The sequence below is a fragment of the Domibacillus tundrae genome, assembly GCF_000970675.1.
In the GTDB taxonomy this organism is placed as follows: domain Bacteria; phylum Bacillota; class Bacilli; order Bacillales; family Domibacillaceae; genus Domibacillus; species Domibacillus tundrae.
The window spans coordinates 1-57,671 of sequence record NZ_LAJA01000007.1 but is presented as its reverse complement, the minus strand read 5'-3'; the positions used below and the strand labels follow the sequence as shown (position 1 = coordinate 57,671).

Below are 57,671 nucleotides of genomic sequence, written 5' to 3'. Positions count from 1 at the left end.
ATGACACCAGCTGAACCAATCGGCGATATTCATATGCCGAACAATTCTTTCGTGCCGTTTGTTATCTCATTAGGTCTTTTCATTGCCGCATTTGGTGCTATGTACCATGCGGATGAAGGGAAAGGCTGGGCAATTCCGGTTCTCATTATAGGGATGCTGGTGACGTTTGGGGCGATGCTTTATCGTTCTATTAAAGATGACCATGGCTACCACATCCATAAAGAAGATCTTTTGGATGATGCAGGAAAAGGAGGGACACATTAATGGCAGCTGAACAAAAATTCACGCCGCGAACGTGGCCCGAATCACCTGAGCAGGCAACGCTTGAAGGTAAAAACAAGTTTTTAGGATTCTGGTTTTTCCTGGGAGGCGAGACGGTTTTATTCGCTTCTTTGTTTGCAACATACCTAGCACTGAAAGATAGTGTGCCGAGTGATACACATGCAAAAGCAACGGATTTATTTGAACTGCCGCTCGTTTTCTTAATGACGATGCTTCTTTTAACAAGTTCATTAACGTCTGTTTTTGCGATGTATCATATGAAAAACTACAATTTCAAGAAAATGCAGCAGTGGCTTTTTATCACCGTGGCACTTGGCTTGGCGTTCCTTGGCTGTGAAATTTATGAGTTCAATCATTATTACCATGAGTATGAGCATAAGTTTACGAGCAGCGCATTTGGATCAGCTTTTTACACATTGGTCGGCTTCCATGGCGGTCACGTTGTATTTGGTCTTTCCTGGATCATTGCATTAATGGTCCGCAACGCAAAACGCGGACTTGATCTTTACAACGCACCGAAATTTTACTTAGCGAGCTTATACTGGCATTTCATTGACGTCGTATGGGTATTCATCTTTACGGTCGTATACTTAATGGGAATGGTGGGATAAAGAATGGCGAATTTACACCCAAATTCAGGTGATCCTAAAGTTACGTACGAATATCGCCGTAAGAAGCATGCAGAAGAGATGAGAATGCAAGTCGTGACATTTACGATGATGATTTTCTTTACGGTCATTGCGTTTGCAGCGGTGGGCGCTGGATTTTCTAAATGGTTTATCGTGCCATTTGTTCTGCTGCTTGCTGTTGTGCAGGTCATTTTCCAACTTTACTACTTCATGCATATGAGTCATAAAGGGCACGAAGCACCGCAGCTATTTATGTATTCAGGCATGCTTGTTGCATTCTTGACAATTCTTACGTTCGTGACAATTATCTGGTGGTAAGAAATAAAAGTGTTTCCCGCATAAGGGGAACACTTTTTTCTGTCATTAACTTGTCAATACATGGCGTTGTCACCCGGTTTTTACCGCGGTATAATAAAGGGAGCGCCAAAAAAATGAGGTGAATAGGATGCCGATCAGCATTTTCGGATTTCCAGCTCTTTGGAGTCCGTATTTTATTGTTGTGCTGCTGTTTATGACAGTATTGTACTTTTTCGTTACGGTCAAATGGCGGGGAGACTTTAAAGACAGTGAACCGCTCACAAAACGTCAGTCACTGCTTTTTTTAAGCGCCATGTTAATTTTGTATGCTGTAAAAGGCTCACCGCTCGATTTAATGGGGCATATTATGATGACGTACCATATGGTTCAAATGGCTGTTCTTTATCTTGTTATACCTCCGATTCTCATTAAAGCCATTCCATGGTGGGTATGGAAGCCGGTAACTCAGCTGCCTGTTGTAAAACATGTTTTTGCATTTGCAGCGCGTCCGCTTATTGCGCTTATTTTATTTAATGGAATGTTTTCGTTTTATCACATTCCGCTTATTTTTGATTTTATTAAAATGAGCGAGACGCTGCACAGCTTGTACACGGTCATTTTATTTTTCCTGGCGATCTGCATGTGGTGGCCGCTTGTCAATGAGCAGCCGGAAAGCAAAGGACTTGATGGCTTAAAGAAGATCGGCTATATTTTTGCGAATGGCATTTTATTAACACCTGCATGTGCCTTAATTATTTTTGCATCAAGTCCACTTTATGCAACGTACTCGGATGGAACTGCGTGGTTGAAGGCGATGGAGCTGTGTGTCCCATCATCTACACTGTCGGGCTTGAATTTAAGTGGGCCTGAATTATTTTCTAATATGGCCGTTGTTGAAGATCAGAAAACAGGCGGTATTGTCATGAAGATCATTCAGGAAATTGTATATGGCGTTGTTCTTGCACAAGTTTTCTTTGATTGGTTCCGCAAAGAGGAAGAAGACGCGGATAAAATAACAGAAGCGGCTTTGGCACGTCACAATAAATAAATCAATGTATTCACAAAAAAAGGAAACGGTTGTCCGTTTCCTTAGGTTTACATAACGGAAGTGAGGAATTTTCATGTCGTTACCTATTTTACCAACGATCAGCACCTTTTTCATCGCTTTAAGTGCGATATTTGTTGCGATCGGCTGGGCACAGATTAAGCAGCGTAAAGTTGAAAAACATAAAAAAACAATGTTGCTGGCAGGCGTTTTTGCTTTAACCTTTTTCACTATATATGTCAGCCGGACTTTATTTATTGGCAATACCGCTTTTGGCGGACCGGATGATATAAAGATTTATTATACTGTCTTTTTGATTTTTCATATTTGTTTAGCGACAACAGGTGCTGTGTTTGGAATTGTATCCATTACAAGCGGATTGAAAAATAATTTAAAACTTCACCGTAAAATCGGGCCATATACGAGCATCATCTGGTTTTTTACGGCGATTACCGGTGTGGCTGTTTATTTGCTCCTATATGTATTTTACTCAGGCGGTCCGACGACATCGGTTTTCAAGGCCATTCTTGGCGGAGAATAAAAAAAGCTTTCCTCTTTGACGGAGGAAAGCTTTTTTCTTATACGTAATGAACGGTTTCTGCTTTAATATCTGCAAGCAGCTTTTCACACGTTTTCACGAGTGATTCAGGAAAATATTCATCCGCCCCGTATTCGATGCCATGCGGATAATAATGTTTGCCAAGAAGCGGTGTCATTAATTCAATGAGGGCATCTTCAGCACCCACGTCTCCTTTGACAGCGAAACCGAAGACACGCAAATAATAAACGCCTTCTTTTAATTCAAATTTACGATCGTATGTAACACGTTCATAATCCCATTGGCCGGCAAGTACCATGCCGTGTTCTTCCATAATATGTGTAAGCTGGTTTAAATCAATCTGTGTGCCTTCAAGACCCGTATTTTCAAATTTCATAAACGTACTCCTTCCTGCCTGTTCGTCTTTTTTTGCTTCATCTTCCATAATAGTCGAAATTGCGCTTTCATGCAATGTGCTTGAAATGATTGAACGTGACAAATTTTTAACGGTGTAACGACAAGTTTTTTTCAATCGGTGATATGGAATGATATACTGATGAAAGATGGGGTATGTAAGGAGATGATCGTCTGCGAGCTGTTTTTAAAATCTTAGTCATTTTTTTAATTTTAATACTGGTCGGCATTTATACCGATAAAGCGATAGATGAAAAAAGCAATGAACCGCCTGCACCGCCCCCTGTCAACAGCGGGGAGGTTGACCCTGCGCTGCCGAAGAAGGTAGATCCGGTTCCGGATGAAGGAGCTGGGGCGTTAATAGGAAAGTCAGTAGATGTGCTTGTAAAGGAATATGGGGAACCTGTCCGAAAAGAACCATCAGCATACGGATACGAATGGTGGGTCTATAAATCCGCCGGCCGGTACATGCTCGCAGGTGTTGAAAATGGCCGAGTCGTGACGATTTTTGCAAAAGGCGATATAAATACGGTACCTTTTTCAATTGGACGCTCTGCTAATGAAATTTTTAGTTCCCGGTATCCGGAAATGGAAATTGTTGTGCACGCGAAAGATAGCTATTACCGTTTTGAACTGTCGGAAGAAGAGTTAAATATAAGACCACTTATTCCAATCGGTGATTTTTATGCGCAGCTTTATATTGACCAGCAGACCGGTACGTTGTCCGGCATCCGGTTTATGACCGCTGGCGTTCTGCTTAAAATAAAGCCATATGAGCTTGTTTATGAAGGGACATTGCCTGAAGTCCCATATCCGGGTATGTCTGCATGGGTGCATATTGAGCGTGGAAGTGAGGCGCAGCTCGCAGATATGAGTAATTTTGTTCGACAGCAAGCTGGCATGCCGGTGCTTCTATGGACACCAGAAATAAAAGCGTCAGCCAAATCACATAGCAAGGACATGTTTGAAGCCGGTTATTTTGGTCGTGAATCACCGAGATTTGGAAATGTAAAGCAGCGTTTAACGGAAGCGGGTCTTTCATTTAACACCTCGAATGAAATGATCAGCGCTAATTATATGGACGCACCCGCAGCGATGGAAGCATGGCTGAATTCACAGGAGGATCGGGCCATTCTTTTAGATGAATCCTTCACATCATTTGGAACAGGCGCTTATCGCACTCATTTCACACAAATTTTTACCGGAATGTAACGATATATGGTAGAATAAGCGGATGGAGGTGACTCAAATGATTGCAACAACGATAGAACTCATTAATGTCACGGATGCAGTAGATGAACTTGGAGATATGATTCTTCACTCAGAACAAGCAAAGCAATACCGGGACTGTTACGATAAGCTTTATACGGTTGAATCCGTTAAATATAAAATTTTTGCTTTTAGCCGACTGAAAGAACAATATGAAGATGTACAGCGTTTTGGTCGCTATCATCCGGATTATAAACGAATCATGATGGAGACGCGCACAGCGAAGCGTGAAATGGATATGGATGAACACGTCGCGGCATTTAGACGGGCAGAAACGGAACTGCAGCAGCTTTTAGATGATATTAGCCTGCTTATTGCCCATTCGGTATCAGTGCAAGTAAAAGTGCCGGGAGCGGGTTCTGTTTTTACAAGTGGCTGCGGCAGCTGTGGAAGCGGGGGTTCATGCGGTTGTTCCGCATAAAAATGAAAGAACCGGGGGATGGATTATGCTAACGGAACGACAAGCATTAATTGTGTGGCTTCATTCATTGAAGCCTGCCAAGTCATTGCGTAAATATGGAAACGTTCATTACGTATCCAAAAAAATGAAATATGCCGTGCTTTATTGTAATCACGTGGAAGCACCTGGCTTGGCAGAAAAACTGGCGGCTTTTTCTTTCGTCAAAAAAATCGATTTTTCCGAAAAGCCATTTTTAAAAGTTGATTATGAAAATTCCCGTCCGGATAAAGCAAAAGAATACGATTATAAAATTGGGGTATAAGAAAAAGGCCTGTCTGATGACAAGGCCTTTTTTAATGCTTTTTACGAAAGCGGCGGGAGGTAATGATTAATGCGCAAAATACCGATTAAATATTGGTAATAAAGCGTCTTTTCTGCAAATAAGACAGAAGGTTTTACATCCATTTCAATGACAGGTTTGCCAATAGATGCAGCAGTCTGTTCGAATAATCGGAACCGCTCATTTTCTTTTTTATGTGGATTAGGAATTCCTTCGCGGCACACATAAATCGGCTGAAAACTGCCTGTCGACGTCGGATGAAGTATGATGGCACACGAGGTGGCTTCATTTGAGTGCAGCGCAATAAAGTGCGCAATTCTCTCATTTGAACGTTCGGCAATATCAATGAGTTCATATAAGTCCGAATATCCTTCTCCCAGTTCAATAAATCGTTGAATCATATGTATATCCTCCATTTCTTTCATTCCTATTATACGCAATTGTTCAGGTAATTTTGACAAAATTTATCGTCAATTTTATTTTTTTTTGATATGATATATATATATAAGTAATATTTCCTAAGAAAGGCGGAGAATATGTGAAAAAGGTCCTTTCATTTTCTGTATTATTACTCATTATCTCCGGGATTTTATTAACTATTCAATGGATCGGCTATGAAAAATTATCTAGTGCTTCTGAAAATATTATGGCGGATCAAACGATCGAAATAGAGGTGCAGAGTGACGGATTCTTAATTAAACAGGCGCTTCAATCATTACCAGAAAATTCGAAACTGAATATGAAACTGCCTGCAGATGCAAAAGAGGTATCCTGTTCTAAAGGAGACAAATGTGTTACAGGCGGCCAATCCGGTACAGTTACCGCCAATGGCGGCATTATAACTATACAGTATCAGATTCCAGCTACGCTCTCTTCACAATCATTTTTATTGAATAACTGGCAGGCTTCATTTGAAAATATAGATGTTTCTCATACGGATCTTCTTTTGACGGATCATACGAAAAGAGGCGGACAATGGATTTCTTCCATTCAACAAACGGCCGCTAAACAACTGTCAATGATCGACTTTTACTCTTTTAAAGGAAAAGCAGACCGCCCGCCTTTATTTTGGCAAAAAAATGGGTTGAAGCAAAGCAATTTTGCGGACATTACCGTTTTCGCAAAAGAACCGGTCAATCTGTCTGAGGAATCGATGTCTGCTCCATTTTCTAAAGAAGAAATCATTGCTCAAACCGTCGTAATTTCGAAGGATTTAAAACCACAACAGCTTGATGGATTGACATTTATTAGGCAGGAAAGCGATTTGAGAACGATTCGTTCAAGGATGATTTATGACTATGTAAAAAAACACTTTATTTTTCCGGAAGAAGAGCAATGGATGACATCGTTTCTGGCTGTATCTCTCTACAGCACACAGCCTATGAACATGAAAGCGGCAGATATGAATGAGCAAATTGCGGCGGTGTTAGCTGAAGCAGAACAAAAAGAATGGGAAACGGCGCTCATGCAATTTAAAGGAAAAGAAGTGAACGCTGAAAAACTCGACAGGGCACTGTCGGCTGTAAAAAGTGAGCAAACGGATTTCTTTGAAAAAAATAAAAGCAGCAAGTTGCCAACTGTGCCTCTCATCTTTTTTGACGGTCGGTCCGTTATGGTCGAAGAGGCGCGTGTGCCTTTTCATATGAAGAAAAAAGACAGCCTGCTTTATGTCCCGCTGAAAGAAGCTGCGGCAGCGCTCGGGTTTTCTGTTCAGGAAGTGTCTTCTCAAGAGTGGCTGATGAAAAAAGAATTTGAAACGTACCATTTTTATTTAAATGAAAACCGCGTGCTTTTAAATGAACATCAATATGCTTTATACGAAACTGCTCTTCAGAAAATGGATGGCATCATATATATTGATAAGATTTGGTTTCAAAAAATCTTCCTCGTTGAAGTACAGGAAACGGATGAAGCCATTCACTTAAAGTCATACGGATTGTAGGAACCTCTTTTTGGAAGCGAGGTTTCTTTTTTTATGCTATAGATTTCATTTGTACGTTTGTGATACCATAAACGAAGAAAACGAATGGCAGGTTGAAAACATGAGAATTATTTCAGGTGAAAAAAAAGGGCTGCCCTTAAAAGCTGTGTCGGGTAAAGACACGCGCCCGACAACTGATAAAGTAAAAGAATCTATTTTTAATATGATCGGTCCTTATTTTGAAGGCGGCATCGGACTGGATTTATTCGCAGGGTCTGGTGGACTGGGCATTGAAGCGCTTAGCCGGGGATTTGATCGAATGATTTTTGTCGACCGCGATATGAAAGCGATTCAAACAGTGAAAGAAAATATACGCAGTGCGCAATTTACAGAGCAGTCAGAAGTGTATCGAAATGAAGCGGACCGGGCATTAAATGCGATTGTCAAAAGAGAGCTGGCGTTTGCTGGTATTTTTCTTGATCCTCCATACAAAAAGCAGAAGCTTGAATCCATGCTTTTATATATAGCTAAACACAACCTGCTTGCGCCGGAAGGATTTATTATGTGTGAACATGGGTCTGATGTTCGTCTTCCGGAACAGATTGGACCGTTTCGCTGTATACGTGCTGAAACATACGGAATGATTTCCGTTTCGATTTACAAAGAGGCAGACGATGGGGAGGAAAGGTAATGGCAAGTATTGCAGTATGTCCGGGCAGTTTCGATCCGATTACAAATGGGCATCTTGATATTATTCAGCGTGGGGCTAAAGTGTTTGACAAGGTATATGTCGTTATTTTAAGCAATTCGTCTAAAAAACCGCTATTTTCTGTGGAAGAGAGGGCGGAATTAATACGGAAAGTTACTGCGCATATTCCAAATGTAGAAGTGGACCATTATCAAGGCCTGCTTGTTGACTATGCGAAAGCGGTAGGCGCAAAAGCGATTTTGCGGGGGCTTCGTGCTGTCTCTGACTTTGAATATGAAATGCAAATTACGTCTATGAACCGTGTGCTGAATGATGAGCTCGAAACATTTTTTATGATGACAAACAGCCAGTACTCTTTTCTCAGCTCAAGCATCGTAAAGGAAGTAGCAAAATACGGAGCGGATATTTCGGAACTTGTGCCAAAAGAAGTCGAAGCCGCGTTAACAGAAAAGCGGCTTGCTGATTTGTCTACATAAATAAAAAGCCGGGAAAAACTATACTCGTTTTTCCCGGCTTTTTGAACAGCGAAAAGCAAGCAGGATGGAAGCAGTCCCAAGAAATAAAACAGTGATCAGCATTCCGCGCTCCGGTATAAAAGAAAGACCGACAGCTGGAAAAGAAAAAGGGTGGGACATGAGCCATAGCATAATAATAACTGCATAAAAGCTGTGCAATACGCGAGCGGCTAAAAACGGTCCATAACGAATATCTGTGCTGCTAATAATGGCCGCTACCTGGGCATGGACACTTAAGCCGCTAAACCCAAGAATAGCACTTATTAAGAGGAGGCTTACGTTAGGAGAAATAGAAGTGGAAGACGACAGCTGAACACCGGACGTCAGTTCAAAAAAGCCGGCAAATAAAGCGCGGACGATCGGCATGCTCGTTTCTTGTGAAGCAAAAAGAGAAAAGAAAAAGGCCACTGCACCATATTCATTTAACAAAGCAGTTAATACCGAAAAAAAGAGAATAAAACCACCGATCAGCATAAGTGTTTGCACAGAGGACAAGACTGCATCCGCAAACATCGTGCCAAACACTCGTCCATCCTTTTTTCGCGCCTCCTTGAAAGCAGTCAACGGTCCTTCAGCCACCGTTTTCGCTTGTCCTTCTTTATTTCCTCCATAAAAGCGCATTGTGAGCCCAACGAGAAATGCCCCGCTATAATGAGCCGCTGCGAGCAGAAACCCTGCTTCCGGGTTTTTCAAAAAGCCGCTGGCTACAGCACTTAAAATAAATAAAGGATTAGAGGAATGTGCCATTGCAACGAGTCGTTCTGCTTCAATTCGTGTAATCGAATGTTCAGCGCGAAGACGTGCAGCCATCCTTGCCCCTGATGGAAACCCGGAAGCAAGTGACAGCATCCACGTAACACCGGCAGGACCGGGAATGCGAAAGAAAAACTGCATAAATCCACTTAACAAAGAACCAAAAAATGCAATGACACCAAGACCAGCCATTAATTCTGTTAAGATAAAAAAAGGAAGAAGTGATGGGAAAACTGTTTTCCACCAAATATCCATCCCGTATATAGCTGCCCGCAAGCCAGTTTGGGGTGAAAGAAGAAGGGCAGCGGCAAAAAGCGTAACTGCGCAAGCAGCAGCATAGGTTTTCCACATAAAAAGCCTCCCAAGTGTAATATAAAGCGTACTTGCTCAAAATTTTGTACAATAAAAGAGCCTGTACAAAAGGATATGTTCCGCTTGAAAAAATAGACTAACGAAACAGATGACACCGGAGGAAGCCTGAATGGGCATCTGCATGGAAGGAAGAACAAATGTGAATAATAAACAAACTGTGTTCCTGTACGCTGTGCTGCTCACAATAATCGCAGCCGCGTTCATTCCGCTTCCGTATTACGTAACAAAACCGGGAGGGGCACACGAGCTTGACCCGATTGTCCACGTGGATGGGGGAGATGTGAATGACACAAGTACCTTAATGCTGACGACTATTCGAATGGGGCCGGCCAATGTCTACTCATACGCATGGGCTTCTGTGCGTGATTACGAAGAAATATTGCCGAAAGAAGATGTCCGTTATCCGCACGAATCAGACGACGAATACAACGTAAGACAGTTTCATTTGATGGATACGTCGCAGCAAAATGCGGTCACTGTTGCGTTTGATGAAGCAGAGAAGCCGTATGATTGGACATACAACGGCATTTACGTACTTGGTGTATTCCCTGGTATGCCCGCTGAGAAAGTGCTGGAGGCGGGTGATCGGATTACATCCATCGATGGCCGGGATATAAAATCATCAAAAGAAATGACTGACTATGTGCAGTCAAAAAATCCGGGCGAAGCAGTGACCATCGCGTTTACACGCAACAAAAAAAAATATGAAAAAACGATTCAGCTCAGGGCCTTCGCGGAACTTGATGGCAAGTCCGGTCTCGGCATCAGTCTGGCGGATGACAGGACGCTAAAAAGCGAACCAAAGGTAAAACTTGAAGCGGATGAAATCGGCGGACCTTCCGCCGGTCTTATGTTCAGTCTTGAAATTTATGATCAGCTGGTAGAAGAAGATATTGCGGCGGGTTTAAAGGTTGCCGGGACTGGTACCATCGCGTCAGATGGAACGGTCGGCCGGATCGGCGGCATCGCGCAAAAAGTTGTTGCAGCCGATCGGGCAGGAGCACAGTTCTTTTTTGCGCCGGACGACGAGCTGCCAGCGGACCGTTCGAATCTAAAGACCAATTATGAAGAAGCAAAAAAAGCAGCAGAAAACATCGGAACAGACATGATCATTGTGCCTGTTAAAGTATTTTCAGATGCGGTCGATTATTTAAATAACATTACCGCATCAAAGTAAGAGCGGGGGTGTTGAATATTCTTGTTCAAGGAGGGAATCGGCATAGTCTTTCGGCAAATTGGGAGCAGAAGCAAAAACGCGTGCTGCCTTTATATCAAGTGCCAGAAGATCGCTGGCCGATGCCGTTCGTGAAACCAGCGGCACGAGCATTTCTTTTTTTATCGATCGAATATAAGCCCGCCCGTTTTCTGTCATACCGAGTAAGCGAATAAATGAAACGCGTTCAGCCTGTCGCATGCTTTCTTTATCAGTATCCGTTAAAATATGTGTCATCATTCGCTGCAGGCGGGTCCAAGTATATCGTTTCGTTTTTACACGCTGCATGAACGCAGCGAACGAATCACATTTCAGCGCTGCTTGTATTAACCTTGGCCCAATCCCTTCTTCCACTTCATAAATAGAAGCAAGCTGTTCAGGCTGAAGGGATAAAAGCCGATAGCGAAGCAGCGGCCAATACGATTCCCACGAATGCAAGGACCGCTTTTTTAGCCCGGCAGCACTTAAAGGCGGCATCACATCATCAATTGAGATGCTTGTTTCAAGCAAACGCTGCCGAATCGCTGTTGCACTTGCAATCGATCCAGACGCTTCTGCATCATGAAAGCCTGCTCCTTTTCTCAGCACAGTGAGTGGATTTAACGGGGAGCCGAGTATATCATTTGCTTGCATGTAATGAAAACCCAAAATATTATTTGGCTTTGACAAATCAAGCGGCAGCGGGTCTTTTTGAAAAATGGAATTTCTTGCTTTCGTTTGAGCGGACGGGTAGCTTATTCCTTCTTTCATAAATAGGCGGACAAGTGCGGCCAGCTGTTCCTTTTTTTTACTCAGCTGGTCCACGCTTTGGAAAAAAGGTTCAATTTGTCCATTTTCGCTCCCAAAGCAAAATGATTGGCACTTTAAGTGATGCAGAATTTCAATTGCGCCTATAGCAAATATTTCTGCTTTTTGAGTCGAAAATGCATATGGAAGTTCGACGACGACATCAACGCCATGCTGCAGTGCCATTTTCGTCCGGGTCCATTTATCGGTTACAGCAGGTTCGCCGCGCTGTAAAAATGAGCCGCTCATGACAGCGACGATTGCGTCCGCATTTGACAAACGTTTTGTTTCATTTATATGGTAGAGATGTCCGTTATGAAACGGATTATATTCAACAATAATACCCGCTGCGTTCATTGGAATATTCCTTTCTTGATCAGAATGTATCTTCATTTTCAAAGATGATGAATAAAAAGTCAAACAAGCATTTCACTGTAAAGAAAATATATTGACAATATATCAGGAGAGGGCTATAATTACTTTTGTTGCCTTGAGGTGATTAAATGAAATGGTCAATAATTCAACTGCAAAAACACCGCGACCGCGGTCTTGAAATCGACGAAAAAGTTGATTTAACCGAACTAACAACGCTCGACAATGATATTCGCCGTATTTCTCCTGTACACGTAACAGGACGTGCCGATATCCGTCATGATCAAATTGTTTTTCAAGTGAAAGCAATGGGCGAAATGATTGTCCCTTGTTCACGAACGCTTGTTGATGTGCCTTACCCGTTTGAGATCCCGCTTACTGAACGGTTTTTATTAAAACCGGAAGAGGGCGAATTTTACGAAACAGAAGATGTTCATCTGCCGGAAGGAAATGTTATTGATCTCCGTCCGATTTTAGAAGAAGCCATCATCTTAGAGGTGCCGATGCAAATTTTTAGTGAAGAAGCTGACAAGTATGTTGTTCAGTCAGGAAACAATTGGGCGTTTTATGAAGATGAAGAAGAGCTTCCCAAAAAAGAGAAGCCGGCTGTCGATCCACGATTGGCAGAACTTCAAAACTTCTTTTCGTCTGATGATGAGTAATTGAGAAGTACAGCTATTCTGGCTTCATATAGTTTTTATTCCTTTAAGGAGGTGTATATCACATGGCAGTACCTGCTAGAAGAACATCCACTACACGCAAAAACAAACGCCGTACGCATTTCAAATTACAAGTGCCCGGTATGGTTTCTTGCCCGAACTGTGGTGAAATGAAACTTGCGCACCGCGTGTGCAAAGAGTGCGGAACATATAAAGGCAAAGAAGTCGTTAGCGTTAGCAAATAAGACTTTTTAAATCTTTCAAAAAAGCGGAGAGACCATGGCTCTCCGCTTTTTTTGTGCTTGTTTTTCGGAAATTGAAAGCGCTACAATGGGGTGGGAGGGGATAAAATGGATTATACGATTGAATTGGACAAAGAAAGTGGGATTTTGCTGTTTACAATCACACGAGAAAAGCGAAGAAATGCGATTAATTATAACGTGATGGATGGGCTGCGTGAGGCACTGGATCGGGCTTTAAAAGAGGACGTACGGGTCTTGGCCATTACAGGAAAAGGAGATAAAGCATTTTGTTCAGGTGGTGATCTATCCGCTTTTCAGTCTTTGCAAACGGAGCAGGAAGCGTATGCGATGTTGTCAAAAATGGGTGAGCTTTTATATGAGCTGGCAGTGTTTCCAAAACCGACTGCTGCGCTTATCAATGGAACGGCAGTTGGCGGCGGCTGCGAACTGGCGACGGCTTGTGATTATCGGGTTGCCAGGACCGGTGCGAAAATAGGATTTATTCAAGGCGGTCTTGCCATTACAACCGGCTGGGGCGGGGGAACGATGCTGTTTGAACGAATCGAGAGCAGGCTCGCTTTTAAAATGCTGTCAGAAGCGGCCGTTTTCCGGGCGGAGCAGCTAGATGATTTTGGCTTTATCGACCGGCTTCACGACAAAGTCGACATTGAAGAAGCACGGGCGTTTTTCGCTAATGAGCAATCGATAGACAGTGAAGTTCTTCGTGCGTATAAACAAATGATAATTGGGAAATGGCAGGCGGGCGATCTGAAAAGCCGGATAGAAAAAGAAATTCGTGCGTGTTCGGTGCTATGGGGGAAAGAAGCGCACCATCAAGCGGTCGCTGCTTTTTTATCGAAAAATACATAAGAAAATAAGCTGGTCCCTAAGCGGAGATCAGCTTATTTTCTGGGAATCTTCCTTCTCTTTTATTATATAATAAAGCAAATAAAAAGCAGCGATCATTGTTATTGCTCACAAAACAGGGGGAGAAATGAATATTCATATTATAGGAGGCGGGGCAATTGGCTTGTTTTTTGCATCGCAATGGAGCAGTTATCATCAAGTGACCGTTCAAGCAAGGACAAAGGAACAGGCAAAACGGCTTGAAACGGACGGCATCCGTGTCATTGAAAACAATCAGGAGTCGGTTCATATCGTCAAGACGGCTAAATCTGCTCCGGTCGAAACGAACTTAGTCGTTGTAGCTGTGAAACAATATCATTTAAACGACGTGCTGAAAGAACTGCCCGACGTCCGGTCACTGTTATTTATTCAAAATGGCTTGAGTCACCTTAAGAAGATTCAGCCTCTATCCCATCGGAATATTTACGCCGCATCAGTAACACACGGAATTGCCAAAATAGACGAGCGGACAATTGGAGTAAATGGGCGTGATACAACAAAAATGGCCAGTGTAAAAGGGGGACATAAAGAGATTAGTTGCGTGTTGGGGACACCTGGTTTTTCCTTTCAATGGGAACCGGATGTCTATGAAATGCTAGTCGAAAAAATGGCAGCCAACACTGTTATCAACCCGCTGACTGCACTTCTGAATGTGAAAAATGGAGAGCTGGTGGAAAACAGTGAGTATCGTGCGGCCGTAGAAACACTTTGTGAAGAGTTTTCGGCTGTTTTTCCTTATAAAACAAAAGAAGCTGTCACACAATCGGTTTTTGATATTTGCCGCAAGACAGCGCCCAATGAATCTTCGATGTTGAGTGATGTGAAAGCGGGGCGAATGACCGAACTAAACGCTATTGTGGGCGCCCTGTTAGATGAAGCGGCACGAAACAATGTGCAAGTCCCGGCTTTTTCGATTTTATACAATCTTTTAAAAGGAAAAACGCCGGACTTTAACACAAAATAAGGTCCGGCGTTCCTGTTTTCAAAATATGTCCATTTTCCATTAAAATAACCCGATCGGCGATCGCGCGTGCATCGGCTTGGTCGTGTGTGACAAAAATGGATGTGATGCCTGCTTTTTTTAAAATCGTGCGCAGTTCATCACGAATTTTGATTTGCAGATCAGCATCTAAATTGCTGAATGGTTCGTCAAATAAAATAATCGATGGGTTGGGCGCCATTGCCCGAGCCAATGCGACACGCTGCTGCTGTCCGCCGCTTAGCTCGTGCGGATAGCGTTTTTCAAAGCCTTTAAGCCCGACCAGTTCGATAACAGATGCGAGACGTTCATCATGTTCAGCCCGTTTCATCTTTTTTAAGCCGAATTTAATGTTGCCGGCCACGGTCATATGTGGAAACAGCGCATAGTCTTGAAACACCATGCCAACTCCGCGGTTTTCCGGCTGGACAAACGTTTTCTGGTCAAACATGGTGCTGCCATTGATCGTTATCATGCCTGCCTCAGGTACTTCAAGGCCGGCAATAAGACGAAGAACAGTGCTTTTTCCACTGCCGCTTTGACCGAGGATGGTCAAAATCTCGCCTTTTTCCATTTCCATCGACAGATGTTGAATTGTTTTTTCTTTTGTATTTCGATATGAAAATGTTACATCATGCAACTGCATAATCATTTATTTTTTCTCCTTTTCCAAAACAGCATGAAATACAAAGATAGACAAGCCGCTGATCAAAATAATAAGCATAGAGGCGAGTGCGGCTTCATGAACAGCTTCATCATTTGCGTATTGAAAAGCCTTTGTTGATAATGTATAAAAATTGAACGGCTGCAGCAATAGAGTAAGTGGCAGCTCTTTCATCACCTCAATAAAAACTAATGTAAATCCGCCAAATACAGCGCCGCGAATCATTGGCAAATCCACTTTAAAAAAAGTTCGCATAAGGGAAGTGCCAAGCAGGCGGGAAGCTTCTGTAAAGCTGCGGCCGATTTTATCAAATCCAGCATCAACTGGATTAAACCCGATCGCAAGAAACCGGCTTACGTAAGCAAAAATAAGCATTCCAAGACCCAAGCTTAAAATAATCGGTGCGTCAATGCCGAGTGCAGTGTATACCGTGTTTAAGTGCCGGTCAAGCCAGAGGAAAAAAGTTAAAACACCAATGGCAATGACTGCACCAGGAATCGAGTAGCCTAGTACCGTTACACGAGAGACAGCTTTGCTCCAAGGGCTGTCCGACAGCCGGATGAAATTACCGATCACAAGGGCGATGATCATAATGATAAAAGCAGAGATAAGCGAGACGTACACGGAATTAAAAATAAGCTGCAAAAAGTCCGGACTAACGACTTTTTCATAAGTCATCATCATCCATTGAAAAAGCTGAACAAATGGAATAAGGAATCCGGCGGTAAAAATAAACATGACATAACCAAAAAGCAATATTGTTTTCTCACGAGATAATGAAATCGGTTCAAGCGGCCGGACTTTTGCATTTGAATAACTATATTGTTTTCGGCCCCGCAGTACTTTTTCCAAAAACAAAATAAGAAAAACAATGGCCATTAACATACCTGCGAGCTTAATAGCGGACGCCACGTCACTCATGCCAAACCATGCCTGAAAGATAGCGGTCGTAATTACTTGAATGCCAAAATAAGACACAACGCCGTAATCGTTTAACACCTCTAAAATAACAAGACTTGCCCCGCCGATGATAGCTGTCCGTGAAATGGGCATAATGACGCGGAAAAATAATTCCAGTGGACCGCTGCCGAGAAGTCGTGCATTTTCGATTAACGAAGCGGATTGCTGTTCTAAGTAAGCACGCGTAATAATGTACACGTACGGATACAAAAAAATCGTGAAAATAAAAATCGCGCCGGGAATGTTCATTATATCGAAATAAGCCGGATTCGCGGTTATATTAAATTCATTTCGGAGTGTGGACTGCAGAACGCCTGTGTAGTTCACAATGCCATGATATGTATACGCACCGATATAAGGGGGAATAGCCAGCGGCAAAATGAGCCCCCATTTAAAAAAGCGACGTAGTGGAAACCGGTAAGCTGTCACGAACCAGGCAAGGCTCACACCGATTAAAATAGAAAAGAGCCCGGTGAAAAAAACAATCATTAACGTATTTTGAATATAATTTTTCAGCAGGAATTCTTGAATATGCGCCCAGTTTTCATTTGGTTTTTCAAAAATTTGAAAGAAAATGGACAAAGCGGGAGATAAAATGAGTAATGTGAAAATGATACTCATTATAGACCAGCTGTTTACGTGAAGACGGATAAAGCGAATAACGTTCATATAGATACCTCACTTGAACAGGATGTTCTGGCTTATTCGTTGTGCACAGGACGTGCACGGTTTTAGAAGAAGTTCCTTCTATCAACTGCACTCTTCTTATAGTATGAAAACCGTTTGAAAAATACAAGAGCATGTCGTTTTTTGACACAGAAAAGGCAGGCTTTTAAGCAGCCTGCCTCCCAACATTATTTCCAGCCAGCCTCGTTCATCAGTTTTAATGCATCCGCATTGTACTTGCCAAGCTCTGACAAGTTCAAATCCTGCGCTTTAAATTCACCCCAGGAAGCGAGCAGCTCAGCCGGTTCTACATTCGGATTGACCGGGTATTCAAAGTTTGCTTCAGAAAATTGCCCCTGCGCATCTTCGCTAGACAAAAATTCTAAAAACTTGATGGCATTTTCTTTGTTTTTTGCATGTTTTGTCACACCAGCACCGCTGACGTTCACATGTGTACCTGTTGTTTCCTGGTTCGGGAAGAACACACCAAGCTGTTCTGCGACTTTTACTTCTTCTGCATCTTCAGAGTTCAATAGCTGGCCAAAGTAGTATGTGTTCATAACGGCTGCATCGCCAATTCCGGCAACAACCGCTTTAGCCTGATCACGATCTCCGCCTTCCGGATCGCGTGCCATGTTGTTTACAATGCCTTGTGCCCATTCTTTCGCAGCATCTGCTCCGTTTAATGAAATGAATGATGCAACAAGTGACTGATTATAAACATTGTCTGAAGAGCGGATTAATACTTTTTTATTCCATTGCTCTTCTGTTAACGCTTCATAAGTGGACAAATCTTCCGGCTGTACACGATCTTTTGCATAAACGATGATGCGGGCACGTTTTGTGAGTCCGAACCATTGGTTGTCAACATCGCGGTAATTTTCTGGCACATTTGCATTCAATGTGTCGCTTTCTACGCTTTGAAGCAGGCCTTTTTCTTTTGCCCAGTGCAGGCGGCCTGCATCTGCTGTGTAAAACAAGTCGGCTTCTGTCGCTTCACCTTCACGAGTAAGCCGCTCCATTAATTCGTCTTCTTCGCCCTTAACAACATTCACTTCAATGCCTGTTTCTTCTGTGAACTGGTCGAAAAGCGCATCATCTGTTTCATAATGACGGCTCGTATACAAATTGACAACGCCAGCATCCTTCGTCTCTTCATCAGACGCCGTACCCGTGCCGGCAGATTCGTTATTGTTTCCACATGCAGCCAGAAGCAGCGACATGCTGAGTAATCCTGATAAAAACCCAAACTTTTTGTTGGCCATTGAAAAAAAACGCTCCTTTTATGTTCGTTTGTTCAGCAATGCTGTCAACTAAATTATAATGATAATCATTATCAGGTCAATAATTTTCTGAAATAATAGTTGTATAGCAGGCACATTATTTTCCCTTTCAATCCGTCAGGTGGTATACTCTAACAAGAAAATTTGTCCGAAAGAAAGGAAGTAAATGTATGGAACAAGAACGCATTTCTGTTCCCGCTTTAAACCCGTTCGTAAAAGAGTACATAAGCGGATCATCCCATGCCAGCGGCTTTTTTGATTATAAGCCATTTTCACAGCAGTCTTTTCAGCAACGTGCGGAAGAAGTGCGGACAAGGGGTTTTAAACGAGATGAAGTAGCTGGCATTATCCGGAACTACATGACACCGCATCATCTCACCAACGAAGTGGAGCAATCACTGCAAAAGTTAATGAACCCTTCATCTGTTGCGGTCGTCGGCGGCCAGCAGGCGGGACTTTTAACAGGGCCTTTATATTCTATACATAAAATCATTTCTATTTTGCATTTAGCGAAGGAGCAGGAAGGAAAACTCGGCATTCCAGTCGTGCCAATTTTTTGGATTGCCGGGGAAGACCATGATTTAATGGAAGTTAATCATGTATTTATTGAAAAAAATGAACGCATGCAGAAAATAGGCTATCCGGAACGGTTTGTGAAAAAACAGGCAGCGTCAAATACTGTTTTTGATAAAAAAATGATGTCTGAATGGGTGACATCCGTTTTTGCCTGTCTAAAAGAAACACATTATACAAATCAATTACTCAGGGACGTAAAAAGAGCGGTGGAGGAAAGCGGCACGTTTACAGAATTTTTTACGTTTTTAACTGGATCTTTTTTTGCAAAGTACGGCTTGCTGTTGATTGATGCGGCAGATCCTGTGCTGCGAAAGCTCGAAACGCCATTTTTCAAGCAGCTGATTTTAGAAAATGACCAGCTGGCGGAAGCGGTAAAAAAAACGCAGCAGCAAATAAAGGATGTGGGTTTTGCTCCTGCTATTGAGACAGGCGAACAGCCAGCCAATTTATTTTTAATTGAAAAAGGCGAACGCCATTTACTCCAAAAAGAAAACGGGCTGTTCGTCAGTAAAAGCGGGTGCACGTATACCGAAGCAGGCTTATTGGAGCTTCTTGAAGTTTCGCCTGAGTCATTTAGCAATAATGTTGTCACGCGGCCGCTTATGCAGGAGTGGCTGTTTCCGACGCTCGCATTTATCGCTGGACCGGGGGAAATTGCGTATTGGGCGGAATTAAAAGGCGCGTTCGAGCATTTTAAAATGAACATGCCGTTGGTTGTCCCTCGTTTAAATATAACCATTGTCGATCGAAACGTTGCGGGTATCCTTTCAGAGATGGAGATGCCAATTGAAAGGGCTGTACAGCGGGGTGTTCAACAAGAGAAAGCTGCGTATATCGAATCGGTTCGTGATCATCACTTACATGAACTTGTCGCACAGATGAAGCAGGAACTGCTGGCGAACTATGAAAAAATTGAAGCGCGTGCAGCGGCGCTTCACAATGGGCTTATGCCGATCGTTCAAAAAAACAAATCGTACCACGAGCGGCAAATTAACATTCTTCTTCAGAAGAGTGACGCTGTTCTAGAGCAGACACATGAAGCGGCGCTCCGCCGTTTCAATCGTGTGGAAACTTTCCTGCGGCCAGACGGGCTGCAGGAAAGAGTGTGGAATTTATATCCTTTCTTAAATGAATACGGTCCTTCATTTATCGACGAATTAATGGATCAGTCATATCAGCATGATGGAAGTCATTACATCTTATACATGTAAATGAAAAGTCTGCCTTTTGGGCAGGCTTTTTTTACGCGCAAAAAAGGAATAGAGCTCATTATGAAATGGGTGGTGCAAAGTGGGGGGATGTGGTAAAGTTAGTGTAGAAAGTGGGGACGCACCATGTTCATGGGAGAATACCGTCATTCAATCGATGAAAAAGGCAGGTTGATTATTCCAGCGAAATTTCGTGGTGATGCCGGCAAAAAATTTATTGTGACGCGTGGCCTGGACGAGTGTTTATTTGTTTACCCGCTTGATGAATGGGAAGTGCTGGAGGAAAAGCTTTCCACTTTGCCCCTGACAAAAAAAGATGCGCGTGCGTTTACCCGCTTTTTTTTCTCGGGCGCAAATGACTGTAAACTTGACCGGCAGGGGAGAATAAATATTCCTGATCCGCTTTTGCACTACGCATTGCTTCAGAAAGAATGTGTCATTGTTGGTGTTTCAAATCGGATGGAAATTTGGAACGCATCAAAGTGGGACGAGTACTTGGAAGCGTCAGCGGACTCATTCGCAGACATTGCTGAAAATTTAACTGATTTTGATTTATAACGTTGATTGGACTGATAAGAAAATGGAATTTAATCATACGACCGTATTGCTTCGTGAAACGGTCGACGGGCTGAATATTCGCCCTGATGGAATTTATGTAGATTGTACGCTTGGCGGAGCAGGCCATAGTGAGTATTTGCTTTCGCAACTCGGACCTGACGGGAAATTGTTCGCATTTGATCAGGATGAAACCGCGATCAAACATGCAAAAAAACGGCTTGAGCCGTTTGCTGATCGTGTTGAATTTATAAAAAGCAACTTTGAGCATGTGAAAGAAGAGCTTCATGAACGAGGCGTTACGGAAGTTGATGGCATTTTGTATGACTTGGGTGTTTCATCGCCGCAGCTCGATACACCAGAACGAGGATTCAGCTATCACCATGACGCGCCGCTTGATATGCGAATGGATAAAAGTGCTCCATTGTCGGCGTACCACGTTGTGAATGAATGGTCATTTGAACAGCTTGTCCGCATTTTTTTTAAGTACGGGGAAGAAAAATTTTCTAAGCAGATTGTCCGCAAAATTGAAGCCGCACGAGAGATTAGGCCAATTGAAACGACGGGTCAGCTGACGGAACTAATAAAAGATGCTATTCCGGCGCCGGCAAGAAGAAAAGGCGGACATCCGTCTAAGCGAGTGTTTCAAGCCATTCGGATTGCCGTAAACGACGAGCTTGGCGTATTTGAACGCTCGCTTCATGATGCGATTGACTTATTAAGTATTAACGGCCGGATCAGTGTTATTACATTTCACTCGCTTGAGGACCGCATTTGCAAAACGGTTTTTAGAGAAGCATCTACAGGTCCGGAACTGCCGCCCGGGTTGCCGATTATTCCTGAAGAATATGAACCCGTTTTAAAATTAGTCACCAGAAAACCAATTGTGCCGACAGAAGAAGAACTAGAAGAAAATAACCGTGCACGGTCTGCCAAGCTGCGCATTGCAGAAAAAAGAAAAGGAACCGTTTAGGGGGGGAATCTAAATGAACAATACAGCGAAACAGCCAGTTGTTAACCAGCCAAAAACGGCTCCCGTCAAGCAGCGGAAGGTAAGCAGGCAGTTTTTTACACCGGGAGAAAAAGTCTTGTTTCTTGTTGTTGTGTTAACCGTTTGCTTTATGTGTGCCAAGCTCATTTCGACGCAGGCGGCCATTTATGAAACGAACAAACAAATTCAAGACATGGATGTAAAGATCCAGGAACAGGAAAAAGTTAACCATGACCTTGAAGTTCAAATTAGTGAAGAAAGCACATACGAAAAAATTTGGGAACGTGCGAAAGCAATGGGACTGGATTTAAGTGATCAAAATATTAAGGTTGTTGAACCGAAATGATGGAAAATAGAAACAATCGAAAAATAGGAGCTGCGATCCTGTACATTGGGTTCGCCCTCCTCTTTTTTATCTTATTTTCACGAGTCCTCTATATTCAGGCAACGGGAAAAGCAGATGGACATGAACTAAAAAACGAAGCGCTCGAAAAATATATGCGCACCGATGTCCTTGAAGCGAGCAGAGGGACGATTTATGACACAAATGGTGAAATCATTGCAGAGGATGCAACTTCCTTTACAATTGCCGCAATTTTGGATGATTCCGTTACGACAAATCCGGAGTCTCCAAATCACGTAACAGATCCGGAAAAAACGGCCAAAGTATTAGCGAAATACATTGATATGGATGAAGCGGATATATTGGCGCGGCTAAAAAAAGATGGAGATCCGTTTCAGGTGGAGTTTGGAAAGGCCGGACGTGGTTTGTCGAATAGTGTTAAGCTGCAAATTGAAGAAGAGAACCTGCCTGGCATTACATTTATTCGTCAGGCGAAACGGTTTTATCCGAATGGGACATTTGCGTCGCACTTAATTGGCTTTACACAGCAAATTGAAAAAGAAGACAAAAATGCGAATGTCACATTTGAAACGGAAGGTCAAATGGGCATCGAAAAATCATATGAGAAGTATTTGCAGGGAACAGATGGGAAAATTCGCTATACAAGTGATTTATGGGGCTATTTACTTCCAGAAAAGCAGGAAATGGTCGCTGAGCCGGAAGATGGCGATCATATGTATTTGACCATTGATTCTAAAATTCAGACGTTTATGGAGGATGCTTTGAATGAAGTAGAAGCCCAATACAATCCTGCAGAAGCTTTTGCCGTTGTAGCAGAAGCAAAAACGGGCAAAATTTTGGCGATGAGCCAGCGGCCGACGTTCCATCCAGGCACACGTGAAGGGCTTGACGTAAACTGGATGAATGATCTTGTCGAGTATTCGTATGAGCCGGGTTCAACGATGAAAATTTTTACGTTGGCGGCGGCAATTGAAGAAGGCGTGTTTAATCCGGAGGCCACTTATAAATCTGGAACATACAGCATTGGACCAAATCGTATTCGGGATCATAATGGAGGTGCCGGCTGGGGTGAAATTACGTATGAAGAAGGGATTCAGCGGTCTTCAAACGTCGCCATCGCCAATATGCTCGAAGAAATGACCCCTAGTGTATTCAGGCAATATCTTGAGGATTTCCATTTCGGCCAAAAAACAGACATTGAACTGCCAAGTGAAGCGTCGGGAAGCATTTTGTTCAATTATCCGCTTGAACAAGTAACGACTGCATTTGGTCAAGGATCGACCGTCAATGCGATGCAAATGCTCCAAGCGGCAACAGCCATCGCAAACGGCGGGAAAATGATGAAGCCGTATATTATTGACAAAATTATTGATAATACGACCGGTAAAACAATTGTGAACACAGAACCAGAGGTTGTCGGTGAGCCGATTTCTAAAGAAACAGCTGCTGAAACACTAGACATCCTTGAAACGGTCATCACAGCTGAACATGGCACCGGGAAACCGTATCATATTGAAGGGTACGATATAGCCGGGAAAACAGGAACTGCACAGTTAGTAGGGGAAGACGGGCGGTATTTAACAGGAACAAACAATTATTTATTCTCGTTTATTGGCATGGCGCCGAAAGATGATCCAGAACTGATCGTGTATGCAGCTGTTGCGCAGCCGAAATTAGACAATGAATCCGGCTCAGCGCCTGTCTCAAAAATTTTTAATCCAGTGATGCGTAACAGCCTCCAGTATTTAAATATACAGCCGGATGAAACGATCACGTCTCAAACGGTTGAACTGAAAGATTTTACTGGCCAGAAAACATTTGAAGCGCGTGAAGCGTATGCGGCATCCGGTGTGGATCCGGTTATTATTGGCACTGGCAATGAAATTGTCAAGCAAGTGCCGGCGGCCGGTGAAAAGCTGCTTCAAGGTGAAAAAGCAGTGTTGCTGACATCTGATAAATGGACGATGCCGAATATGACCGGCTGGGCGATCCGCGATGTAATGAAAGTAGCTCAAAGTGTCGGGCTCAAAGTAAGCTATTCAGGTTCTGGTTATGTTATTTCACAAAACATTCAAGCAGACGACGCAATAAAAGAAGGTCAAAAGCTGATCATTAAGCTTGAAAAGCCAGGAAGTGCTGAAGAAGCAAACAAAAAAGCGAATGAAGAGTCAGATCAATCCGGGTAAAGAATAAAAAGGGTTGTCTCAAGAGTGCCAGGCACTTTGAATTTGAGACAGCCTTTTTTTTGTCAACTTTTTTTTCATGCTGCATATGATCATGAAGAAAAGGAGTGTGTATGATGCGGGTTCGAATGTTTTGGATACTCGTTTTGTCTTTTGTGGCCTTTTCGGCTTTAATTGTCCGCACGGGTTATATCCAATTGGTAAATGGAGGTGAATTGACGGACAAAGCAGAAGAACTTTGGGGAAGAAGCATTCCTGCAGAACCGGAGCGTGGCCTCATCCTGGATCGCAAGGGAGATATTCTTGTTGGCAATAAAAACGCACCAACGGTTTATGTCATTCCTGCTCAAATTGATGACCCAAAACAGGCTGCTGAGAAGCTTGCAGCTGTTCTTGGTGAGAAAGAGTCCGTTTTATATGAACGGATGACAAAACGTTCATCCATCGAACGTCTTTCCTCAAAAGGGAGGCATTTATCGGCTGAAACAGCACGAGCTGTAACAGATCTTCAGTTGAAAGGAGTTTGGGTTGGGGAGGACTCGATCCGAAATTACGTACTAAAAGACCGGCTCGCCCACATTATCGGATTTACGGGCGCGGATAATCAAGGGCTCGCCGGCATTGAAGCATATTATGATAAGAAACTATCTGGAACACTGGGTTCTATTCAAATGTATACCGATGCAAAAGGAAACCAGATGCCTGGACTTGCAAATGATTACGAAGCACCAGTTAATGGAATGGATTTGCAGTTGACCATTGATGCAGACATTCAAGCGGTGATGGAAAGAGAGCTTGATCAAGCGGAAAAAACGTACAAGCCTGATGCAGCGATGAGCATTGCGATGGATCCAAATACAGGTGCTATTCTCGCGATGTCATCCCGCCCGTCATATGACCCGGCCCGATTCAATGAATATGATCCGGACATATACAACCGGAATTTGCCAGTATGGAGCACATTTGAACCAGGATCTACCTTTAAGATCATTACACTGGCAGCTGCGCTGGAAGAAAAAGAGGTTGATCTTGATCAGGAGCATTTTTTTGATCCGGGTCATGTGGAAGTAAATGGGACGCGGCTGCGCTGCTGGAAACGGGAAGGACATGGCCATCAAACGTTTCTTGAAGTAGTCGAGAATTCGTGCAACCCGGGCTTTGTTGAACTCGGTTCCCGCTTAGGTGAAAAAAAACTCTTTACTTACATTCGCAAGTTCGGATTTGGAGAGAAAACAGGCATTGATTTATATGGTGAAGGGAGTGGTATTTTATTTACTGAACAATCAGCAGGACCGGTAGAAGCAGCGACTGCAGCTTTTGGACAAGGAGTTGCCGTCACACCCATTCAGCAAGTAGCAGCTGTCTCAGCAGCGGTAAATGGCGGCATTTTATATGAGCCATTTGTGGCGAAAAGCTGGACAAACCCTGTAACAGGGAAAACAGAAGCCGTTCATAAACCGAAAAAAGTGCGCCAAGTCATATCTGAAGAAACATCAAAGGAAGTGCGGCGTGCGCTTGAAAGTGTTGTGGCAAAAGGAACAGGACGAAATGCGTTTGTGGACGGATACCGCGTTGGCGGAAAAACGGGAACCGCACAAAAAGCAAAGGATGGGCGCTATTTGGAAAACAACCATATCGTTTCATTTATTGGTACTGCGCCTGCTAATGATCCCAAAGTCGTTATTTATACGGCGATTGATAATCCGAAAGGCACTGTTCAGTTTGGCGGCACCGTGGCGGCACCGATTGTTGGGAAGATGATGGAGGACATTTTGCCGCTGCTTCATGTGCCAAAACAAATGAATCAGATCGAAAAAGAAAAAACATGGAACGATCCGGATCTCGTCAGTGTGCCGAATTTGATCGGATTATCGAAAGAAAAATTAAAGGAGCAGCTGATCAATATCGATATTGTCATTGAAGGGACGGGCAATACCGTCGCTTCCCAGTCCCCAAAACAAGGCGTTAAAGTGGAAAGAGGGAGCAAAGTGCGTGTTTTCTTAAAATAAAATAACTCAATGCCGCCAAAAATGGTCGAAACAGGCTGAAAAGCATTCGCATCGGCGGCTTTTTTTCGTTACAATAGAAATCGCAGGAATTGTACATAGTGTTTTAAGAATAGAAAGGATTGAAAAACGTGGATTTATCAACTGTGCTCGCAGCGCTTCCATTTTATCAGCAAGATAAAGCTGGAAACCCGGCGATTACTTCGATTGAAAACGATCACCGTCTTATTCAAGAGGGATCGATATTTATCTGTATAAAAGGCTTTACGTTTGATGGTCATGAAGCGGCGGAAGAAGCTGTTCGAAAAGGAGCCGTTGCTATTGTAGCGGAACGCCCTATTACCGTGTCTGTGCCGGTCATTTATGTGTCCGAGACAAAGCGGGCAATGGCACATTTGGCGGCGCATTTCTATGATTACCCGACCGAATCGTTTCATTTGATCGGGATTACAGGAACGAACGGAAAAACAACAACGAGCCACTTAATTGAACAGATATTGCGTGCTAACGGGGAAACCACCGGTTTGATCGGAACGATGTACATGAAAATTGGTGATGAAACAATTGAGACAAAAAATACAACACCGGAAAGCTTAACGCTTCAAAAAACATTTTCAAAAATGAAGCGGGCCAATGTCACGTCGGCGGTAATGGAAGTGTCATCTCATGCATTGCAGGAGGGAAGAACAAACGGCACAGCTTTTAAAGTGGCGGTTTTCACCAATTTAACACAAGATCATCTTGATTTTCATAAAACGATGGAAGAGTATCGAACAGCAAAAGGACTTTTATTTGCGCGTCTCGGCAACGTCGTTCATTCCGACAGCCCGGCGTTTGCTGTTTTAAATGCAGACGATAGGGCATCGACTGTGTACAAGTCGATGACAGCGGCACATATTGTTACGTACGGTATTGATAATAAAGCGGATATTAAAGCGAAGAATATTCGACTTACATCTGAAGGGACTGCTTTTACAATTGACTATCCAGGCGGTACAGTTGAGGTACAATCAAAATTAGCAGGCCGTTTTAATGTTTACAATATGCTGGCTGCTTTTGCGGCCGGGTTTGTATCAAAGGTCCGGCCGGAAACAATTCAAAAAGCGCTTGAAAGCGTGACAGGCGTCGCCGGCCGGTTTGAGATTGTTCCAAATAACCAGGATATTTCTGTTATTGTTGACTATGCACACACACCTGACAGTCTCATAAACGTACTCCAAACAGTTCGTCCGTTGACGAAAGGACGTGTCATTGCAATTGCCGGCTGTGGCGGTGATCGGGATAAAACGAAACGTCCGCTCATGGCGCAAGCTGCATGTCGTTATGCGGATGAAGCAATTTTCACGTCGGATAATCCGCGCAGCGAAGATCCAAAAGTGATTTTAGCTGATATGGGAGCAGGAGTGCCAGACGAGCAGTATACGGTGATTGAAGATCGGAAAGAGGCGATTTTTAAGGCGATTGAAGCTGCTGAACCTGGTGATGCTGTGGTTATTGCAGGAAAAGGTCACGAAACATATCAAATCATTGGTAAAGATGTTTTTCATTTTGATGACCGGGAAACGGCAAAAGAAGCACTTCTTCAAAAGGAAGGTGGACAGATATGAATGAATGGCAAATCGCATTAGTTATTGCTGTTTCTTTTTTCATCACCCTCATCATCGCCCCGTTATTTATTCCATTTTTACGGCGGTTGAAATTTGGGCAAAGTATTCGAGAGGAAGGTCCACAGTCCCATCAGCAAAAATCAGGTACGCCGACGATGGGGGGGCTCGTCTTTTTGCTGTCCATTGTGGTCACAACACTGTTTTTTGTACAGTTACTCGGTTCGATTGGTACAGAAACGACACTGCTTTTGTTAGTAACGATCGGGTTTGGGCTCCTTGGTTTTTTAGATGATTTTATTAAAGTTGTGATGAAACGAAACCTCGGTCTGACATCTTTGCAAAAATTAATTGGGCAAATTATTATTTCGATTATTTTTTATGTTATTTATGCACAGCACGGCTTATCAACAGAGCTGTCATTCGGATTTTTTTCGCTTGATTTAGGCATCCTATATGCCTTATTTGTCCTGTTCTGGCTCGTCGGCTTTTCTAATGCCGTCAATTTAACGGACGGTCTCGATGGACTTGTATCCGGGACAGCCTCCGTTGCGTTTGGTGCTTACGCGGTGATTGCCTGGAGCCAGGGGCTCGATGAAACAGCTATCTTCGCATTTTCTGTTGTTGGGGCGATTATTGGCTTCCTCGTGTTTAACGCGTATCCGGCCCACGTGTTTATGGGAGATACAGGTTCGCTGGCGCTTGGAGGGGCAATTGCTGTTTTATCCATTTTAACGAAATTTGAATTTTTGCTGCTGCTGATCGGCATTGTGTTTGTGGCAGAAACGATGTCGGTTATTTTACAAGTTTGGTCGTTTAAAACGAGAGGAAAACGAATTTTTAGAATGAGCCCGCTGCATCACCATTTTGAACTGGGCGGCTGGTCTGAATGGCGCGTCGTTGTGACATTTTGGTCAGTCGGTGTTGTTGCTGCAGCGATTGGTGTATGGATTGGAGTATGGAATACATGAAACAGATTGATCAATTTAATGGAAAAAAAGTGCTTGTGCTAGGCCTTGCAAAAAGCGGTTTGGCAGCAGCATTATTATTGAAAAAGCTTGGCGCGGATGTGACCGTCAATGACGGTAAGCCTCTTGAAGAAAACAAAGCAGCTCGTTTGCTTTTATCGGAAGGAATGAAAGTCATCTGCGGAAGCCATCCAGTGACATTGCTTGATGAAGGCTTTGATCTTGTGGTGAAAAACCCAGGCATTCCTTATTCAAACCCGATTATATCAAAAGCGGTGTTAGATGGACTGCCGGTAATTACAGAAGTGGAATTGGCCGGTCTTATTTCTGAAGCGCCATTTATCGGTATTACCGGTACAAACGGCAAAACGACAACGACGACATTAATTGATGAAATGATGAAAAAAGGCGGCAAAGGGACCGTGCTTGCTGGCAACATCGGCGAAGTAGCTTCTGAGGTCGTTCAACATGCCACGCCGAAAGATCATGTTGTCATTGAGCTTTCTTCTTTTCAACTGATGGGCATTCAGGAATTTCGTCCGCATATTGCCATCATTACGAATATTTATGATGCGCATCTAGACTACCATGGCTCGCGTGAAGAGTATGCGGGTGCAAAAATGAACATTACGAAAAACCAGACAGATGAAGACTTTTTAATTATTAATGCCGATCAAGAGGCTTTGCTGTCCATGGCTGGTGCAAGCCAGGCAAATGTCATTCCTTTTTCTGTTCATCAAAAAGTGGAAAATGGTGCTTATGTTGAAGAGGGAATGGCCTATTTCCAAGGAGAAGCCATTTTGCCTGTAGCGGATATTGCTTTGCCGGGCAGTCATAACCTTGAAAATATTTTGGCGGCGATTGCAGCGGTGAAATTATCCGGCATTTCCAATGAAGCGATTGTGCATGTTCTTAAAACGTTTTCGGGTGTTAAACATCGCACGCAGTTTGTTCGTGAATGGAACGGCCGGAAATTTTACAATGATTCAAAAGCGACAAACACACTCGCGACAAAAAGTGCGCTGACGGCATTTGATTCTCCGGTGATTTTACTTGCGGGAGGACTGGACCGAGGCAATGGCTTTGATGATTTGCTTCCATATTTAGAGGCAGTAAAAGCGGTCGTCACCTTTGGTGAGACGGCGGAAAAATGGAAAGAAACCGCGGGAAAAGCCGGAATTCAATTGGTTGAAAAAGCGGATTACATGACCGATGCGGTTAAAAAAGCAGTGGCACTGTCTGAACAAGGGGACGTCGTTCTTTTATCGCCGGCTTGTGCAAGCTGGGATCAATATAAAACGTTTGAAGAGCGTGGAGACATATTTATTGACTGCGTGAATACGTTATAAGAAAGAGCCGGGGCCATTTTGGCTCCGGTTTTTTAATTGCGCTTGAAAGGAGTGGCATTGCCGTTATTACTCACGGGACAGACAAACTCTTTTTGCTGCTTGTCTTGTTGTTGACGGGAAGCGGTCTCTTTATGGTCGCAAGTGCCGGAGAAGTATGGGGCCAATTTAATTATGGGAATTCATTTTATTTTGTAGAAAGACAAGCCATATTCGCCGGAGCAGGGGTGGTGGTGATGATCATCTGCTCGCGCTTTGATTACAGGGTATGGAAACAGTATTCAAGACAGGCGCTCATTCTTGCTTTTGTCTTGCTAATTGCCGTACTTATTCCAGGAGTTGGAATGATTCGAAATGGTTCACAGAGCTGGATTGGTGTCGGTTCTTTATCGTTTCAACCATCTGAATGGATGAAAATGGCACTCGTTTTTTATTTAGCTGCTGCACTTTCTGAACGAAAAAAAACGATTCATTTGTTTTGGAAAGGACTATTTCTTCCGATTGTCGTTATTGGCGCTGCTTTTGGATTGATCATGCTGCAGCCAGATCTTGGTACAGCAGCTGTTATGGGTGGAACGGCGCTCATATTATTATTTAGTGCAGGGGCACCTATTCATTTTTTTGTCACAATCGGTGCTTCGGCTATAACCGGGTTGGTTTTGCTGATTTTATCGGCTCCATATCGAATGAAACGAATTACCGCTTATTTGGATCCTTGGTCAGATCCACTCGGAAGCGGATTCCAAATTATTCAATCCCTTTATGCAGTCGGCCCCGGCGGTCTTTTCGGTCATGGGTACGGGGAAAGCCGTCAAAAGTATTATTATCTGCCAGAGCCGCAAACGGATTTTATTTTCGCCATTTGGTCAGAAGAAACAGGTTTTATCGGTGCAGTGTGGATTATTCTTTTGTTTTTTTTGCTTATTTGGCGGGGGGTGTACATCGCCATGCGGCTGGACGATCCGTTTGGCATGCTGCTCGTGTTCGGCCTGACAGGCATGATCTGTTTACAATCTTTCATTAATTTAGGTGTGGTAACAGGCCTTCTTCCGGTAACCGGTGTTACACTGCCATTTTTAAGCTATGGCGGATCTTCGTTGACGATGACGCTTGCTCTTGCGGGTATCGTGTTAAGTGCAAGCCGGCATATGCGGTAATTTAGAAGGAATTTTGCTGCTTTTTCAAGATAATATTTGATTCTCGCGACGCATTGATTTAAGATGAAAATGCATTGGACTGCTGATTTAAGCAATATAAAGCTGCCAATAGACGTATTGAGGTGACAAAATTGAAAATAGTGGTCAGCGGCGGGGGAACGGGCGGACATATTTATCCGGCACTCGCACTTATTCGAATGATTAAAATGAAACATCCGGACACATCTTTCTTATATATCGGAACAGAGAAGGGGCTTGAATCAAAGCTTGTTGTACGTGAAGGCATCCCTTTTAAGTCAATTGATATTACTGGGTTTCGACGGGCGGTTTCATTTGAAAATGTGAAAACGATCATGCGCTTTTTAAAAGGCGTTAATGAATGCAAAAAAATGCTGAAAGAATTTCAGCCGGATGTCGTGATTGGAACAGGAGGCTATGTGTGCGGACCAGTCGTATACGCCGCTGCAAAAATGGGTATCCCGGCGATTGTTCACGAACAAAATAGTGTACCAGGGCTGACAAACAAATTTTTAAGCAGGTACGTTGACAAAATCGCAGTTTGTTTCGAGGAGGCAAAAGCTTATTTTCCTGCTGAAAAAACCATACTTACCGGCAATCCACGTGCATCTGAAGTGATGAAAGCGAACGGAACCGGAATACTGGAGAAGTATGGATTTCAATCCAATCGAAAAACCGTGTTAATTTTCGGTGGGAGCCGCGGTGCCCGTCCAATTAATGATGCGGTAACGGGTGCGCTGAAGGATTTAGCAAACCGTCAGTACCAGGTGCTGTATGTAACAGGTGATGTTCATTATGAGCATGTAGCCAATATGTTAAAAACGGCAGGAAAGCCTAATAATGTCGCGGTTGAACCGTTTATTCACAATATGCCGGACGTACTGGCGGCTTGTGACTTGGTCGTTGCAAGAGCAGGCGCAACAACACTTGCAGAATTAACGGCGCTTGGCATTCCATCGATCTTAATTCCAAGTCCTTACGTAACGAACAATCACCAAGAAAAAAATGCGCGGTCTTTGACGGATCGAGATGCTGCTGTATTGCTTCTGGAGAAAGATTTAACGAGCCAGCTGCTCGTCAAGGAACTAGACGCTATCCTTATGAATGAGCTGCAGCTGCTGAAAATGAAAGAAGAATCAAAACGTCTTGGAATCCGTGATGCTGCCGATCGTTTATATACTGTAATGACCGAATTAACAAAAAAAAGCGGCCGTTCGTCTTGAAAACATGGCAATCAGCCGCTGCTACGGTAATAAAATGGGCGGATGGTTTGTAACATGGGCAGAGGTGTGAACATGACAAAACAAAAAGTGATTTCGATTGAAGACCGCATTCCGAAGCTGAAACAAATAAGAAAAAAGAAAGCAAATCGCCGGCTGCTGCTTTTGCTGTCTGTGTTTTTCTCTCTCATCCTTCTTGTCGTTTACTTGCAGTCTCCTTTAAGTAAAGTAGCAGAGATTCATGTACAGGGAAGCAGCCTTATGACAAAACAGGAAATTATTGAACAAAGCGGTCTTGAAACAGGTGCCAGTATATGGACAGCCGGCAAAGGCAGAGCGGAAGAAGCACTTTTAAAGGATGATCGAATCAAGGAAGCCAGTGTGACAGCTGGATTTCCCAATGATCTAATGATTGCGGTCGTTGAACAAAATGAAATTGCATATGCAGCTCGTAAAGGTGGATTGTATCCGGTCCTTCAAAACGGAAAAATCTTAAGCGAGCCTGTCAGCGGTGCGCCATTACAGCTCCCCATTCTATATGATTTTAAAGAAGGGGAAGCATTAGATTTGTTTGCGGAAGCTGCCCAAACACTTCCCAATGAGGTGTTCAATACGATTTCTGAAGTGTATTACGATCCGAAAAAAAATGACTCTCTCCATATAAAAGCGTTTATGACAGATGGATTTGAAGTATCTGCCACCCTCTCAACCTTTGCAGAGAAAATGGTTTACTATCCTTCCATTTCCACGCAGCTTAACCCTGATGTGAAAGGTGTCATTGACATCGAAGTTGGTTCTTATTTTAAAGCATATGATCCAGCGCAGCAGCAAGAAACAGGAGAAGAAGCTTTAGAAGAAGCCGAGATGCCATAAAGTTTTCTTGAAACCGAATAACTTAGCCTTTTCCAGCTTCTTATCTTAGTGTAGACTTGTATAAGAGTGTTTAAGAAAAATATAAAACTTTAAAAGGAAATTATGTTGAATATGACGAATTACGTTCTTAACATATATTCAAGGAGTAAATGTGCGAACTGTTGTTCGGTTATTCACGCTTTTATGGTAAAGGAGGTGCCGCAGCATGAATAATAATGAAATTCTGGTAAGTCTCGACATCGGTACATCCGCAATTAAAGTAATTATTGGCGAAATGGTTAATGATTCTTTAAATATAATTGGTGTCGGTAGTGTAAAATCAAAAGGTATTCGAAAAGGAGCAGTCGTCGATATCGATGATACTGTTCATTCGATCAAAAAAGCAATTGAACAGGCAGAGCGCATGGTTGGTCTTGACATTCGTTCGGTTATCGTTGGCATTGCTGCCAATCACGCCATTCTTCATCCTTGTAATGGTGTTGTGGCCGTTTCAAGTGAAAATCGTGAAATTACGAGTGAAGACGTCATCCGCGTAAAAGATGCGGCACAAGTACTATCTATCCCGCCGGATAGAGAAATTGTAAACGTTATTGCTAAACAATTTATCGTAGACGGTTTTGATGAAATTAATGATCCTCGTGGCATGCTTGGTGTACGTCTTGAAATGGAAGGCATCATCGTGACCGGTTCTAGAACGTTTTTACATAACACACTGCGCTGTGTTGAACGTGCAGGCCTGGATATTAATGAAATTGTGCTTCAGCCGCTTGCAAGCGGAGAAATTGCTTTGTCGATGGATGAAAAAAATCTTGGAACTGTGCTCGTTGATATTGGCGGTGGTTCAACGACGATTTCGTATTTTAAAGACGGATATATCCAACGAACGTCTGTACTGCCTGTCGGCGGTGATCATATTACAAAAGATTTATCGATCGGTCTTCGCACTTCAACAGAAGAAGCAGAACAAATTAAAACAAAGCATGGACATGCTTTTTATGATTTAGCTTCGGAAGAAGAAGTGTTCAGTGTTCCTGTCATTGGCAGTGACCAGCATGATCAATTTACTCAGCTTGAAATTTCGGAAATTATTGAAGCGCGGCTGGAAGAATTGTTTATAATGGTTGTTGAAGATCTTCGTCAGTCGGGTATTCATGATATTCCGGGTGGTTTTGTTTTAACCGGCGGAGCGTCCGCAATGAACGGTATTCTTGATTTGGCACAGGATGTATTTCAAAATCGTGTCCGTGTCGCGATTCCGGATTATATTGGTGTACGTGAGCCGCAATATACGACAGCCGTGGGCCTTATCAAGTACGCTTATAAAAATGCCCGGTTAACAGGCCGGAAATTAAGCGAATCGAATCAAGCACCGTTACCAGGGAAAGAAGTAAGAAAAGAGCGGATGGAAGTGAAGCAGGAAGCAAAGCCTGTTAAAAAAGAGCAGCCGCATGACGGAGAAGAAAAAGGCGTTAAAGGAAAAATGAAAAAACTTTTCGGGTACTTTTTTGAAGAATAAGACACAAAAAAGACTCATGAAATAGGAGGATTTGCCATGCTGGAGTTTGATACAAGTGTAGATTCATTGGCAACGATTAAAGTCATCGGCGTTGGCGGCGGCGGAAACAACGCCGTTAACCGAATGATTGAACATGGAGTGCAAGGGGTAGACTTTATCGCGGTAAATACAGACGCACAAGCCCTTAATTTGTCAAAAGCAGAAGTGAAAATGCAAATTGGCAATAAGTTAACACGCGGATTAGGTGCAGGTGCCAATCCGGAAGTCGGAAAAAAAGCGGCTGAAGAAAGCAAAGAGCAAATTGAAGAAGCGCTTAAAGGCGCCGATATGGTTTTTGTTACAGCGGGTATGGGCGGTGGCACCGGAACTGGTGCGGCTCCGGTTATCGCACAAATCGCGAAAGACCTCGGTGCATTAACGGTAGGCGTTGTGACTCGTCCATTTACTTTTGAAGGGCGCAAACGGGCCACACAGGCAGCCGGCGGAATTGAAGCGATGAAAGCTGCTGTTGATACACTTATTGTTATTCCAAATGACCGTTTACTTGAAATCGTCGATAAAAGCACACCGATGCTTGAGGCGTTCCGTGAAGCGGATAATGTCCTTCGTCAAGGTGTGCAGGGCATCTCTGACTTGATCGCCGTTCCCGGGTTGATCAATCTTGATTTTGCTGACGTGAAAACAATCATGTCGAATAAAGGATCAGCACTTATGGGAATCGGTGTTGCATCAGGAGAGAACCGTGCTGTTGAAGCAGCGAAAAAAGCCATTTCCAGTCCGCTTCTTGAAACGGCGATTGACGGTGCACAAGGGGTTTTAATGAACATTACCGGTGGAACCAACTTAAGCCTTTATGAAGTGCAAGAAGCAGCTGATATCGTTTCTTCCGCTTCTGACCAAGAAGTGAATATGATCTTTGGTTCTGTTATTAATGAGAACTTGAAAGACGAGATCATTGTGACAGTGATTGCAACAGGCTTTAAAGAAGTGGCATCTCAGCCAGCTCAGCCAGGGCAGGCTCGTCCAGGGCTTGGGCAGGTGAAGCCACAATCGCCATCACAGCACCAGCAGTCGAAACCGCGTGACATGAAACGCGAAGATGCACCGGCGCCTGAACAACCGATTCGCCAGCCGCAGCAGCCGTCAGCTGATGATACACTCGATATTCCAACATTTTTACGCAATCGTAACAGAAGAAGATAAAAAGCAAATCCCGTCACTTAGGTGGCGGGATTTTTTTGATTTGTTCAGCTTCAGACGGCCAATTCCCTCGAGGCCCACACGATGTGGGTCACAAAAGCGTTGCTGCAGGAAGCTGCGTTCTTAGCTTTTGTTCCAAAAAGCTGTCACAGCCGTGTGGCAAAGAGCGCCACTTGCTGGTCCGTCTTACGCCTGCGGACCTAAACGACCGTCTTGCGCTTTTCTTAGACATGATTCGGAAAAACTACTGTAAAAATTCACTTACATTCCGACATACATTGGTTATTCATTCCGTTACACTAATGCTCATAGGACAGGCAGCCGGAAAAAGGGAGGGATGAATTGGCCGGTTACGCAGAAGGGATCATTTTCTTTAATTTTGCTGCAGATGCGCTGCTGCTTTTTGTAACGGGGAAGCTGAGCGCTCGTCCGCTCCAGATGCCCCGGCTGCTTGCTGCCTCATTAGTCGGAACTATACCGGTATGGCTTTATTTAGCAGCAGGTCCAGTTGGGCTTTTGCATAAAACATTAACGGTGATCATGCCTATATTCATGATCCGCATCGCTTTTAAAATAACCGGCGTCACAAGTCTCATTTCCATGGTCCTTACGTTTTATTTTATCGTTTTCCTGACGGGCGGCATTTTATTCGGATTTCAGTCCATGTATACGCAGTACGCTATAGGAGGAAAATGGTCTCTCGTATTCTTTTTTATTGTATCGGTGGGAATTTCATTTTATTTTATTCAGCGCCGGCTGTTCAGTTTGAATACGTCAAGGCGGACAATCAGCCAAACAGTCCCCGTTTCATTTACGCTTTGCGGAATGAATTGGTCGGGACGGGGCTTGATTGACACCGGTAATGCATTATGCGACCCCATTTCCAAGAAAGAAGTAGCAGTTTGTCAAATTAATCCGTATGAACAATGGCCGGAAGCGCTTTTTAAAGAGGATATTAGCGATCTGCTGAATCTTCCAGACAATTGGACTGAAAAAATCGTCTGGATTCCATCTAAGTCGATTCATGCTGAAAGCAAATTGCTGGCTTCATTTCGAACGGACAGCTTTACAGTATGGATCAATGGAAAAGAACGGAAAACCGATAGAGCGCTTGTCACATTTACAGACAAGGTATTATCGGATGATCAGTCGTTTATCTGCATTCTGCATCCGAATATGGTTCAGGAATGAATCGAAAGGTGAGTGAATAATTTGCGGCAAGTAAAAACAAAGTGGATGTACATCATGTATAACATGATCCAAAAAGCTGGTATTAAATCTAAAACGATTTATTACATCGGTGGCAGTGAAGCGCTTCCTCCACCACTTACGCGTGATGAGGAGGCGCATCTATTAACGAAGCTTCCATCAGGAGATAAGGCGGTTCGGGCGATGCTCATTGAGCGGAATTTACGCCTTGTCGTTTACATTGCCCGAAAATTTGAGAATACTGGCATCCACATTGAAGATCTTATTAGCATCGGCGCGATCGGGCTCATTAAAGCTGTTAACACATTTGATCCCGAAAAGAAAATTAAGCTTGCGACGTATGCATCCCGCTGTATTGAAAATGAAATTTTAATGTACTTGCGCCGCAATAATAAAATCCGTTCGGAAATTTCATTTGATGAACCGCTGAATATTGATTGGGATGGAAATGAGCTGTTGTTATCCGATGTACTTGGAACAGAAAGCGACATCATCACAAAAGGAATTGAAGAAGAAGTGGACAAACATTTAGTTTCAGAAGCGCTTGACGATTTAGAAGGACGTGAAAAACAAATTATTGAAATGCGATTCGGGCTAAATGGACAAGAAGAAAGAACACAAAAAGATGTAGCGGATTTACTAGGAATCTCACAGTCTTATATTTCACGGCTTGAGAAAAAAATCATTGGACGACTGAAAAAAGAACTGAATAAACTGCGCTGAATAATTTTTTTCGGGTCGGCAATACTGTTCTGAGAAACAGACATCATGAGGAGGAACAGTGATGGCCCGAAATAAAGTTGTCTTATGTGGTGTCGATACGTCGACGCTGCCTGTATTAACAAACCCTGAAATGAAAGTGTTGTTTGTGCAATACCAAAGTGGGGACAAACAGGCGCGTGAAAAGCTGGTCAACGGAAATTTGCGCCTCGTTTTAAGCGTCATTCAACGATTTAATCATCGTAATGAGCAAGCCGATGACTTATTTCAAGTTGGCTGCATCGGTTTGATGAAGTCAATTGATAATTTCGATTTAAGCCACAATGTCCGCTTTTCAACATACGCAGTGCCAATGATTATCGGCGAGATCCGCCGTTATCTCCGAGACAACAATCCGATTCGGGTATCGCGCTCTCTTCGTGATATTGCTTATAAGGCTTTACAGGCAAGAGAAAGACTGACAGCGGAGAGATCGGTTGAACCAGCAGCAGAAGAAATTGCCCGGGCGATTGATGTACCGAAAGAAGAAATGGTTTTTGCGCTCGATGCCATTCAAGATCCTGTTTCGTTATTTGAACCCGTTTTTCAAGATGGCGGCGATCCTATTTATATGATGGACCAAATAAGTGATGGAAAAGACAGAGAAAAAGAATGGGTGGATACCATGACTGTAACCGATGAACTAAATAAATTGTCTGAGCGGGAGCGGATGATTATTGAGAAACGATTTTTCACCGGTCGGACACAAATGGAAGTAGCTGACGAAATCGGTATTTCTCAAGCACAAGTATCCCGGCTTGAAAAAGGGGCCATTAAACAAATGAAAAAGAAAATAAATGGATAAGCGAAAAACAGAAGAGACAATCTTCTGTTTTTTTCTTTGTCTTGGAGCATACATTGGTACAAAGGAGGGGCTAGTATGCGAATTTCAGAATTTCAGCTGAAAGATATTGTCAATGTGACAAATGGAAAAAAATTAGGCCGTCTGGCTGATATTGAATTAAACAACGCGACAGGAGCTATTTCAGCGCTCATCATAGAACAAAACGGTAAAAAATTCGGTTTATTCGGCAAAGAGGAAGAAATAGTGATCCCATGGATGCATATCGTGAAAATTGGCGGCGATGTTATTTTAGTCCGCTACGGTGAAAAAGAACCGAAGGAGGATGAACGGTGACGAAAAAGGGTGTCATGTGGTACACTAAAAGAAAATAAGCGGGAGCATGCCATGACAGAACCTTTTAAAAAAACAGGCAGCGGCTTGTTTCATATGGAAAAATGGGAAAAAGAAGAACCGGGTCTCTCTGCCGGCTTCACGTCTAAAGAAGGCGGATCCGGCAAGTACAATGGCTTGAATATGGCGTTTCATGTTCATGACGAACCAGCTTCTGTACAGCAAAACCGAAAAAATACGGGACAGGTAATTGGATTTCCTGTCGATAAATGGATCGGCTGTGAGCAAACACACGATGTCCACATTGCACATGTTTCAAATCGCGACATCGGCCGTGGTGCCCTTGATTATGAAACGGCATTCTCATCTACTGATGGTCTTTACACCGATGATGCCGGTGTTTTACTGACACTTTGCTATGCTGATTGTGTGCCGCTTTATTTTATTGACCGCGTAACGAAACGGATCGGAACGGCTCATGCCGGCTGGAAAGGTGCGGTTAGCGGAATTGGTCCAATCATGATTAAGAAGTGGGAACAAGAAGGAAGTTGTCTGCAAGATATTGAAGTGGCGATTGGTCCTTCCATTTGTGGCTCATGCTATAAAGTAGGAGCCTCGGTCATAACAGCAGCAGAAAAATGGTATAAGCCGGGTGAAGAAGTTCCCTTCTCCCCGGTGCCAAATGAGCCGGATATGTATTATTTTTCTCTGCAAACCTTTAATAAAGATCTTCTCATCAAGAAAGGCATTTCGCCCGAAAATATTTATATGACGGCACTATGTTCAAGCTGCTCGCCGGATTTCTTTTCTCATCGGCGTGACAGGGGATACACAGGCAGGATGATGGGGTACATCGGCTGGAAGGAAGGAAACCATGAAAGTTAGCGAAAATTTATCAATCATTAAACAACGGATTGAGGAATCTGCACACCGTTCAGGCCGGCAGGCGGAAGACGTGAAAATTATTGCAGTTACAAAATATGTAACAACAGCCCGAGCCCAAGAAGCAGTAGAAGCGGGAATTCTCCACCTCGGTGAAAACCGCGCTGAAGGACTGAATGAAAAATATGAAACCATTGGGGAAAAGGCGACATGGCACTTTATCGGGTCAATGCAAACAAGAAAAGTAAAGTCGATCATTCATCAAGCTGGCTATATTCATTCACTTGACCGCGAATCACTTGCCAAAGAAATTAGCAGCCGGGCCCAAAGGGCTGTTCAATGTTTTGTTCAGGTGAACGTATCGGGTGAAGAATCTAAGCATGGAATGGTGCCTGAAGAAGTCATTCCATTTATTGAATCGCTTCACAAATACGAAAATATTCGAGTATGTGGCTTAATGACAATGGCACCGCTCACCGAAGATCAAGACATACTTCGTGCTTGTTTCCGTAAGCTTGCTTTGTTGAGAGATGAAGTAAGAGCATTAAATCTCTCATACGCTCCGTGTAATGAGTTATCCATGGGCATGAGCAATGATTTTGAGATAGCTGTGGAAGAAGGCGCGACAATGATTCGTATTGGAACTGAGCTTGTAGGGGAATAAAATGAAAGCGGAGGTGGAACGATGGGCGTGAAATCGAAGTTTAAGTCATTTTTCCTGCTCGACGAAGAAGATTACGATATGGTGGAGGAAGAAGTGTATGAAGGAGAGCCATCTTCAACAGCGCCTCGCAAAAAAAATGTGGTCAGCTTGAAAAGTGCGCAAAAGCCGTCGAAAGTCGTCATGGCAGAGCCGCGTGTTTATGCGGAAGCGCAAGAAATTGCCGACCATTTAAAAGCAAAAAAGGCAGTTATCGTCAATCTACAGCGCATTCAAACGGATCAGGCACGGAGGATTGTTGATTTTCTCGGCGGAACGGTGTATGCCATTGGCGGAGAAATCCAGCAAATTGGTGAAAAAATCTTTTTCTGTGCACCGGAGAATGTAGAAATTGCCGGAAGCATTACACAGTTTACGCAACAAGATCAAGAAAAAACGGGGTGGCAATAAGAGAAATGGATACAGTTATTAATGTTTTGGTCCAGGCAATACAATTATATTCTTGGGCACTCATTATTTATATTTTAATGTCATGGTTTCCAGAAGCACGCAATACATCAATCGGCCGATTTTTAACAAGAATTTGCGAACCATATTTAGATCCGTTTCGTCGGATTATTCCGCCGCTTGGCATGTTTGATATTTCACCAATCGTCGCTTTTATTACACTGAACCTTGCGACAAACGGACTGCATCAGCTGGCTGTTTGGCTTTAACGTGGGCATTTAATGAATGATATTTACCAACATTTTCGGCCGGAAGAAAAAGAGTTTATTGACAAAGCAATGAAATGGAAACAGCAAGTCGCGGATATGTATGCGCCGAAATTGACAGGATTTCTTAATCCACGCGAGAGGCAGATGATCCGCTCGGTTGTCGGGTCTATGGAAGATGTACGCGTTTCTTTTTTTGGTGGTCATTCATCTGCTGAACGAAAACGGGGGCTTTTTCATCCTTCTTACTTCGAGCCGGAAGAAACTGACTTTGGGGTCGAATTGCTTGAAGTTGACTATCCGCAAAAGTTTTCCATGATTAGCCATCCGCATATTTTAGGAAGTTTGATGGGACTTGGCCTGAACCGTGAAAAATTTGGTGATATTTTAAGTGAGCAAGACCGTTTTCAAGTGATTGTGGCAAAAGAATTAACGAGTTATTTGCATGCACATTTTGATCATGTTGGGAAAGTACCGGTCAAACTGATAGAAAAAACGCTCTCAGAAGCGGTTTATTCGATTGAAGAGTGGCATGAACAGACCGTCACCGTCTCGTCAATGCGCCTTGATGTCATCATTGGATCATTGTCCTCTATGTCCAGACAAAAAGCGCAGCAGCTTATTAAAAGTGGCGCTGTGAAAGTAAATTGGAAAGCAGTAGACCAAACGTCTTTTGAATGCGCACAAGGTGATATGCTATCAGTCCGTGGAATCGGACGGATGAAAATTTTATCCATTGACGGCCAGACGAAAAAAGAAAAGTGGCGAATAACGCTGGGTATTTTAAAATAAATTTGCGAAAATGAAGGGATTTCCCCACAAGTGGTCGAAAAACCTTTATAATAAAAATCAATGATCATGTAACGCTTTGGAGGTGGCTGTATGCCCTTAACGCCGTTGGACATACATAAAAAAGAATTTGGCCGTTCATTTCGCGGTTACGATGAAGACGAAGTGAATGACTTTTTAAATCAAATTATTAAAGATTACGAACTCATTATTCGGGAAAAAAAAGAATTAGAAACAAAGCTTGCCGGTCAAACGGAACGGCTTAGTTATTTTTCGAATATTGAAGAAACATTAAGTAAATCGATTGTGATTGCACAAGAAACATCAGAAGATGTTAAACGAAACGCTTTAAAGGAATCAAAGCTGCTTATTCGTGAAGCGGAGAAAAATGCGGATCGAATTGTTGAGGAGTCGCTGTCAAAAGCACGGCGAATCGCAGTGGAAATCGAAGAATTAAAAAAGCAGTCAAAAGTGTTCCGCACGCGCTTTAAAATGTTAATGGAAGCTCAATTAGACTTGTTGAACAATGATGACTGGGATAAGCTTCTTGATTTTGAAGTAGATACGGATGAAATTGAACAGTTAAGCGACGATGAGAGATAAGCTTGACGAATGAATGGTTCATTTTTATAATGTAACCATTCAAATAAAAATCATCAAACGCAATGACAGGGACAGTAAAGCGGCAACTGATCGCCCAAAAGCGAACCGGGGATGGTGGAAGCCCGGCGGCTATCTGCAGCTTAAAGATCACCCTTGAGCATTTTTCGTGAACGAATAAGTAGCGGAAAACGGTTTATCCACGTTATGGATTTTGAGCGGACAGTCATGGGCTGTCAACCAGGGTGGTACCGCGGAAACCTTTCCGTCCCTTTTTAGGGATGTGAAAGGTTTTTTTATTTTATTTAAAAGGAGATAAGGCAATGAATTATAAAGATACATTATTAATGCCGAAAACAGAATTTCCGATGCGTGGCAACTTGCCGAAACGCGAACCGGACATGCAGAGTGTTTGGAACGAAGAAGATATTTATAAACAAGTGCTGGACCGTACGAAGAACCGTCCGATGTTCGTTTTGCATGATGGTCCTCCGTATGCGAATGGTGATATCCATATCGGACACGCCCTTAATAAAATTTTAAAAGATTTTATCGTTCGTTTTAAATCGATGAGCGGTTATTACGCGCCTTACATTCCAGGCTGGGATACACATGGATTGCCAATTGAGCAGGCATTGACAAACTCTGGTGTAAATCGAAAAGAAATGACTATAGCGGAATTCCGCCAGCTTTGTGAAGAGTATGCCTATAAACAAGTTCATAACCAACGTGAGCAATTTAAACGCCTTGGCGTACGTGGCGATTGGGAAAATCCATACATTACATTAAAGCCGGAATATGAAGCTGCACAAATTAAAGTATTCGGTGAAATGGCGAAAAAGGGATTTATTTACAAAGGCCTAAAGCCCGTTTACTGGTCTCCTTCATCTGAATCTGCACTTGCAGAAGCAGAAATCGAGTACCAAGATAAAAAATCAGCCTCTATTTATGTTTCTTTTGATGTGAAAAAAGGAAATGATGTACTTGAAGAAGGCACAAAAATCATTATTTGGACGACAACGCCATGGACCATTCCGGCGAACCTTGGCATTTCTGTTCATCCAGAGCTCAATTATGCGGTCGTAAGCGCAGCGGGTGACCGGTTCGTAGTGGCAGAAGCACTTCTTGAAGAAGTTGCGGCGAAAATCGGATGGGAGTCGCATACTATTGAAAAGCTGGTAAAAGGAGAAAAGCTTGAACATGTTGTCGCAGCACATCCGCTTTATGGCCGTGATTCACTTGTCATGCTTGGCGATCACGTAACAACAGATTCTGGTACAGGAGCCGTTCATACAGCGCCTGGTCACGGGGAAGATGACTTTCTTGTCGGAAAGAAATATGGGCTCGACGTTCTTTGTCCGGTGAACGACCGTGGTGTTATGACAGAAGAAGCGCCAGGCTTTGAAGGACTTTTTTATGATAAAGCCAATAAAGCAATCACCGAAAAGCTGTCTGAAGCGGGCGCACTATTAAAAATGGAATTTATTACACACTCGTATCCACATGACTGGCGGACAAAAAAGCCGGTTATTTATCGGGCTACAGCGCAATGGTTTGCGTCAATTGATAAGTTCCGTCCTGAACTGCTTGAAGCAGTAAAAGAAACGAAATGGGTGCCGGCATGGGGCGAAACGCGTTTGTTTAACATGATTCGTGACCGCGGTGACTGGTGTATTTCTCGTCAGCGTGCATGGGGTGTGCCAATTCCAGTTTTTTATGCGGAAAATGGTGAAGCGATCATTACCGATGAAACGATTGCACATGTATCGGAATTGTTCCGTGAAAATGGATCGAATATTTGGTTTAAGCGTACGGCGAATGAACTCTTGCCGGAAGGATTTACGCATCCGGGCAGCCCGAACGGCGAATTCACGAAAGAAAATGACATTATGGATGTCTGGTTCGATTCCGGTTCTTCTCATGAAGGCGTACTTGAGCAGCGTTCAGATGCCCAGCGGCCGGCTGATCTTTATTTAGAAGGATCTGACCAATACCGCGGCTGGTTTAACTCTTCCTTAATTACAGGGGTTGCCGTCACTGGCAAAGCACCATATAAAGGCGTATTAAGCCATGGGTTTGCATTAGATGGAGAAGGCCGCAAAATGAGTAAATCGCTTGGCAATACAGTCATTCCTGCAAAAGTGATGGAGCAGCTTGGCGCAGATATTTTACGTCTCTGGGTATCATCCGTGGATTTCCAGGCAGATGTGCGTGTATCAGATGCTATTTTAAAACAAGTGGCAGAAGTATATCGTAAAATCCGCAACACGTTCCGATTCTTGCTCGGAAATCTAGATGGCTTTAAGCCGGCTGAGCATGCTGTTTCATACGAAAACTTGCGTGAAGTCGACCAATTCATGCTTGTAAAATTAAACGAATTGATCAAAACGGTCCGCGGCCATTATGAAAAGTATGAATTTGCAGCGATCTATCATGCGGTCAATAATTTCTGCACCGTCGATTTAAGCTCATTCTATCTAGATTTCACAAAAGATGTTTTGTACATTGAAGCGGAAAATCATGCAGACCGCCGTGCCATTCAAACGGTTATGTATGAAACATTAACGACTCTTGCGAAACTTGTCTCGCCAATCTTGCCGCATACAGCGGATGAAGTGTGGACAGAAGTGCCGGGAGCTGAAGAAAAATATGTGCAGCTGACCGATATGCCGGACTATACAGAACTGCCGAAGGCGGAAAGTCTAACGAAAAAATGGACGGCATTTATGGCGGTTCGTGATGATATCTTAAAAGCGCTGGAAGAAGCACGGAATGAAAAAATTATTGGCAAGTCATTAACAGCACATGTCCGGTTGTATGCGGACAACGAAACAACAGCCCTTCTTGCGTCGATCGATGAAGATTTAAAGCAGCTGTTTATCGTATCTGGCTTTGAAGTAGCGGGAACGGTGTCGGAAGCACCAGAACAAGCAGTGAAACGTGAGAAAGTGTCTGTTGTAGTCGAAAAAGCTTCAGGCGACACATGTGAACGCTGCTGGACGGTGACAGATGAAGTTGGCCAGGATGCAGATCACCCAACGCTTTGTCCACGCTGTGCAGCTGTCGTAAAAGAACACTACTCGGAAATGAACTAAAAGAGACGAAAAAGAGGTTAGCTCTAAGACCGCTAACCTCTTTTCATCGTTGGAGGGAAGATATGTATTACTACGTATTGACACTGCTTGTCATCTTGCTGGATCAATGGACAAAATGGCTCATTGTCAGGTCCATGGAAATTGGCGAAAGTGTACCTGTTATTGAAAATCTTCTTCATATTACTTCTCATCGTAATAGAGGGGCAGCGTGGGGAATGCTTGAAGGGCAATTTTGGCTCTTTTATATTATTACAGCCGTTGTGGTTGTCGGCATCATTTATTTCATGCAAAAGGAAGCAAAAGGGAAGCCTTTAATGAAAGCATCTTTAGCTGTCTTGCTTGGCGGAGCTATCGGAAACTTTATTGACCGGCTGTTTCGCGGTGAGGTCGTTGATTTCGTGCAGACGTTTATTGGGGGCTACCGTTTCCCTATTTTTAATATCGCAGATGCTGCATTGACTATTGGCGTTATTTTATTATTTATCGCTATGTTCATAGAAGATCGAAAAGGAAAGAAGGCATAAAATGAAACAATTACACTTTACAGTGAGCGCAGAAGAAACCGGGGGCCGAATTGATAAAATTGCTGCTACGCAGGATGAGCAATACTCCCGATCACAAGTGCAAGAGTGGCTGAAAGAAGGGCTTGTTCTTGTTAATGGTAAATCAGTTAAGGCGAATTACAAAGCCGCAGCCGGTGATGAAGTAACAATCGACATTCCGGAGCCGGAAGCATTGAACATTGAAGCGGAAGATTTACAATTGGACGTTTATTATGAGGATGAAGATGTCATTGTCGTCAATAAGCCAAGCGGCATGGTTGTCCATCCGGCACCTGGTCATACAACGGGAACGCTCGTAAACGGCCTAATGTACCATTGCAAAGATTTATCCGGCATTAATGGCATTATGCGCCCGGGTATTGTCCACCGAATTGATAAAGATACATCTGGACTGTTAATGGTTGCTAAAAATGATATGGCACATGAAAAACTTGTGAACCAGCTTGTGGAAAAATCGGTTACGCGCAAATATAAAGCCATCGTTCACGGTGTAATTTCGCATGATTTCGGCACGATTGACGCACCGATCGGGCGTGACACAAAAGACCGTCAAAAAATGGGGATTGTCGATCATGGGAAAGCGGCCGTGACACATTTCCACGTGTTGGAGCGTTTTGAAGACTTTACTTTTGTTGAATGTGAATTAGAGACAGGGCGAACACACCAGATTCGGGTGCATATGAAATACATTGGGTATCCGCTTGCCGGTGATCCAAAGTATGGACCTCGGAAGACGCTTAATATTGACGGACAGGCGCTGCACGCTGGTGTCCTTGGATTTATTCATCCACGTACAAATGAATACATGGAATTTGAAGCGCCTGCACCAAAAGAATTTAATGATATACTCGATGAGTTGCGGAAAAAGATTTGACATTCATCCATGTTATCGATAAACTAAATACAGTTGAATAAGAACCTTTAAGAACAGTCCCGTGAGGCTGGGAAGGGATCGGATATGATGCGGTACATTTGTGCCGTTTTAAGGGATCAGTATGCCTTCTCACCAGTATCGGGTGGGGAGGCTTTTTTCATGGAAAAAGCGGTCGTACTTGATCAGCAGGCGATACGCCGGGCGCTGACAAGAATCGCGCACGAAATTATTGAACGAAACAAAGGCGTAGAAAATTGTGTGCTGATTGGGATTAAAACCCGTGGTATTTATGTTGCGCAACGGCTTGCTGAACGAATCTTTCAAATTGAAGGACAGCGTGTGCCGGTTGGAGAACTGGATATTACGTTATATCGTGATGACTTGACGGTCAAAACGAAAAGCCATGATCCGGAAGTAAAAGGATCAGAAATTCCCGTTGATTTAAATGGCAAAACAGTCATCTTAGTGGATGATGTTTTATACACAGGCCGCACCGTCCGGGCAGCGATGGATGCTATCATGGATATTGGACGTCCGTCCCACATTCAAATGGCGGCACTTGTCGACAGGGGCCATCGTGAATTGCCGGTCCGGGCAGACTATATCGGGAAAAATATTCCGTCGGCGAAAACCGAACGGATTGTCGTCACACTTGAAGAAGTGGATGAAGTGGATCGTGTAAGTATTTATGAATAAAGATAAATGTTTACTGAAAGTCCTGTGAGACTTTATGGACATTGACAACCTTTTAAAAATGCACGAGAGGCATTTAAGGGTGAAATCGGTCTGCACTTATGTGCAGTACAGCTTCGTTATGCTGTAAAATCGAGAAAACACCCTGAATTTCAGGGTGTTTTTTTCATGGAAACGGAGGCGGAAATCGATGATGAAAAATTTAGTTTCAATTAGGGATTTGCATAAAGATGAAATTTTGTTAATATTAATGCAGGCGCAAAAATTTGCGGAAGGTGAAGTTTGGACACCAGATGAAAAGCACTATGTCGCCAATTTATTTTTTGAAGCAAGCACACGGACAAAAATAAGCTTTGAAATGGCGGAACGGAAGCTTGGCTTGGAGGTCATACCGTTTGATGTTGGCAGCTCAAGCGTCTTAAAAGGGGAAACATTATACGATACGGTTCGGACGCTCGAAGCGATTGGTGTAAATGCGGTCGTTGTACGCCACGAAGAAGATGCCTATTATGATGAGTTAGTCGGGCATATTGATATACCGGTTATTAATGCAGGTGACGGCTGTGGACAGCATCCGACACAATGTTTACTGGACCTTCTGACAATTCAGCAGGAGTTTGGCACGTTTGATGGATTAAAAATTGGCATTGTCGGTGACATCCGCCATAGCCGTGTTGCCCGCTCCAATGCAGAAGCACTGAGAAGGCTCGGTGCTGATGTGAAATTTTCCGGACCTCCTGAATGGTTTGAAGATGACTTTTTAAAGTCAGACGGGTTCGTTAAAATAGACGAACTTGTCGAACAGGTGGATGCGCTTATGCTTCTCCGGATCCAGCATGAACGCCATCAAGTAGCTTCGTCTATGTCGAAAGAAGAATATCATGTCCGCTATGGTTTAACAGAAGAGCGGGAAAGCCGGATGAAGCCAGGGAGCATTATTATGCACCCGGCACCGGTAAACCGCGATGCGGAAATTGCCGACAGTCTGGTCGAATGCGAACGATCACGTATATTTAAACAAATGGAAAATGGCGTTTATGTCCGCATGGCGGTCTTAAAAGAAGTGCTTGAGGGGAGATTGGCAAATGAATTGGTTAATTAAAAATGGACAGATTTTAAACGAAAACGGTGAGTTAACAAAAACGGATATCCGCATTAAAGACGGGAAAATCGCTGAGATGGGTGCAGATCTTGCAGAAATTGACGAAAAAACAGTTGATGCAGGCGGCAAACTCGTTACACCAGGACTCGTTGACCTGCATGTTCATTTGCGCGAGCCTGGCGGTGAGCATAAAGAAACGATTGCTACGGGAACGAAAGCAGCGGCAAAAGGCGGCTTTACAACGATTGCTGCAATGCCAAATACACGCCCCGTGCCGGATACAGAAGAAAATCTTCAAAAAGTGAACAAGCTTATTGAAGAAAAAGCACATATCCGCGTGCTTCCATATACGTCAATCACCATTCGTCAAGCGGGAAAAGAGCTTGTTGATTTTAGTTCGTTAAAAGAAAACAACGCATTTGCGTTCACGGACGACGGTGTTGGCATTCAAGAAGCTGGCATGATGCACGCTGCGATGAAAAAAGCCGCAGCAATTGATATGGCGATTGTTGCCCACTGTGAAGACAACAGCTTAATTTATGGCGGTGTGGTACATGACGGGGAATATTCAAAACGTGAAGACATTCCAGGTATTCCGTCCATTTGTGAATCCGTTCAAATTGCAAGAGATGTGCTGCTGGCAGAAAACGCAGGGTGCCACTATCACGTTTGCCACGTCAGCACGAAAGAATCGGTCCGTGTCATCCGCGATGCGAAAAAAGCAGGCATCCATGTAACAGGTGAAGTATCGCCACATCATCTCGTTTTGACGGATATGGACATCCCTGGACAGGATCCGAATTTTAAAATGAATCCGCCGCTTCGCGGAGCAGAAGATAAAGCCGCGCTTATTGAAGGACTGCTTGATGGGACACTGGACTTTATCGCAACTGATCATGCCCCGCATACAGCAGAGGAAAAAGCGGCAGGCATTCAAAAAGCACCATTCGGCATTACGGGATTTGAAACAGCTTTTCCACTTTTATATACAGAGCTTGTCAAAAAAGACGTGTTAACGTTAAAACAGCTTGTTGACTGGATGACGATTAAACCGGCTTCTACATTTAACTTGCCATATGGCCGCCTTGAAGAAGGCGTTAACGCCGATATTACGATTATTGACCTTGAGGCTGAAAAAGAAGTAGATCCGCAGGCGTTTTTATCAAAAGGAAAAAACACACCATTTACAGGCCGCACGCTTTCCGGCTGGCCGGCTGTAACTTTTTTTGAAGGAAATCTTGTATGGCAGGAAGGAACGATCAACGAATGAAAAAACAACTAATTTTAGAAGATGGCACCGTTTTTGTTGGTAAAGGATTTGGAAGCGCAAAAGATGTAACAGGGGAAGTCGTTTTTACGACTGGAATGACCGGTTATCAAGAGACACTATCCGACCCGTCATACTGCGGTCAGATTATCACCTTTACGTATCCGCTTATTGGGAACTACGGCATTAATCGTGATGATTTTGAGACGATTCAGCCGGCTGTAAAAGCACTTGTTGTAAAAGAAGCAGCGGATTTTCCTTCAAACTTCAGAAGTGAATTTTCCATTGATGAGTATTTAAAAATGAAAGACATTCCTGCGATTTCGGGTGTGGATACGCGGAAATTGACGCGTATTATCCGCCAGCATGGCGCGTTGAAAGGAGCGATCGTTTCCGCGGATGTGAATCCGGAAGACGTTATTCACCGCCTGCAGGCAACGGTTTTGCCGAATGATCAAGTAGCGCAAGTATCAACGAAGTCTGCTTATCCAAGTCCTGGGCGCGGCTTTCGTGTTGTGTTGATTGACTTTGGTATGAAGCATGGCATTTTGCGTGAATTAAACAATCGTAATTGCGACGTCGTGGTTGTGCCGCATGATACAACTGCTGAAGAAATTATGCAGTTTAAGCCGGACGGTATTATGCTGACAAATGGACCAGGCAACCCGAAAGATGTGCCGTATGCGATTGAAACGATTAAAGAGTTGATCGGCCAAGTGCCGCTTTTCGGTATTTGCCTTGGCCACCAGTTGTTTGCACTCGCTTCCGGTGCCGATACATTTAAACTTAAATTTGGCCACCGCGGCTCCAACCATCCGGTAAAAGACCTTGAAACCGGCCGGACAGCCATCACGTCACAAAACCATGGATTCTCAGTCAGTGAAGAATCGATTGCCAACACTGATTTAAAAATAACACATGTGGCATTAAACGACGGTACTGTTGAAGGGCTTGCACATAAAACATACCCGGCTTTCACGGTTCAATACCATCCGGAGGCTTCGCCAGGACCGGAAGACGATAATATTTTGTTTGACCGTTTTATTGACTTAATGAAAAAAAACGCTGCAAAGGAGACACAACATGCCTAAACGTACAGACATCAAAAGTATACTTGTGATTGGCTCCGGTCCGATCGTCATCGGTCAGGCAGCAGAATTTGACTATGCGGGAACACAGGCGTGCCTCGCGCTTAAAGAAGAGGGCTATCGGGTCATTCTTGTAAACTCGAACCCGGCAACGATTATGACGGATACAGAAATTGCGGACGCCGTTTATATTGAACCGATTACACTTGAATTTGTCCGCCGCATCATTCAAAAAGAACGTCCGGATGCTATTTTGCCAACGCTTGGCGGGCAGACGGGCTTAAATATGGCCGTTGAACTTGCAGGCGCTGGTGTACTTGATGAATATAATGTAGAAGTGCTCGGTACAAAACTGTCTGCGATTGAGCAGGCGGAAGACCGTGATTTGTTCCGTACGCTCATGAACGATTTAAATGAGCCAGTTCCGGACAGTGAAATTATCCATACACTCGAAGAAGCATATTCTTTTGTTGAGCAGATTGGCTACCCGGTGATCGTGCGTCCTGCTTATACACTCGGCGGCACAGGCGGCGGGATTTGTGACAATGAAGAAGAACTGATTGAAACCGTCACAAATGGATTGAAACAAAGCCCCGTGACCCAATGTTTACTTGAGAAAAGCATCGCTGGCTTAAAGGAAATTGAATACGAAGTGATGCGCGACTCGAACGATAATGCAATTGTTGTATGTAACATGGAAAACATAGATCCAGTCGGTGTGCATACTGGCGATTCCATTGTTGTCGCACCGAGTCAGACATTAACAGACCGTGAATATCAAATGCTTCGTAACACGTCTTTAAAAATTATTCGTGCACTCGGTATCGAAGGCGGCTGTAACGTTCAGCTTGCACTCGATCCGTACAGCTTCCAATATTACATCATTGAAGTAAATCCGCGTGTCAGCCGTTCATCCGCGCTTGCCTCAAAAGCAACGGGTTACCCGATTGCGAAGCTGGCAGCGAAAATTGCAGTAGGACTGACGCTCGATGAAATGTTGAACCCGGTCACAGGTAAAACATATGCCTGTTTTGAGCCGGCCCTTGACTACATCGTGTCGAAAATTCCGCGCTGGCCGTTTGATAAATTTGAGCATGCAAACCGTACGCTAGGTACACAAATGAAAGCGACAGGAGAAGTCATGGCGATTGGACGCACGTTTGAGGAATCGATCCTAAAAGCTGTGCGTTCACTTGAAAGCGGCGTCTACCACCTTTCACTTGATGAACTGGCAGATAAAGATGACGCGTTTCTTGAAAAAAGAATTCGTAAAGCAGGCGATGAGCGTTTATTCTATCTCGGCGAGGCATTGCGCCGCGGTGTGACGATTGAAACGATTCATGACTGGAGTCAAATTGACTTGTTTTTCTTGAAGAAGTTTGAAAATATCGTGAAATATGAAAAAGAAGTGGAAAATAATCCATTCGATAAAGAAACAGCAAAAAAAGCAAAACAGCTCGGCTTTGCGGATAAAACATTGGCAAAATCATGGGGTGTAGTAGAAAAAGAGGTCTATGACTGGCGTAAAGAAAACGGCATTGTACCGGTATTTAAAACGGTTGACACGTGTGCCGCAGAATTTGAATCAGAAACACCATATTATTATGGAACATATGAAGATGAAAACGAATCGATTGTCACAGGCCGTAAATCAGTTGTTGTTCTAGGATCAGGACCGATTCGGATCGGACAGGGTGTTGAGTTTGACTATGCGACGGTTCATTCGGTCTGGGCGTTAAAAGAAGCCGGATACGAAGCGATTATCGTCAACAATAACCCAGAAACGGTCTCAACAGATTTCAGTATTTCCGACAAACTTTATTTCGAGCCGTTAACGATTGAAGATGTTATGCACATCATTGACCTTGAAAAACCAGAAGGTGTGATCGTTCAATTTGGCGGACAGACAGCTATTAATCTGGCAGACAAGCTTGTCGAGCATGGTGTGAAAATTCTTGGTACAAGTCTTGAAGATGTAGACCGGGCAGAAAACCGTGATAAATTTGAGCAGGCGCTGCAGGAGCTTAACGTACCGCAGCCGCTTGGCAGAACGGCTTTCTCGGTTGAAACAGCTGTCGACATTGCTAACAGCATTGGCTACCCGGTTCTTGTCCGCCCATCATACGTACTTGGCGGCCGGGCGATGGAAATCGTTTATAAAGAAGCAGAATTGCTTCAATACATGAAAAACGCAGTAAAAGTGAATCCGGAGCACCCGGTTTTGGTTGACCGCTATTTAACAGGGAAAGAAATTGAAGTCGATGCGATCTCAGACGGAACAGATGTGGTCATTCCTGGCATTATGGAACATATCGAACGTGCAGGTGTCCACTCCGGCGACTCAATTGCTGTGTATCCGCCGCAAAAATTGACGGATGATCAAAAAGCAAAAATTATTGAATATACGACAAAGCTTGCAAAAGGATTAAATATTATTGGATTGCTGAACATACAATACGTTATCTCAAAAGGAGAAGTATTCGTTATCGAAGTAAATCCGCGCTCAAGCCGTACCGTGCCATTTTTAAGTAAAATTACAAACGTGCCGATGGCGAATATTGCAACAAAAGCGATTATGGGTCAATCATTAAAAGAAATGGGCTATGAATCCGGCCTGATTCCAGAAAAAAAAGGCGTCTATGTAAAAGTGCCAGTCTTCTCATTTGCGAAACTCCGCCGGGTGGATACAACGCTCGGCCCAGAGATGAAATCAACTGGGGAAGTCATGGGAAAAGACTCAACGGTTGAAAAAGCACTTTACAAAGGGCTTGTCGCATCCGGTATGAAAATCCCGACAAAAGGGGCCGTTCTATTAACGGTCGCAGATAAAGACAAAGACGAAGCGCTTGTCATTGCAAAACGTTTCCATAACATTGGCTTCCAGCTCTTGGCGACATATGGTACAGCGAACTTGATCCGTGAAACAGGCGTGCCGGTTCAAACGGTGGCGAAAATTGGCGCGAAAGGTCCGGATATGCTTGATGTCATCCGCGGTGGTGAGGCGCAATTCATCATCAATACGCTGACAAAAGGCAAACAGCCGGCACGTGATGGATTCCGTATCCGCCGCGAATCTGTTGAAAATGGCATTCCATGCTTAACGTCACTGGATACAGCAACAGCTATTCTAGAAGTACTTGAATCAATGATTTTTAATGCAGAAGCAATGCCAAAACCGGCATTGGAGGCGATCTATTCATGATTCAAAAAGAGCTGATGACGGTTGTCTCTCAATCGGAAATCGCTAAAAACATCTTTGAAATGACATTAAAAGGGGCACTCGTTGACCAAATCGATGAGCCAGGCAAATTTGTTCATTTAAAAGCAGGTGAAGAAATGATGCCCCTTCTTCGCCGGCCAATCAGCATCGCCCGTATTGAGCCGGAAAAGCAGGAACTTACGATGATTTACCGGGCGGAAGGCGCAGGAACGAGTGCACTCTCTCGTAAACGAGCCGGTGACCAAGTGGACGTTCTCGGTCCGCTTGGCCACGGTTTTCCGGTTCAAGAAGCTACTCCTGGACAGACCGCTCTTTTAATCGGAGGAGGTATCGGTGTTCCGCCGCTTTATGAATTGTCACGCCGCCTGAACGCAAAAGGTGTGAAAACGATCCACGTTCTCGGTTTTCAAAATAAAGAGGCGGCATTTTACACAGAGCAGTTTGCGGCACTAGGCGAAACATATGTGGCAACAGTTGACGGTTCACTCGGTGAGCAAGGGTTTGTAACTGATATTGTGAACAAACACGGGCTGCAGGCGGATATTTTTTATTCGTGTGGTCCAACGGTTATGTTAAAAGCAGTTGAACAGCTTCACGCGGCGCCAAACGGCTACATTTCACTGGAAGAGCGGATGGGCTGCGGCATCGGTGCCTGTTTTGCATGTGTATGCCATCCAACTGCGGATGAAACAGGTACCGCCTACTTGAAAATATGCAGCGACGGTCCTGTTTTTAAAGCTGGGGAGGTGGCACTATGACTAGATTAGCGCTCGAACTTCCAGGGTTGTCACTTGAAAATCCTATAATGCCAGCGTCTGGCTGTTTTGGATTTGGCCGTGAATTCAGTCAGCTGTTTAATTTAAGTGAGCTTGGCGCGATTATGATTAAAGCAACAACAGAAGAGCCTCGTTACGGAAATGCGACGCCTCGTGTAGCTGAAACACCAGGCGGTATGCTGAATGCGATTGGTCTTCAAAATCCCGGTCTTGAAAAAGTGATTGCGAATGAACTGGAATGGCTGAAGCAGTTTGATGTGCCGATTATAGCGAACGTGGCCGGTTCACAAACCGAAGATTATGTTCAAGTCGCAAAAGAAATTTCCAAAGTCGACAATGTCCATGCCCTTGAGCTGAATATTTCCTGCCCGAACGTAAAAACAGGTGGTATCGCATTTGGAACAATACCCGAAACAGCGAAAGAGCTGACAAAACGTGTAAAAGAAGTGTCTGAAGTACCTGTCTATGTAAAGCTTTCGCCAAACGTCACGAACATTGTCGAGATGGCCAAAGCGGTAGAAGACGGTGGTGCAGACGGCATTACGATGATCAATACATTGATCGGCATGCGTATTGACCTGAAAACAGGCCGGCCGGTGCTGTCAAACCGGACTGGCGGCTTATCGGGTCCTGCCGTGAAGCCTGTAGCAGTGCGGATGGTGTATGAAGTAAGCCAGCAAACCAATTTGCCAATTATCGGTATGGGCGGCATCTCTACAGTTGAAGATATTATTGAATTTTCATTGGCGGGTGCGGACGCAGTGGCAATCGGAACCGCGAATTTTGTTAATCCGTTTATATGCCCGGAATTAATTGCGGAGCTTGACCACTATTTAGAGCAGCACAACGTAGATCACATTAGTGAATTAAAGGGACGGAGCTGGAAGTAATGGAAAAAGAACCGATTATTGCACTCGATTTCTCCACATGGAAGGAAGCCGAGCAATTTCTTGCGCCTTTCCAAAACGAGCAGCTATATGTGAAAGTGGGCATGGAACTGTATTTGCAAAACGGCCCATTCATTATTGAACAGCTGAAAAAAATGAATCATCGCATCTTTCTTGACTTGAAATTGCATGACATTCCAAACACGGTTGGACAGGCAATGAAAGGTCTTGCAGGGCTTGGTGTAGACATCATTAATGTGCATGCCGCAGGCGGCGTCGAGATGATGAAAAAAGCACGCGCCGGATTAGATGCAGGTGCTAAAGGCGGCAAACGGCCCATTTTACTGGCAGTGACCCAGCTAACGTCTACGACTGAAGCTGCGATGCACGCTGATCAGCTTATTTCTGTCCAACTTCAGGAATCGGTTCTTCATTATGCAAAAAAAGCGAAAGAAGCCGGCTGTGACGGTGTTGTTTGCTCCGTTTTAGAAGCGGCCGCCATCCGCGAAGCATGCGGGGAAGATTTTTATAAAGTAACGCCGGGCATTCGGTTAAAGGATGGCAATGCGGATGATCAGCAGCGCATTGCGGGTCCCGCCGAAGCACGTGCGATCGGCTCGACAATGATTGTTGTCGGCCGTCCAATTACAAAAGCAGCCGACCCGGTTGCAGCCTATCATCATGTAAAAGCACTCTGGGGAGGACAAGCGTAAAATGAAAAAACAAATTGCAGAAGAACTATTAAAGATCCGTGCCGTGTATTTGCAGCCTAATGATCCTTTTACATGGTCATCCGGTATGAAATCACCGATCTATTGCGACAATCGTTTAACGCTGTCATATCCCGAAACACGTCAAAAAATTGCCGCGGGATTAGCGGAGCTTATTAAAGAACAATATCCGGAAGCAGAAATCATCGCCGGTACAGCGACAGCGGGCATTCCGCATGCCGCCTGGGTATCTGATGTATTGAACCTGCCGATGTGTTACGTCCGTTCAAAAGCGAAAGAACATGGAAAAGGCAATCAAATCGAAGGAAAAGTCGAGCCGGGTTCAAAAGTGGTTGTCATTGAAGATTTGATCTCTACAGGCGGCAGTGCTATTACCGCAGCAGAAGCTTTGCGTGCGGCAGGCTGTGATGTGCTTGGAGTAGCAGCCATTTTTACATATGGGCTGCCAAAAGGGGATGCGCGTCTATCAGAAGCGGACTTACATGCGGCTGCACTGAGCGATTATGACGCACTCATTGAAGTGGCGGCTGAAAAGAACTATGTGGAATCAAGTGACATTGAAACATTAAAACAATGGAAGCAAAACCCTGATGCGTGGGGAACAAAATAAATAAAAACAGCGGTGAGC

General features: G+C 43.8%; 59 protein-coding genes and 1 other annotated feature (1 of these 60 running past the window's edge). Of the genes, 52 read left to right on the top strand and 7 right to left on the bottom strand.

Annotated features, from left to right (window positions below; all coding sequences use genetic code 11):
• The 5 genes from ctaD to VQ00_RS08230 form a co-directional block, all read left to right on the top strand.
• Positions 1-264: the 3' end of a cytochrome c oxidase subunit I gene (ctaD, locus tag VQ00_RS08250; RefSeq protein WP_046179676.1), read on the top strand. It extends 1,617 nt beyond the left edge of the window; the window shows 264 of its 1,881 coding nt (coding positions 1,618-1,881); its start codon lies beyond the left edge, outside the window; it ends in the stop codon at positions 262-264.
• Positions 264-893 (top strand): cytochrome (ubi)quinol oxidase subunit III, encoded by a 630-nt coding sequence (locus tag VQ00_RS08245; RefSeq protein ID WP_046179675.1) that lies wholly within the window; start codon positions 264-266, stop codon positions 891-893. The genes ctaD and VQ00_RS08245 overlap by 1 nt, the downstream gene beginning before the upstream one ends.
• Before the next feature lie 3 nt (positions 894-896).
• Positions 897-1,229: a cytochrome c oxidase subunit IVB gene (gene ctaF / locus VQ00_RS08240; RefSeq protein WP_046179674.1), complete on the top strand. Its 333-nt coding sequence runs from the start codon at positions 897-899 to the stop codon at positions 1,227-1,229.
• Positions 1,230-1,356: 127 nt separating this feature from the next.
• Positions 1,357-2,256 carry a cytochrome c oxidase assembly factor CtaG gene (ctaG, locus tag VQ00_RS08235; protein ID WP_046179673.1) on the top strand — a complete coding sequence of 300 codons (900 nt, stop codon included), beginning with the start codon at positions 1,357-1,359 and terminating at the stop codon, positions 2,254-2,256.
• 73 nt (positions 2,257-2,329) lie between these two features.
• On the top strand, positions 2,330-2,794 hold the full coding sequence (locus VQ00_RS08230; protein ID WP_046179672.1) for a DUF420 domain-containing protein: 465 nt from the start codon (positions 2,330-2,332) through the stop codon (positions 2,792-2,794).
• A 37-nt stretch (positions 2,795-2,831) separates the two neighbouring features.
• Here the strand turns inward: VQ00_RS08230 and VQ00_RS08225 are convergent, their stop codons facing one another.
• Positions 2,832-3,188 carry a YugN family protein gene (locus tag VQ00_RS08225; RefSeq protein WP_046179927.1) on the bottom strand — a complete coding sequence of 119 codons (357 nt, stop codon included), beginning with the start codon at positions 3,186-3,188 and terminating at the stop codon, positions 2,832-2,834.
• 191 nt (positions 3,189-3,379) lie between these two features.
• Between VQ00_RS08225 and VQ00_RS08220 the strand changes: the two genes are divergently transcribed.
• Genes VQ00_RS08220 through VQ00_RS08210 form a run of 3 tightly spaced genes read left to right on the top strand, consistent with a single transcriptional unit; the run spans position 3,380 to position 5,196 of the window.
• A complete protein-coding gene (locus VQ00_RS08220; protein ID WP_342667008.1) occupies positions 3,380-4,417 on the top strand; it encodes a CAP domain-containing protein in 1,038 nt (345 codons plus the stop codon).
• A 37-nt stretch (positions 4,418-4,454) separates the two neighbouring features.
• Positions 4,455-4,895, top strand: coding sequence for a YlbF/YmcA family competence regulator (locus VQ00_RS08215; RefSeq protein WP_046179670.1), 441 nt, complete (start codon positions 4,455-4,457; stop codon positions 4,893-4,895).
• Positions 4,896-4,920: 25 nt separating this feature from the next.
• Positions 4,921-5,196, top strand: coding sequence for a YlbG family protein (locus tag VQ00_RS08210; RefSeq protein ID WP_046179669.1), 276 nt, complete (start codon positions 4,921-4,923; stop codon positions 5,194-5,196).
• A 41-nt stretch (positions 5,197-5,237) separates the two neighbouring features.
• Here the strand turns inward: VQ00_RS08210 and VQ00_RS08205 are convergent, their stop codons facing one another.
• A complete protein-coding gene (locus VQ00_RS08205; protein ID WP_046179668.1) occupies positions 5,238-5,615 on the bottom strand; it encodes a DUF7147 family protein in 378 nt (125 codons plus the stop codon).
• A 137-nt stretch (positions 5,616-5,752) separates the two neighbouring features.
• Here VQ00_RS08205 and VQ00_RS08200 point away from each other — a divergent pair, with 137 nt between their 5' ends.
• From VQ00_RS08200 to coaD, 3 genes are all read left to right on the top strand, one after another.
• Positions 5,753-7,156 carry a hypothetical protein gene (locus VQ00_RS08200; RefSeq protein ID WP_046179667.1) on the top strand — a complete coding sequence of 468 codons (1,404 nt, stop codon included), beginning with the start codon at positions 5,753-5,755 and terminating at the stop codon, positions 7,154-7,156.
• A gap of 100 nt (positions 7,157-7,256) precedes the next feature.
• On the top strand, positions 7,257-7,826 hold the full coding sequence (gene rsmD / locus VQ00_RS08195) for a 16S rRNA (guanine(966)-N(2))-methyltransferase RsmD (protein ID WP_046179666.1): 570 nt from the start codon (positions 7,257-7,259) through the stop codon (positions 7,824-7,826).
• Complete coding sequence (coaD, locus tag VQ00_RS08190) at positions 7,826-8,320, top strand: pantetheine-phosphate adenylyltransferase (RefSeq protein ID WP_046179665.1); 495 nt, start codon at positions 7,826-7,828, stop codon at positions 8,318-8,320. Before rsmD ends, coaD begins: the two co-directional genes overlap by 1 nt.
• An 18-nt stretch (positions 8,321-8,338) precedes the next feature.
• On the opposite strand, the gene ylbJ is transcribed toward coaD, so the two are convergent.
• Positions 8,339-9,463 carry a sporulation integral membrane protein YlbJ gene (gene ylbJ, locus VQ00_RS08185; protein WP_046179664.1) on the bottom strand — a complete coding sequence of 375 codons (1,125 nt, stop codon included), beginning with the start codon at positions 9,461-9,463 and terminating at the stop codon, positions 8,339-8,341.
• Between the two features lie 160 nt (positions 9,464-9,623).
• Here ylbJ and VQ00_RS08180 point away from each other — a divergent pair, with 160 nt between their 5' ends.
• Positions 9,624-10,661, top strand: a complete 1,038-nt coding sequence (locus VQ00_RS08180) for a SepM family pheromone-processing serine protease (protein WP_245618088.1) — start codon at positions 9,624-9,626, stop codon at positions 10,659-10,661.
• Here the strand turns inward: VQ00_RS08180 and VQ00_RS08175 are convergent.
• Positions 10,653-11,840 (bottom strand): nucleotidyltransferase, encoded by a 1,188-nt coding sequence (locus tag VQ00_RS08175; protein ID WP_046179663.1) that lies wholly within the window; start codon positions 11,838-11,840, stop codon positions 10,653-10,655. The two genes, VQ00_RS08180 and VQ00_RS08175, sit on opposite strands and share 9 nt — an antisense overlap.
• 146 nt (positions 11,841-11,986) lie before the next feature.
• On the opposite strand from VQ00_RS08175, the gene VQ00_RS08170 reads away from it, so the two are divergent.
• The 4 genes from VQ00_RS08170 (at position 11,987) to VQ00_RS08155 (ending at position 14,626) form a co-directional block, all read left to right on the top strand.
• The gene (locus VQ00_RS08170; protein ID WP_046179662.1) at positions 11,987-12,517 is read left to right on the top strand and encodes a YceD family protein; all 531 of its coding nucleotides are present in this window, start codon (positions 11,987-11,989) and stop codon (positions 12,515-12,517) included.
• A 62-nt stretch (positions 12,518-12,579) separates the two neighbouring features.
• Positions 12,580-12,759 carry a 50S ribosomal protein L32 gene (gene rpmF, locus VQ00_RS08165; protein ID WP_046179661.1) on the top strand — a complete coding sequence of 60 codons (180 nt, stop codon included), beginning with the start codon at positions 12,580-12,582 and terminating at the stop codon, positions 12,757-12,759.
• Positions 12,760-12,864: 105 nt separating this feature from the next.
• Positions 12,865-13,626: an enoyl-CoA hydratase/isomerase family protein gene (locus VQ00_RS08160; protein ID WP_046179660.1), complete on the top strand. Its 762-nt coding sequence runs from the start codon at positions 12,865-12,867 to the stop codon at positions 13,624-13,626.
• A 124-nt stretch (positions 13,627-13,750) separates the two neighbouring features.
• Positions 13,751-14,626: a 2-dehydropantoate 2-reductase gene (locus tag VQ00_RS08155; protein WP_046179659.1), complete on the top strand. Its 876-nt coding sequence runs from the start codon at positions 13,751-13,753 to the stop codon at positions 14,624-14,626.
• Here the strand turns inward: VQ00_RS08155 and VQ00_RS08150 are convergent.
• From VQ00_RS08150 to VQ00_RS08140, 3 genes are all read right to left on the bottom strand, one after another.
• Positions 14,613-15,293 carry an ABC transporter ATP-binding protein gene (locus VQ00_RS08150; protein WP_046179658.1) on the bottom strand — a complete coding sequence of 227 codons (681 nt, stop codon included), beginning with the start codon at positions 15,291-15,293 and terminating at the stop codon, positions 14,613-14,615. The two genes, VQ00_RS08155 and VQ00_RS08150, sit on opposite strands and share 14 nt — an antisense overlap.
• Complete coding sequence (locus VQ00_RS08145) at positions 15,294-16,934, bottom strand: ABC transporter permease (RefSeq protein WP_046179657.1); 1,641 nt, start codon at positions 16,932-16,934, stop codon at positions 15,294-15,296.
• Between the two features lie 185 nt (positions 16,935-17,119).
• Entirely contained in the window at positions 17,120-18,196 is a 1,077-nt protein-coding gene (locus tag VQ00_RS08140; protein WP_046179656.1) for a Fe(3+) ABC transporter substrate-binding protein, read from the bottom strand.
• A 188-nt stretch (positions 18,197-18,384) separates the two neighbouring features.
• Here VQ00_RS08140 and bshC point away from each other — a divergent pair, with 188 nt between their 5' ends.
• From bshC to pyrE, 36 genes are all read left to right on the top strand, one after another.
• A complete protein-coding gene (gene bshC, locus VQ00_RS08135) occupies positions 18,385-20,001 on the top strand; it encodes a bacillithiol biosynthesis cysteine-adding enzyme BshC (RefSeq protein ID WP_046179655.1) in 1,617 nt (538 codons plus the stop codon).
• A gap of 123 nt (positions 20,002-20,124) precedes the next feature.
• Positions 20,125-20,556 carry a division/cell wall cluster transcriptional repressor MraZ gene (gene mraZ / locus VQ00_RS08130; protein ID WP_046179654.1) on the top strand — a complete coding sequence of 144 codons (432 nt, stop codon included), beginning with the start codon at positions 20,125-20,127 and terminating at the stop codon, positions 20,554-20,556.
• A 22-nt stretch (positions 20,557-20,578) separates the two neighbouring features.
• Positions 20,579-21,526, top strand: a complete 948-nt coding sequence (gene rsmH, locus VQ00_RS08125) for a 16S rRNA (cytosine(1402)-N(4))-methyltransferase RsmH (protein ID WP_046179653.1) — start codon at positions 20,579-20,581, stop codon at positions 21,524-21,526.
• 13 nt (positions 21,527-21,539) lie between these two features.
• Positions 21,540-21,890, top strand: a complete 351-nt coding sequence (gene ftsL / locus VQ00_RS08120; protein WP_046179652.1) for a cell division protein FtsL — start codon at positions 21,540-21,542, stop codon at positions 21,888-21,890.
• Positions 21,887-24,094: a penicillin-binding protein gene (locus tag VQ00_RS08115; RefSeq protein ID WP_052728413.1), complete on the top strand. Its 2,208-nt coding sequence runs from the start codon at positions 21,887-21,889 to the stop codon at positions 24,092-24,094. Before ftsL ends, VQ00_RS08115 begins: the two co-directional genes overlap by 4 nt.
• A 110-nt stretch (positions 24,095-24,204) precedes the next feature.
• Positions 24,205-26,100, top strand: coding sequence for a stage V sporulation protein D (locus VQ00_RS08110; RefSeq protein ID WP_483782921.1), 1,896 nt, complete (start codon positions 24,205-24,207; stop codon positions 26,098-26,100).
• 128 nt (positions 26,101-26,228) lie between these two features.
• Positions 26,229-27,704 (top strand): UDP-N-acetylmuramoyl-L-alanyl-D-glutamate--2,6-diaminopimelate ligase, encoded by a 1,476-nt coding sequence (locus tag VQ00_RS08105; RefSeq protein WP_046179650.1) that lies wholly within the window; start codon positions 26,229-26,231, stop codon positions 27,702-27,704.
• Positions 27,701-28,672 (top strand): phospho-N-acetylmuramoyl-pentapeptide-transferase, encoded by a 972-nt coding sequence (mraY, locus tag VQ00_RS08100; protein ID WP_046179649.1) that lies wholly within the window; start codon positions 27,701-27,703, stop codon positions 28,670-28,672. The genes VQ00_RS08105 and mraY overlap by 4 nt, the downstream gene beginning before the upstream one ends.
• Entirely contained in the window at positions 28,669-30,018 is a 1,350-nt protein-coding gene (gene murD, locus VQ00_RS08095) for a UDP-N-acetylmuramoyl-L-alanine--D-glutamate ligase (RefSeq protein WP_046179648.1), read from the top strand. The genes mraY and murD overlap by 4 nt, the downstream gene beginning before the upstream one ends.
• Before the next feature lie 65 nt (positions 30,019-30,083).
• The gene (gene ftsW / locus VQ00_RS08090; RefSeq protein WP_046179647.1) at positions 30,084-31,172 is read left to right on the top strand and encodes a putative lipid II flippase FtsW; all 1,089 of its coding nucleotides are present in this window, start codon (positions 30,084-30,086) and stop codon (positions 31,170-31,172) included.
• A gap of 131 nt (positions 31,173-31,303) precedes the next feature.
• A complete protein-coding gene (gene murG / locus VQ00_RS08085) occupies positions 31,304-32,413 on the top strand; it encodes an undecaprenyldiphospho-muramoylpentapeptide beta-N-acetylglucosaminyltransferase (RefSeq protein ID WP_046179646.1) in 1,110 nt (369 codons plus the stop codon).
• Positions 32,414-32,485: 72 nt separating this feature from the next.
• The gene (locus VQ00_RS08080) at positions 32,486-33,283 is read left to right on the top strand and encodes a cell division protein FtsQ/DivIB (RefSeq protein WP_046179645.1); all 798 of its coding nucleotides are present in this window, start codon (positions 32,486-32,488) and stop codon (positions 33,281-33,283) included.
• 205 nt (positions 33,284-33,488) lie between these two features.
• The gene (ftsA, locus tag VQ00_RS08075; RefSeq protein WP_046179644.1) at positions 33,489-34,799 is read left to right on the top strand and encodes a cell division protein FtsA; all 1,311 of its coding nucleotides are present in this window, start codon (positions 33,489-33,491) and stop codon (positions 34,797-34,799) included.
• A gap of 36 nt (positions 34,800-34,835) precedes the next feature.
• Positions 34,836-36,002 (top strand): cell division protein FtsZ, encoded by a 1,167-nt coding sequence (gene ftsZ, locus VQ00_RS08070; protein WP_046179643.1) that lies wholly within the window; start codon positions 34,836-34,838, stop codon positions 36,000-36,002.
• Positions 36,003-36,341: 339 nt separating this feature from the next.
• Positions 36,342-37,190: a sigma-E processing peptidase SpoIIGA gene (locus VQ00_RS08060; RefSeq protein ID WP_046179641.1), complete on the top strand. Its 849-nt coding sequence runs from the start codon at positions 36,342-36,344 to the stop codon at positions 37,188-37,190.
• Between the two features lie 21 nt (positions 37,191-37,211).
• On the top strand, positions 37,212-37,931 hold the full coding sequence (gene sigE, locus VQ00_RS08055) for an RNA polymerase sporulation sigma factor SigE (protein ID WP_046179640.1): 720 nt from the start codon (positions 37,212-37,214) through the stop codon (positions 37,929-37,931).
• Positions 37,932-37,992: 61 nt separating this feature from the next.
• A complete protein-coding gene (gene sigG / locus VQ00_RS08050) occupies positions 37,993-38,772 on the top strand; it encodes an RNA polymerase sporulation sigma factor SigG (RefSeq protein ID WP_046179639.1) in 780 nt (259 codons plus the stop codon).
• Positions 38,773-38,847: 75 nt separating this feature from the next.
• Entirely contained in the window at positions 38,848-39,105 is a 258-nt protein-coding gene (locus tag VQ00_RS08045) for a YlmC/YmxH family sporulation protein (protein ID WP_046179638.1), read from the top strand.
• Positions 39,106-39,156: 51 nt separating this feature from the next.
• Complete coding sequence (gene pgeF, locus VQ00_RS08040) at positions 39,157-39,987, top strand: peptidoglycan editing factor PgeF (RefSeq protein ID WP_046179924.1); 831 nt, start codon at positions 39,157-39,159, stop codon at positions 39,985-39,987.
• Complete coding sequence (locus tag VQ00_RS08035) at positions 39,977-40,648, top strand: YggS family pyridoxal phosphate-dependent enzyme (protein WP_046179637.1); 672 nt, start codon at positions 39,977-39,979, stop codon at positions 40,646-40,648. Before pgeF ends, VQ00_RS08035 begins: the two co-directional genes overlap by 11 nt.
• 21 nt (positions 40,649-40,669) lie before the next feature.
• Positions 40,670-41,095: a cell division protein SepF gene (locus tag VQ00_RS08030; RefSeq protein WP_046179636.1), complete on the top strand. Its 426-nt coding sequence runs from the start codon at positions 40,670-40,672 to the stop codon at positions 41,093-41,095.
• Positions 41,096-41,100: 5 nt separating this feature from the next.
• Positions 41,101-41,361 carry a YggT family protein gene (locus tag VQ00_RS08025; RefSeq protein ID WP_046179635.1) on the top strand — a complete coding sequence of 87 codons (261 nt, stop codon included), beginning with the start codon at positions 41,101-41,103 and terminating at the stop codon, positions 41,359-41,361.
• 12 nt (positions 41,362-41,373) lie between these two features.
• Positions 41,374-42,150: a YlmH family RNA-binding protein gene (locus VQ00_RS08020; RefSeq protein WP_046179634.1), complete on the top strand. Its 777-nt coding sequence runs from the start codon at positions 41,374-41,376 to the stop codon at positions 42,148-42,150.
• Positions 42,151-42,240: 90 nt separating this feature from the next.
• A complete protein-coding gene (locus VQ00_RS08015; RefSeq protein ID WP_046179633.1) occupies positions 42,241-42,750 on the top strand; it encodes a DivIVA domain-containing protein in 510 nt (169 codons plus the stop codon).
• 53 nt (positions 42,751-42,803) lie between these two features.
• Positions 42,804-43,023: a binding site (T-box leader), on the top strand.
• Positions 43,024-43,070: 47 nt separating this feature from the next.
• Positions 43,071-45,842 carry an isoleucine--tRNA ligase gene (gene ileS / locus VQ00_RS08010; RefSeq protein ID WP_046179632.1) on the top strand — a complete coding sequence of 924 codons (2,772 nt, stop codon included), beginning with the start codon at positions 43,071-43,073 and terminating at the stop codon, positions 45,840-45,842.
• Between the two features lie 62 nt (positions 45,843-45,904).
• Complete coding sequence (gene lspA, locus VQ00_RS08005; RefSeq protein WP_046179631.1) at positions 45,905-46,366, top strand: signal peptidase II; 462 nt, start codon at positions 45,905-45,907, stop codon at positions 46,364-46,366.
• A gap of 1 nt (position 46,367) precedes the next feature.
• The gene (locus VQ00_RS08000) at positions 46,368-47,279 is read left to right on the top strand and encodes an RluA family pseudouridine synthase (RefSeq protein WP_046179630.1); all 912 of its coding nucleotides are present in this window, start codon (positions 46,368-46,370) and stop codon (positions 47,277-47,279) included.
• Between the two features lie 159 nt (positions 47,280-47,438).
• Positions 47,439-47,975: a bifunctional pyr operon transcriptional regulator/uracil phosphoribosyltransferase PyrR gene (gene pyrR / locus VQ00_RS07995; RefSeq protein ID WP_046179629.1), complete on the top strand. Its 537-nt coding sequence runs from the start codon at positions 47,439-47,441 to the stop codon at positions 47,973-47,975.
• A gap of 190 nt (positions 47,976-48,165) precedes the next feature.
• Positions 48,166-49,074 carry an aspartate carbamoyltransferase catalytic subunit gene (locus VQ00_RS07990; protein ID WP_046179923.1) on the top strand — a complete coding sequence of 303 codons (909 nt, stop codon included), beginning with the start codon at positions 48,166-48,168 and terminating at the stop codon, positions 49,072-49,074.
• A complete protein-coding gene (locus VQ00_RS07985; RefSeq protein ID WP_046179628.1) occupies positions 49,058-50,344 on the top strand; it encodes a dihydroorotase in 1,287 nt (428 codons plus the stop codon). The genes VQ00_RS07990 and VQ00_RS07985 overlap by 17 nt, the downstream gene beginning before the upstream one ends.
• Complete coding sequence (locus tag VQ00_RS07980) at positions 50,341-51,432, top strand: carbamoyl phosphate synthase small subunit (protein WP_046179627.1); 1,092 nt, start codon at positions 50,341-50,343, stop codon at positions 51,430-51,432. The genes VQ00_RS07985 and VQ00_RS07980 overlap by 4 nt, the downstream gene beginning before the upstream one ends.
• Positions 51,425-54,631, top strand: coding sequence for a carbamoyl-phosphate synthase large subunit (gene carB, locus VQ00_RS07975; RefSeq protein WP_046179626.1), 3,207 nt, complete (start codon positions 51,425-51,427; stop codon positions 54,629-54,631). Before VQ00_RS07980 ends, carB begins: the two co-directional genes overlap by 8 nt.
• Positions 54,628-55,407, top strand: a complete 780-nt coding sequence (locus VQ00_RS07970) for a dihydroorotate dehydrogenase electron transfer subunit (RefSeq protein WP_046179625.1) — start codon at positions 54,628-54,630, stop codon at positions 55,405-55,407. The genes carB and VQ00_RS07970 overlap by 4 nt, the downstream gene beginning before the upstream one ends.
• Positions 55,404-56,315, top strand: a complete 912-nt coding sequence (locus VQ00_RS07965) for a dihydroorotate dehydrogenase (RefSeq protein ID WP_046179624.1) — start codon at positions 55,404-55,406, stop codon at positions 56,313-56,315. Before VQ00_RS07970 ends, VQ00_RS07965 begins: the two co-directional genes overlap by 4 nt.
• Positions 56,315-57,025 carry an orotidine-5'-phosphate decarboxylase gene (gene pyrF / locus VQ00_RS07960; protein ID WP_046179623.1) on the top strand — a complete coding sequence of 237 codons (711 nt, stop codon included), beginning with the start codon at positions 56,315-56,317 and terminating at the stop codon, positions 57,023-57,025. Before VQ00_RS07965 ends, pyrF begins: the two co-directional genes overlap by 1 nt.
• Position 57,026: 1 nt before the next feature.
• Positions 57,027-57,653 (top strand): orotate phosphoribosyltransferase, encoded by a 627-nt coding sequence (gene pyrE / locus VQ00_RS07955; protein WP_046179622.1) that lies wholly within the window; start codon positions 57,027-57,029, stop codon positions 57,651-57,653.
• The last annotated feature ends 18 nt before the right edge of the window (positions 57,654-57,671 follow it).

Coding starts and splice junctions, on each gene's coding strand:
- VQ00_RS08245 (WP_046179675.1), top strand. CDS start 264: ATGGCAGCTGAACAAAAATTCACGCCGCGAACGTGGCCCGAATCACCT.
- ctaF (WP_046179674.1), top strand. CDS start 897: ATGGCGAATTTACACCCAAATTCAGGTGATCCTAAAGTTACGTACGAA.
- VQ00_RS08140 (WP_046179656.1), bottom strand. CDS start 18,196: ATGGCCAACAAAAAGTTTGGGTTTTTATCAGGATTACTCAGCATGTCG.
- VQ00_RS08150 (WP_046179658.1), bottom strand. CDS start 15,293: ATGATTATGCAGTTGCATGATGTAACATTTTCATATCGAAATACAAAA.
- ctaG (WP_046179673.1), top strand. CDS start 1,357: ATGCCGATCAGCATTTTCGGATTTCCAGCTCTTTGGAGTCCGTATTTT.
- VQ00_RS08170 (WP_046179662.1), top strand. CDS start 11,987: ATGAAATGGTCAATAATTCAACTGCAAAAACACCGCGACCGCGGTCTT.
- VQ00_RS08030 (WP_046179636.1), top strand. CDS start 40,670: ATGGGCGTGAAATCGAAGTTTAAGTCATTTTTCCTGCTCGACGAAGAA.
- sigG (WP_046179639.1), top strand. CDS start 37,993: ATGGCCCGAAATAAAGTTGTCTTATGTGGTGTCGATACGTCGACGCTG.
- VQ00_RS08205 (WP_046179668.1), bottom strand. CDS start 5,615: ATGATTCAACGATTTATTGAACTGGGAGAAGGATATTCGGACTTATAT.
- VQ00_RS08225 (WP_046179927.1), bottom strand. CDS start 3,188: ATGAAATTTGAAAATACGGGTCTTGAAGGCACACAGATTGATTTAAAC.
- rpmF (WP_046179661.1), top strand. CDS start 12,580: ATGGCAGTACCTGCTAGAAGAACATCCACTACACGCAAAAACAAACGC.
- ileS (WP_046179632.1), top strand. CDS start 43,071: ATGAATTATAAAGATACATTATTAATGCCGAAAACAGAATTTCCGATG.
- ftsA (WP_046179644.1), top strand. CDS start 33,489: ATGAATAATAATGAAATTCTGGTAAGTCTCGACATCGGTACATCCGCA.
- mraZ (WP_046179654.1), top strand. CDS start 20,125: ATGTTCATGGGAGAATACCGTCATTCAATCGATGAAAAAGGCAGGTTG.
- pyrR (WP_046179629.1), top strand. CDS start 47,439: ATGGAAAAAGCGGTCGTACTTGATCAGCAGGCGATACGCCGGGCGCTG.
- ylbJ (WP_046179664.1), bottom strand. CDS start 9,463: ATGTGGAAAACCTATGCTGCTGCTTGCGCAGTTACGCTTTTTGCCGCT.
- VQ00_RS08145 (WP_046179657.1), bottom strand. CDS start 16,934: ATGAACGTTATTCGCTTTATCCGTCTTCACGTAAACAGCTGGTCTATA.
- pyrE (WP_046179622.1), top strand. CDS start 57,027: ATGAAAAAACAAATTGCAGAAGAACTATTAAAGATCCGTGCCGTGTAT.
- ftsZ (WP_046179643.1), top strand. CDS start 34,836: ATGCTGGAGTTTGATACAAGTGTAGATTCATTGGCAACGATTAAAGTC.
- mraY (WP_046179649.1), top strand. CDS start 27,701: ATGAATGAATGGCAAATCGCATTAGTTATTGCTGTTTCTTTTTTCATC.
- VQ00_RS07970 (WP_046179625.1), top strand. CDS start 54,628: ATGATTCAAAAAGAGCTGATGACGGTTGTCTCTCAATCGGAAATCGCT.
- VQ00_RS08160 (WP_046179660.1), top strand. CDS start 12,865: ATGGATTATACGATTGAATTGGACAAAGAAAGTGGGATTTTGCTGTTT.
- VQ00_RS08000 (WP_046179630.1), top strand. CDS start 46,368: ATGAAACAATTACACTTTACAGTGAGCGCAGAAGAAACCGGGGGCCGA.
- VQ00_RS08025 (WP_046179635.1), top strand. CDS start 41,101: ATGGATACAGTTATTAATGTTTTGGTCCAGGCAATACAATTATATTCT.
- rsmD (WP_046179666.1), top strand. CDS start 7,257: ATGAGAATTATTTCAGGTGAAAAAAAAGGGCTGCCCTTAAAAGCTGTG.
- VQ00_RS08210 (WP_046179669.1), top strand. CDS start 4,921: ATGCTAACGGAACGACAAGCATTAATTGTGTGGCTTCATTCATTGAAG.
- VQ00_RS08175 (WP_046179663.1), bottom strand. CDS start 11,840: ATGAACGCAGCGGGTATTATTGTTGAATATAATCCGTTTCATAACGGA.
- VQ00_RS08045 (WP_046179638.1), top strand. CDS start 38,848: ATGCGAATTTCAGAATTTCAGCTGAAAGATATTGTCAATGTGACAAAT.
- VQ00_RS08215 (WP_046179670.1), top strand. CDS start 4,455: ATGATTGCAACAACGATAGAACTCATTAATGTCACGGATGCAGTAGAT.
- VQ00_RS07985 (WP_046179628.1), top strand. CDS start 49,058: ATGAATTGGTTAATTAAAAATGGACAGATTTTAAACGAAAACGGTGAG.
- VQ00_RS07990 (WP_046179923.1), top strand. CDS start 48,166: ATGAAAAATTTAGTTTCAATTAGGGATTTGCATAAAGATGAAATTTTG.
- ftsL (WP_046179652.1), top strand. CDS start 21,540: ATGAACAATACAGCGAAACAGCCAGTTGTTAACCAGCCAAAAACGGCT.
- VQ00_RS08015 (WP_046179633.1), top strand. CDS start 42,241: ATGCCCTTAACGCCGTTGGACATACATAAAAAAGAATTTGGCCGTTCA.
- VQ00_RS08020 (WP_046179634.1), top strand. CDS start 41,374: ATGAATGATATTTACCAACATTTTCGGCCGGAAGAAAAAGAGTTTATT.
- VQ00_RS08115 (WP_052728413.1), top strand. CDS start 21,887: ATGATGGAAAATAGAAACAATCGAAAAATAGGAGCTGCGATCCTGTAC.
- VQ00_RS08155 (WP_046179659.1), top strand. CDS start 13,751: ATGAATATTCATATTATAGGAGGCGGGGCAATTGGCTTGTTTTTTGCA.
- pgeF (WP_046179924.1), top strand. CDS start 39,157: ATGACAGAACCTTTTAAAAAAACAGGCAGCGGCTTGTTTCATATGGAA.
- VQ00_RS07965 (WP_046179624.1), top strand. CDS start 55,404: ATGACTAGATTAGCGCTCGAACTTCCAGGGTTGTCACTTGAAAATCCT.
- carB (WP_046179626.1), top strand. CDS start 51,425: ATGCCTAAACGTACAGACATCAAAAGTATACTTGTGATTGGCTCCGGT.
- VQ00_RS08230 (WP_046179672.1), top strand. CDS start 2,330: ATGTCGTTACCTATTTTACCAACGATCAGCACCTTTTTCATCGCTTTA.
- lspA (WP_046179631.1), top strand. CDS start 45,905: ATGTATTACTACGTATTGACACTGCTTGTCATCTTGCTGGATCAATGG.
- VQ00_RS08080 (WP_046179645.1), top strand. CDS start 32,486: ATGACAAAACAAAAAGTGATTTCGATTGAAGACCGCATTCCGAAGCTG.
- rsmH (WP_046179653.1), top strand. CDS start 20,579: ATGGAATTTAATCATACGACCGTATTGCTTCGTGAAACGGTCGACGGG.
- pyrF (WP_046179623.1), top strand. CDS start 56,315: ATGGAAAAAGAACCGATTATTGCACTCGATTTCTCCACATGGAAGGAA.
- coaD (WP_046179665.1), top strand. CDS start 7,826: ATGGCAAGTATTGCAGTATGTCCGGGCAGTTTCGATCCGATTACAAAT.
- bshC (WP_046179655.1), top strand. CDS start 18,385: ATGGAACAAGAACGCATTTCTGTTCCCGCTTTAAACCCGTTCGTAAAA.
- VQ00_RS07980 (WP_046179627.1), top strand. CDS start 50,341: ATGAAAAAACAACTAATTTTAGAAGATGGCACCGTTTTTGTTGGTAAA.
- VQ00_RS08110 (WP_483782921.1), top strand. CDS start 24,205: ATGATGCGGGTTCGAATGTTTTGGATACTCGTTTTGTCTTTTGTGGCC.
- VQ00_RS08035 (WP_046179637.1), top strand. CDS start 39,977: ATGAAAGTTAGCGAAAATTTATCAATCATTAAACAACGGATTGAGGAA.
- murD (WP_046179648.1), top strand. CDS start 28,669: ATGAAACAGATTGATCAATTTAATGGAAAAAAAGTGCTTGTGCTAGGC.